The sequence below is a fragment of the Bradyrhizobium sp. genome (assembly GCF_035652035.1).
Lineage (GTDB): Bacteria > Pseudomonadota > Alphaproteobacteria > Rhizobiales > Xanthobacteraceae > Bradyrhizobium.
The window spans coordinates 57351-113701 of sequence record NZ_DASREO010000008.1 but is presented as its reverse complement, the minus strand read 5'-3'; the positions used below and the strand labels follow the sequence as shown (position 1 = coordinate 113701).

52 protein-coding genes and 3 tRNA genes (1 of these 55 only partly in view) are annotated in these 56351 nt (G+C 61.5%); 26 read left to right on the top strand and 29 right to left on the bottom strand.

The features are described from left to right. A protein-coding gene (locus VFB05_RS03150; protein WP_325008678.1) for a hypothetical protein crosses the window boundary here: on the bottom strand, positions 1 to 155 show its 5' portion. Its footprint begins 145 nt before the window's first position; the window shows 155 of its 300 coding nt (coding positions 1-155); it begins with the start codon at positions 153 to 155; the stop codon falls past the left edge of the window. A gap of 283 nt (positions 156 to 438) precedes the next feature. Between VFB05_RS03150 and VFB05_RS03145 the strand changes: the two genes are divergently transcribed. After that, positions 439 to 512: transfer RNA gene (locus VFB05_RS03145), tRNA-Cys, on the top strand. Between the two features lie 60 nt (positions 513 to 572). On the opposite strand, the gene galE is transcribed toward VFB05_RS03145, so the two are convergent. Continuing rightward, positions 573 to 1583, bottom strand: coding sequence for a UDP-glucose 4-epimerase GalE (gene galE / locus VFB05_RS03140; protein WP_325008676.1), 1011 nt, complete (start codon positions 1581 to 1583; stop codon positions 573 to 575). A 142-nt stretch (positions 1584 to 1725) separates the two neighbouring features. Then, on the bottom strand, positions 1726 to 2457 hold the full coding sequence (locus tag VFB05_RS03135) for a tRNA-uridine aminocarboxypropyltransferase (protein ID WP_325008674.1): 732 nt from the start codon (positions 2455 to 2457) through the stop codon (positions 1726 to 1728). Between the two features lie 132 nt (positions 2458 to 2589). On the opposite strand from VFB05_RS03135, the gene VFB05_RS03130 reads away from it, so the two are divergent. From VFB05_RS03130 to VFB05_RS03115, 4 genes are all read left to right on the top strand, one after another. Then, the gene (locus VFB05_RS03130) at positions 2590 to 3900 is read left to right on the top strand and encodes an NAD(P)/FAD-dependent oxidoreductase (protein ID WP_325008672.1); all 1311 of its coding nucleotides are present in this window, start codon (positions 2590 to 2592) and stop codon (positions 3898 to 3900) included. A 3-nt stretch (positions 3901 to 3903) separates the two neighbouring features. Continuing rightward, positions 3904 to 4761 carry a DUF1365 domain-containing protein gene (locus tag VFB05_RS03125; protein ID WP_325008670.1) on the top strand — a complete coding sequence of 286 codons (858 nt, stop codon included), beginning with the start codon at positions 3904 to 3906 and terminating at the stop codon, positions 4759 to 4761. An 18-nt stretch (positions 4762 to 4779) separates the two neighbouring features. Further along, a complete protein-coding gene (locus tag VFB05_RS03120) occupies positions 4780 to 6009 on the top strand; it encodes a cyclopropane-fatty-acyl-phospholipid synthase family protein (protein WP_325008667.1) in 1230 nt (409 codons plus the stop codon). A gap of 99 nt (positions 6010 to 6108) precedes the next feature. Then, entirely contained in the window at positions 6109 to 7149 is a 1041-nt protein-coding gene (locus VFB05_RS03115; protein WP_325008665.1) for a cysteine synthase A, read from the top strand. Between the two features lie 38 nt (positions 7150 to 7187). On the opposite strand, the gene VFB05_RS03110 is transcribed toward VFB05_RS03115, so the two are convergent. From VFB05_RS03110 to VFB05_RS03090, 5 genes are read right to left on the bottom strand one after another with little or no spacing between them, the layout of a single operon-like run. Then, positions 7188 to 7757 (bottom strand): NMCC_0638 family (lipo)protein, encoded by a 570-nt coding sequence (locus VFB05_RS03110; protein WP_325008663.1) that lies wholly within the window; start codon positions 7755 to 7757, stop codon positions 7188 to 7190. A gap of 23 nt (positions 7758 to 7780) precedes the next feature. After that, the gene (locus VFB05_RS03105; RefSeq protein WP_325008661.1) at positions 7781 to 8521 is read right to left on the bottom strand and encodes an amino acid ABC transporter ATP-binding protein; all 741 of its coding nucleotides are present in this window, start codon (positions 8519 to 8521) and stop codon (positions 7781 to 7783) included. 12 nt (positions 8522 to 8533) lie between these two features. After that, complete coding sequence (locus tag VFB05_RS03100) at positions 8534 to 10057, bottom strand: amino acid ABC transporter permease (RefSeq protein WP_325008659.1); 1524 nt, start codon at positions 10055 to 10057, stop codon at positions 8534 to 8536. After that, positions 10054 to 11259: an amino acid ABC transporter permease gene (locus VFB05_RS03095; protein WP_325008657.1), complete on the bottom strand. Its 1206-nt coding sequence runs from the start codon at positions 11257 to 11259 to the stop codon at positions 10054 to 10056. Before VFB05_RS03095 ends, VFB05_RS03100 begins: the two co-directional genes overlap by 4 nt. Positions 11260 to 11280: 21 nt before the next feature. Beyond that, positions 11281 to 12297: an amino acid ABC transporter substrate-binding protein gene (locus VFB05_RS03090; protein ID WP_325008655.1), complete on the bottom strand. Its 1017-nt coding sequence runs from the start codon at positions 12295 to 12297 to the stop codon at positions 11281 to 11283. Positions 12298 to 12624: 327 nt separating this feature from the next. Here VFB05_RS03090 and metC point away from each other — a divergent pair, with 327 nt between their 5' ends. Beyond that, on the top strand, positions 12625 to 13815 hold the full coding sequence (gene metC / locus VFB05_RS03085) for a cystathionine beta-lyase (RefSeq protein ID WP_325008652.1): 1191 nt from the start codon (positions 12625 to 12627) through the stop codon (positions 13813 to 13815). Here metC and VFB05_RS03080 read toward each other — a convergent pair. The 6 genes from VFB05_RS03080 to VFB05_RS03055 form a co-directional block, all read right to left on the bottom strand. Next, on the bottom strand, positions 13812 to 14150 hold the full coding sequence (locus VFB05_RS03080; protein WP_325008650.1) for a lipid-A-disaccharide synthase N-terminal domain-containing protein: 339 nt from the start codon (positions 14148 to 14150) through the stop codon (positions 13812 to 13814). The genes metC and VFB05_RS03080 overlap by 4 nt on opposite strands. After that, positions 14144 to 14893 (bottom strand): glycosyltransferase family 2 protein, encoded by a 750-nt coding sequence (locus VFB05_RS03075; RefSeq protein WP_325008648.1) that lies wholly within the window; start codon positions 14891 to 14893, stop codon positions 14144 to 14146. Before VFB05_RS03075 ends, VFB05_RS03080 begins: the two co-directional genes overlap by 7 nt. Before the next feature lie 45 nt (positions 14894 to 14938). Next, positions 14939 to 15775 (bottom strand): phosphatase PAP2 family protein, encoded by an 837-nt coding sequence (locus VFB05_RS03070; protein WP_325008646.1) that lies wholly within the window; start codon positions 15773 to 15775, stop codon positions 14939 to 14941. A 1-nt stretch (position 15776) separates the two neighbouring features. Further along, positions 15777 to 17519: a glycosyltransferase family 39 protein gene (locus VFB05_RS03065; RefSeq protein WP_325008644.1), complete on the bottom strand. Its 1743-nt coding sequence runs from the start codon at positions 17517 to 17519 to the stop codon at positions 15777 to 15779. A gap of 51 nt (positions 17520 to 17570) precedes the next feature. Further along, entirely contained in the window at positions 17571 to 19619 is a 2049-nt protein-coding gene (pbpC, locus tag VFB05_RS03060) for a penicillin-binding protein 1C (protein WP_325008642.1), read from the bottom strand. 62 nt (positions 19620 to 19681) lie between these two features. After that, the gene (locus tag VFB05_RS03055; protein WP_325008640.1) at positions 19682 to 24898 is read right to left on the bottom strand and encodes an alpha-2-macroglobulin; all 5217 of its coding nucleotides are present in this window, start codon (positions 24896 to 24898) and stop codon (positions 19682 to 19684) included. Between the two features lie 282 nt (positions 24899 to 25180). On the opposite strand from VFB05_RS03055, the gene VFB05_RS03050 reads away from it, so the two are divergent. Next, positions 25181 to 25257: transfer RNA gene (locus VFB05_RS03050), tRNA-Arg, on the top strand. A gap of 18 nt (positions 25258 to 25275) precedes the next feature. Here the strand turns inward: VFB05_RS03050 and VFB05_RS03045 are convergent. Next, positions 25276 to 25542: a DUF1496 domain-containing protein gene (locus VFB05_RS03045; RefSeq protein ID WP_325008637.1), complete on the bottom strand. Its 267-nt coding sequence runs from the start codon at positions 25540 to 25542 to the stop codon at positions 25276 to 25278. 236 nt (positions 25543 to 25778) lie between these two features. Between VFB05_RS03045 and VFB05_RS03040 the strand changes: the two genes are divergently transcribed. Beyond that, positions 25779 to 25940 carry a hypothetical protein gene (locus VFB05_RS03040; RefSeq protein WP_325008635.1) on the top strand — a complete coding sequence of 54 codons (162 nt, stop codon included), beginning with the start codon at positions 25779 to 25781 and terminating at the stop codon, positions 25938 to 25940. A gap of 27 nt (positions 25941 to 25967) precedes the next feature. Here VFB05_RS03040 and VFB05_RS03035 read toward each other — a convergent pair whose 3' ends face one another. Then, a complete protein-coding gene (locus tag VFB05_RS03035; protein WP_325008633.1) occupies positions 25968 to 26207 on the bottom strand; it encodes a hypothetical protein in 240 nt (79 codons plus the stop codon). Between the two features lie 125 nt (positions 26208 to 26332). Then, positions 26333 to 26560 carry a pentapeptide MXKDX repeat protein gene (locus VFB05_RS03030; protein WP_325008631.1) on the bottom strand — a complete coding sequence of 76 codons (228 nt, stop codon included), beginning with the start codon at positions 26558 to 26560 and terminating at the stop codon, positions 26333 to 26335. 351 nt (positions 26561 to 26911) lie between these two features. On the opposite strand from VFB05_RS03030, the gene dctP reads away from it, so the two are divergent. Genes dctP through VFB05_RS03015 form a run of 3 tightly spaced genes read left to right on the top strand, consistent with a single transcriptional unit; the run spans position 26912 to position 29840 of the window. Further along, on the top strand, positions 26912 to 27934 hold the full coding sequence (gene dctP / locus VFB05_RS03025; protein ID WP_325008629.1) for a TRAP transporter substrate-binding protein DctP: 1023 nt from the start codon (positions 26912 to 26914) through the stop codon (positions 27932 to 27934). Beyond that, complete coding sequence (locus VFB05_RS03020) at positions 27931 to 28485, top strand: TRAP transporter small permease (protein WP_325008627.1); 555 nt, start codon at positions 27931 to 27933, stop codon at positions 28483 to 28485. Before dctP ends, VFB05_RS03020 begins: the two co-directional genes overlap by 4 nt. Then, positions 28482 to 29840: a TRAP transporter large permease gene (locus VFB05_RS03015; RefSeq protein WP_325008625.1), complete on the top strand. Its 1359-nt coding sequence runs from the start codon at positions 28482 to 28484 to the stop codon at positions 29838 to 29840. Before VFB05_RS03020 ends, VFB05_RS03015 begins: the two co-directional genes overlap by 4 nt. Before the next feature lies 1 nt (position 29841). On the opposite strand, the gene VFB05_RS03010 is transcribed toward VFB05_RS03015, so the two are convergent. The 4 genes from VFB05_RS03010 to VFB05_RS02995 form a co-directional block, all read right to left on the bottom strand. Beyond that, on the bottom strand, positions 29842 to 30750 hold the full coding sequence (locus tag VFB05_RS03010) for a hydroxymethylglutaryl-CoA lyase (protein ID WP_325008623.1): 909 nt from the start codon (positions 30748 to 30750) through the stop codon (positions 29842 to 29844). A gap of 12 nt (positions 30751 to 30762) precedes the next feature. Continuing rightward, entirely contained in the window at positions 30763 to 32760 is a 1998-nt protein-coding gene (locus VFB05_RS03005; protein ID WP_325008621.1) for an acetyl-CoA carboxylase biotin carboxylase subunit, read from the bottom strand. 2 nt (positions 32761 to 32762) lie between these two features. After that, on the bottom strand, positions 32763 to 34367 hold the full coding sequence (locus tag VFB05_RS03000; protein WP_325008619.1) for a carboxyl transferase domain-containing protein: 1605 nt from the start codon (positions 34365 to 34367) through the stop codon (positions 32763 to 32765). Positions 34368 to 34591: 224 nt separating this feature from the next. Then, positions 34592 to 34897 carry an ETC complex I subunit gene (locus tag VFB05_RS02995; RefSeq protein ID WP_325008617.1) on the bottom strand — a complete coding sequence of 102 codons (306 nt, stop codon included), beginning with the start codon at positions 34895 to 34897 and terminating at the stop codon, positions 34592 to 34594. Between the two features lie 223 nt (positions 34898 to 35120). Here VFB05_RS02995 and VFB05_RS02990 point away from each other — a divergent pair, with 223 nt between their 5' ends. Beyond that, the gene (locus VFB05_RS02990; RefSeq protein ID WP_325008615.1) at positions 35121 to 36269 is read left to right on the top strand and encodes an OpgC domain-containing protein; all 1149 of its coding nucleotides are present in this window, start codon (positions 35121 to 35123) and stop codon (positions 36267 to 36269) included. 17 nt (positions 36270 to 36286) lie between these two features. Here VFB05_RS02990 and VFB05_RS02985 read toward each other — a convergent pair whose 3' ends face one another. Further along, a complete protein-coding gene (locus tag VFB05_RS02985; RefSeq protein WP_325008612.1) occupies positions 36287 to 37135 on the bottom strand; it encodes a VOC family protein in 849 nt (282 codons plus the stop codon). Positions 37136 to 37515: 380 nt separating this feature from the next. Here VFB05_RS02985 and VFB05_RS02980 point away from each other — a divergent pair, with 380 nt between their 5' ends. The 11 genes from VFB05_RS02980 (at position 37516) to VFB05_RS02930 (ending at position 49818) form a co-directional block, all read left to right on the top strand. Beyond that, complete coding sequence (locus VFB05_RS02980; protein WP_325008610.1) at positions 37516 to 37914, top strand: hypothetical protein; 399 nt, start codon at positions 37516 to 37518, stop codon at positions 37912 to 37914. 250 nt (positions 37915 to 38164) lie between these two features. Further along, positions 38165 to 40447, top strand: a complete 2283-nt coding sequence (locus VFB05_RS02975) for a TOMM precursor leader peptide-binding protein (RefSeq protein WP_325008608.1) — start codon at positions 38165 to 38167, stop codon at positions 40445 to 40447. A gap of 15 nt (positions 40448 to 40462) precedes the next feature. Continuing rightward, entirely contained in the window at positions 40463 to 41926 is a 1464-nt protein-coding gene (locus VFB05_RS02970) for a SagB family peptide dehydrogenase (protein WP_325008605.1), read from the top strand. 66 nt (positions 41927 to 41992) lie between these two features. Continuing rightward, on the top strand, positions 41993 to 43027 hold the full coding sequence (locus VFB05_RS02965) for an ABC transporter substrate-binding protein (RefSeq protein WP_325008603.1): 1035 nt from the start codon (positions 41993 to 41995) through the stop codon (positions 43025 to 43027). Continuing rightward, the gene (locus VFB05_RS02960) at positions 43027 to 43830 is read left to right on the top strand and encodes an ABC transporter ATP-binding protein (protein WP_325008601.1); all 804 of its coding nucleotides are present in this window, start codon (positions 43027 to 43029) and stop codon (positions 43828 to 43830) included. Before VFB05_RS02965 ends, VFB05_RS02960 begins: the two co-directional genes overlap by 1 nt. A gap of 1 nt (position 43831) precedes the next feature. Beyond that, a complete protein-coding gene (locus VFB05_RS02955) occupies positions 43832 to 44581 on the top strand; it encodes an ABC transporter permease (protein WP_325008599.1) in 750 nt (249 codons plus the stop codon). Continuing rightward, positions 44581 to 45327, top strand: a complete 747-nt coding sequence (locus VFB05_RS02950; RefSeq protein ID WP_325008597.1) for an ABC transporter permease — start codon at positions 44581 to 44583, stop codon at positions 45325 to 45327. Before VFB05_RS02955 ends, VFB05_RS02950 begins: the two co-directional genes overlap by 1 nt. A 78-nt stretch (positions 45328 to 45405) precedes the next feature. Next, positions 45406 to 46743, top strand: a complete 1338-nt coding sequence (locus tag VFB05_RS02945) for an MFS transporter (protein WP_325008595.1) — start codon at positions 45406 to 45408, stop codon at positions 46741 to 46743. Positions 46744 to 46812: 69 nt separating this feature from the next. After that, a complete protein-coding gene (gene garD / locus VFB05_RS02940) occupies positions 46813 to 48354 on the top strand; it encodes a galactarate dehydratase (RefSeq protein WP_325008593.1) in 1542 nt (513 codons plus the stop codon). Positions 48355 to 49035: 681 nt separating this feature from the next. Then, positions 49036 to 49227 carry a hypothetical protein gene (locus VFB05_RS02935; protein ID WP_325008591.1) on the top strand — a complete coding sequence of 64 codons (192 nt, stop codon included), beginning with the start codon at positions 49036 to 49038 and terminating at the stop codon, positions 49225 to 49227. A gap of 258 nt (positions 49228 to 49485) precedes the next feature. Then, on the top strand, positions 49486 to 49818 hold the full coding sequence (locus VFB05_RS02930) for a hypothetical protein (protein ID WP_325008589.1): 333 nt from the start codon (positions 49486 to 49488) through the stop codon (positions 49816 to 49818). A gap of 100 nt (positions 49819 to 49918) precedes the next feature. Here the strand turns inward: VFB05_RS02930 and VFB05_RS02925 are convergent. The 4 genes from VFB05_RS02925 to VFB05_RS02910 form a co-directional block, all read right to left on the bottom strand. Further along, positions 49919 to 49995 (bottom strand) — tRNA-Pro (locus tag VFB05_RS02925). Between the two features lie 152 nt (positions 49996 to 50147). Further along, the gene (locus VFB05_RS02920; protein WP_325008698.1) at positions 50148 to 50558 is read right to left on the bottom strand and encodes a DUF192 domain-containing protein; all 411 of its coding nucleotides are present in this window, start codon (positions 50556 to 50558) and stop codon (positions 50148 to 50150) included. 283 nt (positions 50559 to 50841) lie between these two features. Further along, entirely contained in the window at positions 50842 to 51507 is a 666-nt protein-coding gene (locus VFB05_RS02915; protein WP_325008587.1) for a cold-shock protein, read from the bottom strand. Positions 51508 to 51697: 190 nt separating this feature from the next. After that, the gene (locus tag VFB05_RS02910; RefSeq protein WP_325008584.1) at positions 51698 to 52459 is read right to left on the bottom strand and encodes an SIR2 family NAD-dependent protein deacylase; all 762 of its coding nucleotides are present in this window, start codon (positions 52457 to 52459) and stop codon (positions 51698 to 51700) included. A gap of 220 nt (positions 52460 to 52679) precedes the next feature. Here VFB05_RS02910 and VFB05_RS02905 point away from each other — a divergent pair, with 220 nt between their 5' ends. Further along, positions 52680 to 52865, top strand: coding sequence for a hypothetical protein (locus VFB05_RS02905; RefSeq protein WP_414643137.1), 186 nt, complete (start codon positions 52680 to 52682; stop codon positions 52863 to 52865). Between the two features lie 82 nt (positions 52866 to 52947). Here the strand turns inward: VFB05_RS02905 and VFB05_RS02900 are convergent, their stop codons facing one another. Together VFB05_RS02900 and VFB05_RS02895 are read right to left on the bottom strand one after the other, a co-directional pair. Beyond that, positions 52948 to 53247, bottom strand: a complete 300-nt coding sequence (locus tag VFB05_RS02900; RefSeq protein ID WP_325008580.1) for a hypothetical protein — start codon at positions 53245 to 53247, stop codon at positions 52948 to 52950. A 146-nt stretch (positions 53248 to 53393) separates the two neighbouring features. After that, the gene (locus VFB05_RS02895) at positions 53394 to 53972 is read right to left on the bottom strand and encodes a BA14K family protein (RefSeq protein ID WP_325008578.1); all 579 of its coding nucleotides are present in this window, start codon (positions 53970 to 53972) and stop codon (positions 53394 to 53396) included. 546 nt (positions 53973 to 54518) lie between these two features. Here VFB05_RS02895 and VFB05_RS02890 point away from each other — a divergent pair. Together VFB05_RS02890 and VFB05_RS02885 are read left to right on the top strand one after the other, a co-directional pair. Beyond that, positions 54519 to 54968 (top strand): VOC family protein, encoded by a 450-nt coding sequence (locus tag VFB05_RS02890; RefSeq protein ID WP_325008576.1) that lies wholly within the window; start codon positions 54519 to 54521, stop codon positions 54966 to 54968. A 337-nt stretch (positions 54969 to 55305) separates the two neighbouring features. After that, entirely contained in the window at positions 55306 to 55953 is a 648-nt protein-coding gene (locus VFB05_RS02885; RefSeq protein WP_325008574.1) for a glutathione S-transferase, read from the top strand. Positions 55954 to 55974: 21 nt separating this feature from the next. On the opposite strand, the gene VFB05_RS02880 is transcribed toward VFB05_RS02885, so the two are convergent. Next, positions 55975 to 56229, bottom strand: a complete 255-nt coding sequence (locus VFB05_RS02880) for a PilZ domain-containing protein (RefSeq protein WP_325008572.1) — start codon at positions 56227 to 56229, stop codon at positions 55975 to 55977. Positions 56230 to 56351 lie beyond the last annotated feature (122 nt).

Sequence of the window (56351 nt, the reverse complement as noted above, 5' to 3'; positions counted from 1 at the left end):
CCCGGCGCTGAAACTCGTTCGCCGGACGCGCCGCCCGTAACGGGAATGCCAAGACTGAAGGAAGGATGCGAGCTCATGCCGCCGCCGCGCGCAAAGGCCGCGCTTGCCGTCAAGCCGATGCAAATGGCAATGCAAAATATAGAGAGGCTCTTCATGGTGACACTCTCCCGAAAGGGACACCATGATAACGCGAGCACGTGAGGGCGTATTCGAGCTTAACAGAATTTTAGATTGCCGATCCGGACTGCCGCGACGCGAGCAGCCGTGATGTTAAGCAAGCCAGCCGCGATTAACCGCCTCGGTCTCGCTTCGATGTGTCAAATTGACCTGAGCTGCGCCAACACCGGGGCGTGATCCGGAGTTCCGGAAATCAGCCAGATTCCATTTCAGGAAGGTTGCCTATCCCATTGGTCGTCTATATTAATCCCCGCCCGGTGGGGCCACGTGGCGGAGTGGTTACGCAGCGGTCTGCAAAACCGTTTACTCCGGTTCAATTCCGGACGTGGCCTCCATCAAATCAATCACTTAGCTATGACTTCGACTGCCGCCGCTGAAGTTTTCGCCGCTGGCAGCTACCCGTCATAGCCGTTCGGATTCTGGCTTTGCCAGCGCCAATGATCCCGGCACATCGTGTCGAGGTCTCGGGTCGCTCGCCATCCACCCAGATATTTCGCGGCGCGATCAGTTGCCGCATAACAAGAGGCGATATCGCCGGATCGGCGCGGGCGGATGTCGTAGGGAATCGGTTTCCCGCTCGCCTGTTCGAAAGCCCTCACGACCTCGAGCACGCTGTTGCCCCTGCCCGTTCCCAGGTTGACGGTGAAGCAGCCGGGATTGTCGAGTGACCTCAGCGCTGCCACGTGCCCCTGGGCGAGGTCGACGACGTGGATGTAATCGCGCACGCCGGTGCCATCAGGCGTATCGTAATCATTGCCCCAAACATTCAGACGATCGCGCCGTCCGACCGCAACCTGCGCTACGAACGGCAGCAGATTGTTCGGCACACCCTTCGGGTCCTCGCCGATCAGGCCACTTTCATGCGCGCCGATCGGGTTGAAGTAGCGAAGGATGCCGATGCTCCAGCTGGCATCGCTGGCAAACTGGTCGCGCAGCATGTCTTCCACGACAAGCTTGGTGCGGCCATAGGGATTGACGGGATTGAGCGGGTGATCCTCGGTATACGGCAGAAATTTCGGGTCGCCATAAACGGTGGCGGACGAGGAAAAGATGATGCGCTTGACGCCGCACGCCTGCATCGCCTGCAAGAGGCGCTGACTGCCGATGACGTTGTTGTCGTAGTAGTCGAGCGGCGATTTGACGGAGTCGAGCACGGCTTTGAGGCCGGCAAAATGGACGACGGCCGTGCAGCCGAAATCCTTCAAGGCCTTTTCGATCGCGGCCTGGTCACGGATATCGCCTTCGACGACGGTCAGCCGTCTGTTGGTGATCCGATGAACGCGCTCCAGCGACGTACGGCTGCTGTTGGCGAAATTGTCGAGAACGACGACCTCGTGGCCGGCGTTAAGCAGCTCAAGACAGGCGTGAGAGCCGATATATCCGGCGCCGCCGGTCACCAAAATCATGGTCTCTCCTGATGCCTGACTAGCGGTCGGGTGCGCGTTAGAATCGGATCGCTAATCTATCTGAACACATGCCCGAAGGGCGATTCTCGCTCTGAACCTCATAATGCGCCCTTAAGGCCCGGGTTGCCGGCCGCCACACACGCTAACGCCGCCGGCGGCGGAAATCCCGCTTGGGCCGTTTTGGCGCGAGCGCGGGCTGCTCTTCCTGGACCTCCCGATACCTTTTCAACATTCGCGCGAAGCTCGCGTTCAAGGCATCCGCAATGTCGGGACGCTTCTCGAGAGTGGAAAGGACCAGCGCCGCCGCCTCGATCGTGGAGAGTCCATCGCGACGCGGCTCGCGGCGAAGGTTGCCGTAACGCGAGGGATGCGATGGCCCCAGGATCAGGCGTTGGCATTTCAACATCCATGGATTGCGCCACCACAACGCCTTGGCCTGGCTCCAGGTGCCGTCCAGCAGCACCACCCCTTCTATTCCTCGCAAAATGCCGCGCTGATTGTCCTCGATCTCGCCTTTGCGATTGATCGCGACGACCTCTTCCGTCGTGCCGAGATCGGCCGCTTTCGCGGACCCCAAATAGAGCACCGCCCAGCGTGAGGGATCAGCGACCGGCCTCCCCAGCGCCTTGGACAGGCTCGGCCAGGACAGCCCGATCTTGAGAGCCGCGCCTTCGAAATGCATTGCCGTCAGACGGGCCGTGCCGAGCGCCCTGTCCTGCTCCTGCGGATGCTGCAAAATCAGGAGCCCGATGCGGCTATCGATCGGCTTGACGTCGGCGCAGACGCAGAGGGGCATTGGCTTGCGGCAATGCGGGCAGTCGGACGTTGCTAGAGCCGGGACGGCGCTTTCTTCGGTCTCTGGGGGGCTGGACATGCGCCTGCTATACGCCGCACCCCGGCCTGCTTCAACGACCGGTGGATGGATCAGGGCATCCCGCCCACCCCCAGCGAAACTTCCATCCGAAGGCCCCGTATCTCGACTGGTGTCAGCGGGGCGAGGACTGGAATGCGCATTGCGGTAATTGGGACGGGAATTGCCGGCAATGCCGCTGCATGGATCTTGTCGAAACGCTATCCGGTAACGGTCTACGAGCGGGAAGATCGCCCCGGCGGCCACAGTCATACCGTGACTATCAACTATGACGGCACGCCGATCGCGGTCGATATCGGCTTCACCGTCTACAACGAACTCAACTACCCCGATCTGACCGCCATGTTCGATCGCCTCGGCGTTACGACCCGCGAAAGCTGCATGAGCTTTGCCGTGACCGCCGATGGCGGGCGCTTCGAATGGAAGGGCGGCGGCGACAACTGGCGACAACTGACGGCAGGCCTGTTTGCCCAACCGCGAAACCTGTTTTCGCCGAGCTATCTCTGGATGCTGCGCGACATCCTCACCTTCAATCGGGAGAGCGTGCAGGATTACGCTGCAGGCGAGCTCACGGGAATGAGCCTCGGCGAATACTTCCGCCGGAAAAACTTCTCGCCGCGCTTGCTGTCGGATTATCTCGCCCCGATGGGCGCGGCGATCTGGTCGACGCCGGCGCGGGACATGTTGGATTTTCCGGCCGAGAATTTTGTCGCGTTTTTCTCCAACCACTGCCTGCTCCAATATGAGCGGCCGGTCTGGCGCACTGTCAGTGGCGGGAGCCGGAATTATGTTGAGAGGCTGACGGCGGCGTTTGCCGATTGCATTCGTCTCGGCTGCGCGGTCACAATTGAGCGAAAAGCGCGTGGCGTTGTGGTCAACGACAGCCATGGCGGCAGCGAGACCTACGACCACGTCGTGATTGCAGCGCACAGCGATCAGGCACTGAGGATGCTCACCGACGCCGATGATTGTGAGCGCGCTGTTTTGGGCGCCATCGGCTATTCGCCCAACACGATTTACCTGCACCGCGACACCAGACTGATGCCCAAACGGCGTGGCGTATGGGCGTCCTGGAATTTCCTGCGCTGGGCGCGCCAGGGAACGGCTCTCAACGATGTTGCCGTCACTTACTGGATGAACGAGCTTCAGGGGATCGACAAGGCCAAGCCGCTATTCGTCAGCCTCAATCCGCCATTCGCGCCGGACCCCAAACTTACTTTCGGCCAATATATCTGCGAACATCCGCAGTATGATGCGGCAGCCTTTGCCGCTCAACGACAGCTGACGGATATTCAGGGAAAGCGGCACACCTGGTTTTGCGGGGCCTGGACTGGATACGGTTTCCACGAGGACGGGATACGGTCGGGCCTTGCCGTTGCGGAGGCCCTGGGCGCCACGGCGCCGTGGCGCGAAACACCTGCCGAGATGGCGGAAGCCGCGGAGTAAGCCATGCGACAACCCAGTCTCAGGACAGCCGAGATCGAGGACGATGCGGCCGCGCTTTACGTCGGTCAGGTCATGCATGCCCGCCTCAAGCCGATTGGACACCGCTTCAGTTATCGGGTCATGAGCCTCTTGATAGATCTCGATCGCCTCGATGTGGCTGACCGGCAAACACCCTTGTTCGGTGTTAACAGGCGGGCACTTTACAGCTTCCACGAAGCTGATCACGGTTCGCGCGATGGCTCATCCTTGCGTGATTACGCGCAGCGCTGCGCCGCCGAACGCGGTATCGATCTGACGGGTGGACGGGTGTTGCTCATGTGCTACCCGCGCCTGCTCGGCTACGTCTTCAATCCGCTATCGGTTTATTTCTGCTATCAGCCGAGCAGAAAACTCGCGCTCGTCATCTATGAAGTCCGCAACACATTCGGCGACATCCACGCCTATGTAATTCCGGTGAAAGGCAGCGACGTCAGCCCGGCCGGCATTCGGCAGGAGCAGGACAAGCGGTTTTACGTCTCACCGTTCGTCGCGATGGAGATGCGCTACCACTTCAGGCTCATTGAGCCGGGACGGCACGTCAAACTGCGGATTCTCGAAACTGACAGCGAGGGGCCGTTGCTCTCCGCATCCTTCCATGGTCTTCGGCGCGCCCTTTCCACCAAGGAATTGCTGCGCTCGTTCTTTTCGTTACCCGCCGTTACGTTGAAAGTCACAGCCGCCATTCACTGGGAGGCCCTGCGACTGTGGTTGAAGGGCATGCGGCTCGTGCCGCGCGGCCATGACCCGGTCGATGGAAGCTTGGCGAGCGAGGCGGACGGTGATTATACTTCCACCGTGATGTCTGCCCACGGCAGAAGGTGAAGCCTAGGTCGGTCGACCATGTCCGAGGTGATACCAGTCACGTCCGAAACGTTGGATCGCTTGCCAGCGGACCTGCCCCGCATGGCCCGGTTAGCGCTCGGCTATGGCGCCAGACTGCGCTACGGCTCGCTCGAAGTGACCTTGCCGGATGGCCGCACCGTCAGGCTCGGCGATAACGGACCCGGGCCGGCGGCCGCCATGAAGGTTCACAATTACGGTTTTGCGTCGCGGCTCATTCGCAGCGGCGACATCGGCATTGCCGAAGCCTATCTACGCCGCGAGTGGGACACGCCCGATCTCACCCAGTTTCTCTATCTCTTCTGCGTCAACCAGGACTGGATGCGGTCCATGCTGATCGGCAAGCCGATGGTGCGGGCGTTCCAGATCGTCCGACACTGGTTCAACCGCAACACTCGAGGCCAGGCACGGCGCAACATCTACCGGCACTACGATATCGGAAACGCCTTTTATTCGTCGTGGCTCGACCCGAGCATGACCTATTCTTCAGCGCTGTTTGAAGAACACACCGACGACCTGACCGCAGCCCAGAACAACAAGTATCGGCGGCTCGCCGAAGCGATCGACCTCAGACCGGGTCAAAAACTGCTCGAGATCGGCTGCGGCTGGGGTGGGTTCGCCGAGTACGCAGCGAAAACCGTGGGCGCGAAGGTCGTGGGCCTCACCATCAGCAAGGAGCAGCGCGATTTCGCGCAAGCCCGTATCCAGGCCGCCGGACTTAGCGATCGCGTCGAGATCCGCTTGCAGGATTACCGCGACGAGCGCGACCATTATGACCGCATTGCATCGATCGAGATGATCGAAGCGGTGGGCGAGGAATTCTGGCCGCGCTATTTTTCGCAATTGCGTGATCGCCTGCTGCCCGGCGGTCTTGCCGGTATTCAGGCGATCACCATCCAGGACAATCTTTTCCAGACCTATCGCCGCGAAGTCGATTTCATTCAGCGCTATGTCTTTCCCGGCGGCATGCTGCCATCGCCGCAAATCCTCAAGTCGCTCGGCGAACGCTTCGGCGTTCCCGTCATTCGCGAACGCATTTTCGGGCAAGATTATGCCAAGACGCTCGCGACCTGGCGCAATAACTTCCACAAGGCATGGCCGAGCCTCATTCCGCTCGGCTTCGATGAACGGTTCCGCAGGCTGTGGGAATACTATCTCGCGTACTGCGAAGCCGGATTCTTGTCCGGAAATATCGACGTACGCCAGGTCGTCTTTGCCAAGACCGGTTAGGCCGCAACGCACAAATCCCTGGCAAAGCTGCTTCCACTTTGATCGCTCGCGCTCTACTGTCCGCCTTCCCTGGGGCGACTTTGAGCATATCTAGAGCGCATGAAAATCAACAACGACGTCATCGAGGCGATCGGCAATACCCCGCTGATCAAGCTGAAACGGGCTTCCGAGCTCACCGGTTGCACCATTCTCGGCAAGGCCGAGTTCATGAATCCCGGCCAGTCCGTGAAAGACCGCGCCGGAAAGTGGATGATCCTCGAGGCCGAGAAGCGCGGCGAACTCAAGCCCGGCGGCCTCGTGGTCGAAGCAACCGCTGGCAACACCGGCATTGGCCTTGCCGTGGTCGCGAGCGCGCGCGGCTACCGGACGCTGATCGTGATTCCGGAAACGCAGAGCCAGGAAAAAAAAGACATGCTGCGGCTCTGCGGCGCTGAACTCGTCGAGGTGCCGGCGCTGCCTTTTGCCAACCCCAACAACTACCAGCACATCGGACGACGGTTGGCCGATCAATTGCGCGCGCATGAGCCGAACGGGGTTTTGTTCGCAGATCAGTGGAACAATCTCGATAACGCCAGGGCACACTATGAATCGACGGGGCCGGAGATTTGGGAACAGACGGGCGGCAAGGTCGACGGCTTCGTCTCTGCGGTCGGCACCGGCGGTACGCTGGCCGGTACGACCCGCTACCTGAAAGAAAAGAACAAGGGAATCGTCACGGCCTGCGCCGATCCGCATGGCTTTGCGATGTACAACTGGTTCAAGCACGGCGAAGCCAAATCCACCCCCGGAGACTCCATCACGGAAGGCATCGGGATCGGCCGCGTCACGCCGGTCATCGAGACGGCGAAAGTCGACACGGCCTTCCTGGTCTCGGACGAGGATGCCGTCAACATCATCTACGAATTGCTCGAGCACGAAGGCCTCTGCCTTGGCGGCTCGACCGGCATCAACGTCGCCGGCGCCATCCAGCTCGCGAAACAGCTCGGACCCGGCAAGACGATCGTGACAATGCTTTGCGATTCCGGAACCCGCTATCAGTCAAAACTGTTCAATCCGGACTTCATGCGCTCGAAAAACCTGCCGGTACCGGCATGGCTGGAAAGGCGCAGCAAGATCGACATTCCATTTGCGAAGACGTGACTGCGCTCTGCGAACGTCTGCTGCAGCGGCCGCAGCGATTATTGAACCCTGATTTGGCGCACCAGCCGCACGGCGAATCGATCGGTTGCGTTGGTCACAAACAGCATCAGCGACTCGGCTGGCTTGCCGCGGCCACGATCGATGATCCACTGATGGACTTCTGTGGGAAAACCGCCCAGCTTCATGTTTTGCGCTGGTAGCGCCTTTAGGCTCGCTCCCGACTGCGTTGTGATCCACGTGTCGAGTAACAGGGAAAATGGGGCCAAAACATCAGGTGTCGTGGTGTCGGTTTTGCGTATCGCGCAGGCGTGAAAGGGCGGCATCTCTATCGTCAGCAAGTATCGACCCCGCGCCGTTTCCTGAATCCAGCCCTGCCCTGGATCAGCGCCGAGCAGTTGGTGAATCATAGTATCCGACATGACTGTGAGCCGCTTGTCGGCCGCGAATTGTTGAACGGCGCTGTCGTCCGGGAATTTTTGCAGGCATACCGCGGCGAACATCTCGATCAGTTCCGCTCCCGCCCCTTCCGCGGCTTGAATAGGCGCGGCATTGAGCGCAACGACAGCGGCGAGCGCAACGCCCCAGACGCGGGTAATGTACCGGCCCATGCGCGGCCTTCCCTTTGAAAGACTCACCGCAGGATCTGGCTGAGGAAGAGCTTGGTCCGCGCATGCTGCGGGTTGGCGAAAAAGTTTGCCGGCGTGTTGGTCTCGATGATCTGGCCGGCATCCATGAACACGATTCGGTTCGCGACTTCGCGCGCGAATCCCATTTCATGGGTCACCACGAGCATGGTCATGCCCTCTTTGGCGAGGTCGACCATGGTGTCGAGCACTTCCTTCACCATTTCCGGGTCGAGCGCCGAGGTCGGCTCATCGAACAGCATGACCTTGGGATTCATCGTCAGCGCACGCGCAATCGCCACCCGCTGCTGCTGGCCGCCGGACAGCTGGGCCGGATATTTGCTGGCCTGATGCGGGATCTTCACCCGCTCGAGATATTTCATTGCCGCCGCCTCGGCATCCTTTTTCGGCATGTGGCGAACCCAGATCGGTGCGAGCGTGCAGTTCTCGAGCACCGTGAGATGCGGAAACAGATTGAAGCTCTGAAACACCATGCCCACTTCGCGCCGGACTTCGTCGACGCGCCGCAATTGCGGACCGAGTTCGATGCCGTCGACGACGATCCGCCCCTCCTGAAATTCCTCGAGCGCATTGATGCAGCGGATGAAGGTCGACTTTCCCGAGCCGGAAGGACCGCAGATCACGATGCGCTCGCCTCGCGCCACATCAGTGTCGATGTCGCGCAACACATGGAAGTCACCATACCATTTGTTGAGCTTTGCAATGCCGACGATCGGATCTGTGGTCATGACATTTCTCGGTTACTTACGATGAGCATTCAGTCTGTTCTCGACGAACAGTGAATAGCGGGACATTCCAAAGCAGAAAGTGAAGTAGATCATTCCGGCAAAAGCAAATCCGGTGAACAGGGTCGAGGGCGTGGCCCAGACGGGGTCGGCGAATGAGGCGTGCACCTGGCCCAGCAAATCGAACAGTGCCACGATCGATACCAGCGAGGTATCCTTGAACAGGCCGATGAAGCTGTTGACGATCCCCGGAATGACATGGCGCAGCGCCTGCGGCATCACGATCAGCGCAGTGGTCTTCCACCACGAGAGGCCAACGGCCTTGGCCGCCTCCACCTGGCCGCGCGGGATCGCCTGCAATCCGCCGCGGATCACTTCAGCCATGTAGGCGCCGGAAAACAGCGCGATACCGATCAGCGCGCGAACCAGGCCGTCGATCTTGAAATTGCCCGGCATGAACAGCGGCAACATATAGGTTGCAAAGAACAGCACGGTAATCAGCGGAACGCCGCGCCAGATTTCGATAAACCCGATCGAAAAGAAACGGATGAGCGGGATCGTCGAGCGTCGGCCCAGCGCCAGCGCGATTCCGATCGGCATGCAGGTGACGATGCCGGTGACTGAGACCACCAGCGTGACCAGGAAGCCGCCCCAGAGGCCGCTATCGACGAGAGGCAGCCCGCCGCGGTCGAGGCCCATCAGCGCGATCACGAGACCGGCGCCGATAAATGTCGCGATACAGCCGAGCAAAATCCGCCATCCCCTGAGAAAGCCACCGCTCAGCAGGAACAGGATCAGCGAGACGACAACCGCAGTCACGGCGAAATCGACCCAGACTGCGCGGGACGAACTCTGGATTTGGCCGTTCAGCCAAACCAGCGGCCAGATCAGTCCCGAAACCGCCGCCCCGATCCAAACGATCAGCTTGCCCAGCAATTGCAGCAGCAGCCCGATGACGGCGATCGCCTCGCCGGCGCGCGCGAGCTTGCTGCCGAGATCACTGACGCCGTCGGCAAACCACGACAGAAGTCCGGTGACCCAGCTGACGCCAAATCCCTTCACACCGCCGCCGCGCAACAAGAAAAAGGCGACGACCGGGAACGCAAGGAAAAACAGGCTGGCATTGAGTCCCTTGGCTGGCAGCCTCGGGATCAGCAGCGGCAGCAGCAGAACCGCAGCTAGAAAGAAAGTCAGATTGACCCGCCAGCGCTCCTGCTCGGGATAGAAGCCATAGATGAACTGACTGAACTTCGCCTCGACGAATGGCCAGCAAGCCCCCACGGGATGCCCGACCTTGTCGGCAAGGCAGGCGGTACGGTCTTTCCCGCTCCAGACCGCATCCACCAGCAGAAACTGGATCGTCGGAATGACCGTTACCCAGAGCAGGAGAATGCAAACGACGGTGAGCAGAATATTGGTCGGCGAATTGAACAGGCGCGCGCGTAAGAAGCCGACCAGACCGGTCACCTTGACCGGTGCGGTCCGCTCCGGAATGAGCTCCTGCCGAACGAATGAGGATGATGCGGCCAGATCGCTCATGCGCCCATGCTCCGGCCGATCCGCCAATTGTAGAAACTCATGATGACGCTCGTGACCAGCGAGATCAGGAGATAGACGCCCATCGTGATGCCGATGATTTCGATCGCCTGCCCGGTCTGGTTCAGCGATGTGCCTGCAAATACGGAAACCAGGTCGGGATATCCGATCGCCACCGCAAGCGACGAGTTCTTGGTCAGGTTGAGATACTGGTTGGTCAGTGGCGGCAGGATCACGCGCAGCGCCTGCGGCACCACGATCAGCCGCAACGTCGCGCCCCGCGACAGCCCGAGGGAGGAGCCGGCTTCCATCTGCCCTTTATGAACCGCCAGGATTCCGCCGCGAACGACCTCGGCGATGAACGCGCCCGTATAGGTCGACAGCGCCAGCGTTAAAGCGACGAATTCCGGGATAATCCGCGAACCACCGGCAAAGTTGAATCCCCTGAGCACCGGTATTTCAAAGCTGACGGGCGCACCGAATACCAGTGCGGCGAGCAGCGGCAATCCGATCAACATCGCAACGATGTACGGCCAGATCGTTATCATCTGGCCGGCTCGAAACAACAGGCGGCGCGCATAGAATCGCAACGACAGCGAAGCCGCAATCGCGACGAGAAGCGCGACCACGACGGCGTCCAATCCGCTTTGTGCGATCGGTGTCGGAACGACAAGCCCGCGATTGGAAAGGAAGATGACGCCGAACAGCGAAATGCTTTGCCTGGGCGGCGGGAGCGCGCTGAGCACCGCGAGGTACCAGAACAGGATCTGAAACAGGAGCGGGATGTTACGGAGAAGCTCGACATAACCGCCGGAAACGCGCGACAGCAGCCAGTTCGGCGACAGGCGTCCGAGCCCAACCAGAAATCCGATCAATGTCGCGAAGAAGATGCCGATAACCGATACGAGCAGCGTGTTGAGCAGGCCGACGACGAAGACCCGCGCATAGGTATCCGACTGGTTATATGGAATAAGGCTCTGATTGACGTCAAAGCCCGCATTGTTGTTCAGAAATCCGAAGCCGGCGGCAATCCGCTGCGTCTCCAGATTGCTACGGACGTTATCGACGACGGCGTATGCGATCCAGGCGAGTGCGGCCACAAACAGGACCTGAAGGACAAAGCCCTTCCAGCCCGCACCGCCACCGAGGACCTGCCGCAATTTCGCGGCAAGCTGCCGCGGCGGAGGTCGTGGCCCGATACTCATCGTTTCAGCTGCTTCGTACGATCAACGAATCGGCGGCGCGTACTGAATTCCGCCCTTGTTCCAGAGCGCGTTGAGGCCGCGGGCGATCTTCAGAGGCGAACCGGCGCCGACATTGCGATCGAAGGACTCGCCGTAGTTGCCGACGGCCTTGATGATCCGGATCACCCAATCCTTGGTCAGGCCGAGCTGTTCGCCGAAATTGCCATCGGTCCCGAGCACCCGTTTCAATTCCGGCTTCTCTGATTTCGCCATCTCGTCGACATTCCGTTGGGTCACGCCAAGCTCTTCGGCGTCGACCATGGCAAACAACACCCATTTGACGAGATCGAACCACTGATCGTCGCCATGACGGACCATCGGGCCGAGCGGTTCTTTCGAGATGATTTCCGGAAGGACGATGTGATCGTCGGGACTGGCCATCTTGAGACGATAGGAATAAAGCCCCGACGCATCGGTGGTGAAGGCATCGCAGCGTCCGGACTCGTAGGCCTTGACGGTTTCGTCCGCGCCGGCAAAGGCCACCACCTCATATTTCATGTTGTTGCTTTTGAAGAAGTCGGCGAGATTCTGCTCGGTGGTGGTGCCGGTCTGCACGCAGACTGACGCGCTGTTCAGCTCGAGCGCTGAATTGACCTTGAGCGACTTTTTCACCATGAAGCCTTGCCCGTCGTAATAGGTCACGCCGGTGAAATTCGCGCCAAGGGTGGTATCGCGCGAGAGCGTCCAGGTCGTGTTGCGCGACAGCAGATCGATTTCGCCGGATTGCAATGCGGTGAAGCGATCCTTCGCCGACAGCGCCACGAATTTGACCTTGGTCGGATCGTTGAAGATGGCGGCGGCGACCGCGCGACAGACGTCTACATCTATTCCGGTCCAGTTGCCCTTGTCGTCGGGCGCCGAAAAGCCGGGCAAGCCCTGGCTGACGCCGCAGGCCAGCATGCCGCGCTCCTTGACCGTCTTGAGCGTCTGGGCAGTCGCGGATTGCATTGAAAAGCTGGTGGCAAGGGCAAGGGCGAAGACGAGAGAGACGCGTTTCATGGCGAGGCCTTTCGAAGGTCTTCCGGGAACGATGGCATATCGAAGCAACGCAAAAGACGGGCCAGCCGATCATCCGCCGTCGCAAAGGCCGATCCCGGCAGCAGGTTTGCCGCCCAATTCCGGTCCAGATGCGAAGCGTCGGTCGCGGCAGGCCCCTCAACACTGCGGCGATTTGCAGGTCACATCACAGAACGACTGGCGGGCCGGGTCAAGGGGTTGACGCCGGTCTTCCCTGCCCTGCTATTAACCAATGAGCCGTCTTCCGCCGTTTCGCAAACTCTTCATATTGCCTGCGGCCGGATGACCACAAAGGAGAGAGCAACGACCATGAGCTCCGGTGACGATGACAGGACCATTCTACTGAAGGCCGAAACCGCGCTGGTGACCGCCGGACGCGACACCAAGGCGCAGAAGGGCTTCGTCAATCCGCCGGTCGTCCACGGCTCCACCGTGCTCTACCCGACGGCGGACGACCTGCACGCCCATCGCGGCGAGTTCCAGTACGGCCGCCACGGCACGCCTACGACGAAAGCGCTACAGCAAACGCTGATGGCACTTGAAGGACCGCAATGCGCGGGCGTCGGCATCGCGCCGTCGGGCCTTGCGGCGATCACCACCACCCTGCTCGCGGTACTGAAGGCCGGCGACCATCTTCTGGTCTGTGACAACGTTTATCGGCCCTCGCGCAATTTCTGCAACGGCATGCTGGCGCGCTATGGCGTCGAGACCACCTATTTCGATCCGTTGATCGGCTCTGGGATAGCCAGCCTGTTCAAGCCGAACACCAGGGCCGTGCTGATCGAGGCGCCCGGTTCCCAGTCCTTCGAAATGCCCGACCTTCCCGCGATTGCCTCCGCGGCCCGCGCGCATGGGGCGATCGTGATCGACGACAATACCTGGGCAACGCCGCTGTTTCACCGCTCGCTGGAGCAAGGCGTCGACATCAGCGTTCAGGCCGCCACCAAATACATCGGTGGGCATTCCGACATCATGTTCGGCACGATTTCGGCCAATGCAAAAACATGGCCGGCGATCCAGGAATCCATCCGCCTGCTCGGCGTTTGCGCCGGCCCCGATGACGTTTTCCTCGCGATCCGGGGCTTGCGGACGCTGGCGGTGCGGCTCGCGCAGCACCATCGCTCGGGACTGGAGATGGCGGGGTGGCTAGCCAAGCGGCCCGAGGTCTTGCGCGTCCTGCATCCCGCGCTTGAGAGCGATCCGGGTCACGCCATCTGGAAACGGGATTTTACTGGCGCATCAGGCCTGTTCGGCGTGGTTCTTAAACCAGTGCCGCAGACTTCGGTCGACGCCATGCTCAATTCCCTGAAGCTGTTCGGCATGGGCTATTCGTGGGGCGGCTTCGAAAGCCTGATCATTCCTTTCGACTGCACGAACTATCGCACGGCAACCAAATGGGCGCCCGGTGGCCCGACGCTGCGGCTGCATATCGGCCTGGAAAATGTCGAGGACCTGAAGGCGGATCTTATCCGCGGATTTGAGGTCCTGAACGCTACCTAATGATCCAGCGTCTCCGACCCCTTCGCGTGGTTCTTGAAGATCAGCATCACGTTGCGGATATAAATGATGTTTGAAGCCAATTGGCCGATGATGATGACTGGCTCGCGCTTGACGAGGCCATAGATCAGCGTCAGGAAGCCGCCGCCGATCGAGAAGAACCAGAACGCCAGCGGCACCACGCTTTTCCCCGCCCGTTCGCTCGCGATCCACTGCACCAGGAAGCGCGCGGCAAAGGCAAGTTGCGCAATCAGGCCGAAGGCGAGCCAGAAGTCGAATTTCGCGACAAAGATGTCGTAGATGTAGTCGCCGAGGGCCTGACCGTACTGGATCAGCATGATGTCACCTCGGTTACATCAGGCGTCGGCTTCTTGCGGCGGATCAGCCACCACACGCCCCCGAGATCCATGATTCCGATCCAAAGCCGGTCGAAAAAACCGTAGTTCGAAACGCCGGCGTGGCGCGGCCGGTCGATCACATCGACATAGACGATCTCATATCCCTCGCGCCGCACCAGCGCCGGCAGAAAACGATGCAGGCCGTCGAAATAAGGTAGCGCCAGGAATACCTCGCGCCGGAATGCTTTCAGGCCGCATCCGGTGTCGCGCGTGCCATCATGAAGGATGGCGCTGCGGATACCGTTGGCGATGCGCGATTGAAGCTTCTTGAAGCCCGTATCCTTGCGTCCCACCCGTTGGCCAGCGGCGAGGCCGGTGAGTTCGCCACCCAGCTCGATGGCTGAAATCAACTTGGGCAGGAAGGCCGGATTATTCTGGCCATCGCCATCCAGCGTCGCGACGATCGCGCCGCGCGCGGCGCGAACACCGCTGCGCACCGCCGCGGATTGGCCCGTGGAAACGGCGTGGCGCAACTGACGCAGATTGTTGCGTTCCCCCATGATGGCCTTCAGCCGCTCCGCGGTTGCGTCCGTCGAGCCGTCATTGACGTAGATGATTTCGTAATTCCAGCGGCCATCGAGGGCGGCGGCGATCTCCGTGATCAGCGGTACGATATTGTCGGCCTCGTTGCGCACGGGCACAACGATGGAGACGGCAACTGTTGCTGTGTCAGAGGAAGGCAATTCGCACCCGTTGGCATAGGCCGGCGGCCCGCCGGTCGCTCGCTTCTATGGGCCGGATGGGCCGGCGGCAACCCCTTTCAGGGGGTCTTCCGCGGCCGGCAAAATCCTGCCCGCCTCGCCGATCGTAAATCCGAGCGCGCGGACGGCGAACCAATAGCGCACGAACATCGCGCCTATGATTCCGATTGTCGCGCCAGCCACAACGTCACTCGGGTGATGCGCCAGCAGCACAAGCCGCGTGAACGCAATGACGAGCGCATACGCGATCATCAAGCCACGCAATCGTGGCCAGATCGCTGCGATCGCGAATGCCAGCGCAAAGGCCGTAATGGCATGCGCCGACGGAAAGCTCGCATGCGCCCCTTCTGTTCCCCCAAACGGCGTGAAGTTGAAAGCATTGGCCTGCCCTCCCACAAATGGACGGCCGCGACCGGCGATCCATTTCACAAGCTCGCCGAAGGCAAGTGGCACTGCGATGGCGAGCCAAATGAATTGCAGGCGCAAACCGGTGGCGAGTAACCGGCGTCGCGAGGACCCGTGCAGCGCAGGCGCCATGAGCGTCACAACGAGCAGCAGGATGGCTGCAAGCGAGAGAACAATCGTGTCTTTGCCAAAATCGGTCAAAACCTCAAATGGCCAGAGGCTTGGCGTCTTGCGCGGCGGCATCAGCGCGATTTCGCGCGCATCGACCCAGATCATCAGCACGACGATCAGTATTCCCGCGGAAACGGCCGTGACCAGACAATGACGCGCCAGCCGCCGCGCGGCCTCGGTGCGATCGGTTTGCGAAGGCGAACGTGCCAATTGCGTCGCCCAGGTCGAAACGACCAAGGCAAGGCGCGTCAGATAACCGGATTGGTCGGCGCCCGACGGGATCGACATCTTACTCGGTGCCTTCCGAGCGGAAGATCGCGATCGAAATCGCCCGCCCCTGCGAGATGTTGTAGCCCTCGATGCGGGTGGCAACATCGTAACGCAGGCCAATCGCCTCGGCGCGCTGGGCGAAGCTGCGCTCTGCCTTCTGCTCGATCAAGGCAAACCGGCAGCTGCCCTGCGCGAGGAAATCGGCCGCTCCTGATCCGTCGGTCAGCAGCGTCGACGTCCCGGTCATGAAGACAAGGCTCGGCTCATGAAAGCCGGCAGCTGCCGCCTTCGGCCCGACGCAGACGACATTGCGAAGAGCGCGTGCGACCTCGGCACTGGGGAACAGTGGCGTCAACGCCGGCACCACGACGCCGTAGACGGCAAAGGCGAGGAACAGCGCCGCAACCACGGCGTTCAGCAACGAGCGTTCGGCGCGGTTGTCGTCGTAGAGCCACCAAGCAAACAAGCCGAAGATCAAGGCCACTGCCATGAAGGGCCACGCCAGAAACACGGGCTGGCGCATCACGGTGACCGCACCGACAACTGCGGCGAGCGATGCGAGCGCCGGAATGACAAACCACCACGCTGCCCCGCTGGTCAGCCATGAACGCGACAATACGCGCCTTTCGAGCGCACCAACGGTGAGGATCGCGATCGCCGGATAAAGCGGCAAGACATAGTGCGGCAGTTTGGTCAGCACCACCTCGAACACGATCCAGGATGGGATCAGCCAGGCGAGAAGAAATTGAGCGCCCGGCTCGCGCCTCGCTCGCCAGACGGCAGGAGCGGCCATCGCCGCAAGCGGCGCGCCCGGCCAGAAGGTCAGCCAGAACAGCAGCAGATAGAGACCGGGCGGCATACCGTGCGATTCCTGCGCGGCGAGTTTGCTCAGCATGTCGCCGCCGATTGAATCGGCGAAGAATGCATCGCCCGCTCGCCAGAAGATCGCGACAAACCAGGGCAACACGAGAATAAGCAGCCAGATCAGCCCCCAGACTGGCCGAAGCCGCGAGAGCCATGCCGCCGAGCGATCGAGAAAAGCGAGCGTCAGGATCGTCAGACCGACGAACATCAGGATCAGCGGTCCCTTGATGAGGATGCCGCCGGCAAGCGCTGTCCAGAAAATCACCGGCCACGACCACGGCGGATGAGGATCATCGTCGCCGCGCTGCCACGACATGTAGGCGCGCGCCAACGCACCCATCGCCGCCACGACCGTCAACAACAGCATCGCGTCCGTCTTGGCGAGCCGCGCTTCGACATTGAGCAGCACTGAACTTGCGATAATGAGCGCCGCCAGGATGGCGCCGCGCCGGGTGACAAAGGCCAGCGCCGCCCAATAGGTCAGGAGCACGGCGCCGAGCGCGCCGATCAGTGACGGCACGCGATAAACCCAGATGCGGACCTGGGCGCGCGGCAGGCCCAACGCGGAAGCCGTTTCGACCGCTGCGGCCTGCATCCAGTAGATCCCGACCGGCTTCTTGTAGCGCACGTCATCCTGAAAGCGGATGTCGACGAAATCGCCGCTCTCGACCATTTGCTTGGTGGCCTGCGCAAAGCGCGCTTCGTCGCGGTCGATCGGAGGAATGCTGAAGAAGCCGGGCAGGAATAACAAGAATCCGCACAGCACCAGAAATGCCACTGATCGGACGTGGCTCGCGGCTGCGAAATCCAGGAGATCGACTAATCGGCTGCCGCGATCAGCCTTCTTTTGAGGCTCGCGCGGCTGTCCAAAACGGGGGCGGGCATAGGTCTCACTCATCGGTTCCGCATACGCTGAAAACGACGTCGCGACAACCGCTTAGCTGACTATCTACTGAATTCTGATGACAACTGTGTCCGCCGCACCCTTGGCGTCGATGACGGTCAATCTCGCGAAGCCCGGACCGGGTGAATCGACCAGCCGTTGACGGCGGTTGTCGAGTTCCCCAACCGAAACCCCGTTCACCAACATGGTGATCGGAAGCACGCCACCCGCCACTTTTACCGGCATGGCCGCCGACATCCCATCCCCACCAGAGGCGTCGATCCGGGAACCATCGATCGGGAACTGAATGTGCGGCGCGCGCTCGCCGTCAGTTCGCACCAATTCACCGAGCGGCCGATAGCGCCGCAACGGCAGCGGCAATTTGGCGTTGCTGGCGATTAGCGTGCCCCTCGGCGGCTTTGGCAGAGTTGACGGCAATTTGCCGGTGCGGGCAAAGGCGTCGAACAGGATCGGCGCCGCAGCCGTGCGGCCGGCGATCCCGGGAACCGGCGCGCCATCGGGGCGGCCGACCCAGACGCCGATGGTCATTCGGCCGTCGAAGCCGATCGACCAGGCGTCGCGATAGCCGTAGCTCGTGCCGGTCTTGAAGGCGATCCGGTTGTGAACGCCATTTTCCGGCGGCGGTGTTCCCAAGAGCACATTGCCGACCTGCCATGCCGCGACCTGGTCCAGCAATCGCTCCGGTTCCCGCTCTTCGCCGCGCCGGCTTTCGATTTCGCGCAACGGCCTGACATTACCGAGCCGCGCCAGTCCGGAATACAGCTGCACGAGATCCTGCAAGGTGATGCCGACGCCGCCAAGGCCCATCGCCAGCCCCGGCGTCTCGTCTTTCGGCAGCACCAAATCAGCCCCCGCCTGCTTGAGCCGCGAGGAGAGCCGGCTGGCGCCGACCCGATCCAGCAAGGCAACGGCGGGCACGTTCAGCGACATTTGCAGCGCCTTGCGCACCGGAACCGTGCCCTGAAACGTCATGTCGAAATTTTCCGGCGCATAGGAGCCGAAACGGATGGGACGGTCATCGATCAGACTTTCCGGATGAACGAAGCCATCCTCAAACGCCATGCCATAGATGAACGGCTTCAGCGTCGATCCGGGCGAACGCACCGCACGGGTCATGTCGACCTGACCGGCGCGGCGGTCGTCGAAATAGTCTGGCGAGCCGACGCGGGCGAGCACCTCACCACTCGCATTGTCGACCGCGAGGATGGCGACCGAGATATTCGGACCCAGCGCAATCGCGCGGTCATGCGCCAGCGTTTCCAACGACTGTTGCAAGGGTGCATCGAGCGTCAGGGCGACAACGGGTTTGTTCTTCACCGAAGACATCGCTGCATCGGACGAATGCGGCGCCAGGATCGGCATCGGCTTGCGCAGCTTCGGGACGGATACGGCCTTTGCGGCCGCCGCATCGGCATCTGAGACCACGCCGTCCTCGACCATCCGGTCGAGGACGCGGTCGCGGGCGGCCCGCGCCGCATTCGGATAACGGTCGAGCCTGCGATTTTCCGGCGATTGCGGCAGCGCCACCAGGAGCGCTGCTTCCGAAAGTGTCAGCCGCTTCGGCTCCTTGCCGAAATAGGCGATCGAGGCGGCGCGAATGCCTTCGAGGTTGCCGCCATACGGCGCCAGCGTCAGATAAAGATCAAGGATCTGATCCTTGGTCATGTCGTGTTCGATTTCGATCGCGCGCACCATCTGTCGGAGCTTGGCGTGGATCGAGCGCTGCCGCCGCGGCTCCATCAATCGGGCGAGCTGCATGGTGATGGTGGAACCGCCGGATACGATGTGACCGCGGGTGGCCAGTTGAACCGCCGCACGCCCCAGCGCCAACGGATCGACGCCGGCGTGCGAACGAAACCGATGGTCTTCATAGGCGAAGAGCAGCTTGAGATAGGTCGGATCGACCTCGGTTGCGGCATGGACCGGTAGCCGCCAGCGGCCGTCCGCCATCGCATAAGCGCGCAGCAATTTGCCGTGACGATCGACAATCGTGGTCGAGACTTCGCGCGCCTCACCAATAGGAAGCGGTCCGAGCGAGGCCACCCAACCGGCGAACGTCGCCGCGATGGCGAGGCCGATTGCCGTCAGCGTCATCCATCGCGCTCGCCTCGTTCGGCGAACTGGCTCGACCACCACGCTTGCCTCGACCTCCGCGCTCATTTGGCCGAACGCACCTCGATCGAGCCCGTTCCTGTACGGCCATAGCGCGAGGGATTGTACATGTCCTCGACATAAGCCTGCGGCAGCACATATTTGCCCGGCGAAACTGCCCGCACCACATAAGCGACCGTGAAGATCGACTTGTCGTTGGCGGCGCGATCAATCGCCGCCGTGAACCGATCGTCGCGGAACTCGGTGTTTTGAGGCTCCTCGCCGTCTTCGATCCACGACAGCGTGCCCGTATCACCGGACGAGACGAGATGCGGATTGTCGATCTCAAAACCAGCCGGTAGATAATCCGCCACCATGATGTGGCCGAACTCCGGTTTTGCCTCAGTGATCTTGAGCACGACTGCAAAGCGGTCGTTCTGCTTGACCTTCGCGACGTCGGCCGGCTTGCCGTCGAGCGTGAAATAATTGCGCTCGATCTTGAAGCCATTCGATGCTGCGGGCTCAGGCGTCATCGGCGAACCGCCAACCGAGACCACTGTCTGGATCGGCGCATCGCCGGTGTTGGTGATCTTGACCGGTTTGCCTGACATCTCCGCCGCCTTGTAGCTGCGATAGAGCGCGGTCTTGATTGGGTTCCCATCGACATCGAGCGCCATGGTCTCGTTGGCCAGCGCGCGCGACGCCAGCACCAGCCAGGCATTTTCCTGGGTCGAGGTGTAAGACGAAAGCCCGCGCGCCGCTTCAACGCGCGACACCGCCTGCATCAGGGTTGCCTTGGGAGCATTGCCCTCGCCGGCCAGTGACACCAGCGCCGCCGCGTCACGCAAGGCGCTGCCGTAGTCGACTCGGCCAAATTCCAGCACCGGCTTTGGTGCAAGGCTGTCGGCGGCGGCCGCGTAGACCCGCTCCGCGCGCGCTTTGTCGCCGACAAGTGCGAGCGCTGCGGCCAGTTGTGCTTTTGCAATCGGGGTCGCCAGATTGTTGAGCTTGGTATCGGCGAGATAACGCAAGTCGCCGATCGGCGCGGTGCCGTTGCGGGCGAGCACATAGAGGCCGTAGGAGAGGTTTTTTCCGCCATCCTTTTCCGGCTCCTCGGCGTTGACGACCGAGTTGCGGATGCGGTCGAGCGCGCTGCGGAACAGCACGTCCGGTACGGTAAATCCCTTTTCGCGCGCCCGCGTCAGGAAGTCGGTCACGTAAGCATCGAGCCAGGGATCGTCACCGCCGGCCGACCACAGGCCGAACGAGCCGTTCGAACCCTGCCGCGCCAGCAGCCGATCGATGGCATCGCGGATGCGCTGGTCGATCGCGGTATCCATCGCCAGATGCGCGCCAGCCGCGAGATCGTTGACGTAAAGCAACGGCATCGCGCGGCTCGTGATCTGTTCCGAACAGCCGTAGGGATAGCGGTCGAGCGCTTTCAGAATGGTCGCCGCATCAAGTGCGCTGGAAAGGCTCGCGGAAACCGAGACGGTGCCGGTGCCGACGACTAGATCGGAGAACATGTCGGAGGTCAGCGTCAGGCTCTCGCCTTTCGCCAACGTTCGCACCGAACGCCGCGTCAGCACTTGTGTCGCCGGCTTCACGTCCAGCGCGTAGTGCCGCGCAAGCGTCAGCCCGTTTGGTCCCTTGATATCGACGTCGAGCGTGGCCGTGCCGGCGCCAGCCGCATCGAGCGCCAGCGACATCGAGGTCCGCTGCTTGGCGGCCAATTTCGCAGATGTCACCGGATTGCCGCTGACCTTCACCGGCCCGGAGGTCTTGACGCTGACGGCGTAGTCGCCAGGCGCGCCTTCGACATTGTCGAGATCGTAACTCATCATGCCGTGATCGCCGTTGAGCAGGAAACGCGGCAGCGTCGCGGTCAGCACCACGGGATCGCGCACGGTAACATCGACCGTGGCGCGGCCAAGCTTGGTCGCGGTCCATGCCACCGCCATGACGCGCGCGGTGCCGGCAAATTCGGGAATGTCGAAACTGATCTCGGCAGTGCCGTCGGCAGCGACGGTTACGATCCCGGAATAGAGCGCCAGCGGCTTTTGGCTGGGCGGGCTGCCCTGCAATTCGGCGCCTGCGCTGTCACCGCCGGTCTTCAGCTGACCGCGGGTGCCCTGCATGCCGTCGATCAACTGGCCATAGAGGTCGCGGATTTCCGCGGTCAGGCGGCGCTGACCGAGATAGTAGTCGTCAGGAGCCGGTGGCTTGTAGTTGGTAAGGTTGAGGATGCCGACATCGACCGCGGCCACGACCACCTCGGCGTCCTCGCCGGGATTGAGACCGGTTAATTTCACCGGCAACTTCATCGTGGTGTTCGGACGCACCAGCGCGGGCGGCGTCAGGTTGACCTGAAGGGTCCGCGCCTTCTTGTCGATGCCGAACCATTTCAGACCGATCGCACGGCCGGGCATGCGCTGGGCGGCCGCATCGAGCGGACGGCGCAAGGTCGCAACCACATAGGCGCCGCTACCCCAGTCCTTGCCGACCGGAATTTTGACCTGCGCGGTGCCTTCCTTGACGTCTGTGGTCTGCGTCATCAGCAGGCGATCGCCGAGAACGTTGACCGTGAGCTTGCCGGCCGAACGCGCATTGACCGAGACAACCATGGTGTCGCCGGACTGATATTCCGGCTTGTCGATCGAGGTTTCCAGTAGATCCGGCGTATCGGCGCCGCCCTCGGAGTACCAGCCGACGTCGAATTGCACAGAGGTCAACGGACCATCGGCATCGGCCGATTTGACGTCGAGGCGATAGCGTCCCGGCTGGGGTGCGAGCGTGATGCGCGCGGGCTCATTGGCCGCGACCGTGAGATCGCCATCGGCGACGCGCTTGGTCGATTTGACCGGCTCAAATTCCCAGGACGAATTCTGACGGTACCACTGATAGCGGGACTCGAGCTTCAACAACTCGTAGCGCAGGCCGTCGCGCGCCAGCGACTTGCCATCGGGAGAGACGAACACCACGTCGAATGCGGCCTTGTCGCCTTCGGCGACGTTCTTGTCACCGAACAACGGCTTCACGCCGATCATCGCCGACGTCGGCGCGACCGGCAGCACGATCTTGCGTTCCACCGCGCGGCCGCCTGCTTCCGCCATACGAACGAAGATCTGCGCTTCCTGCGGACGGGTCGAGGTTGGCGGCTTTGCGAGGCTCACCGGGAAGGTGGCCACGCCATTGGCGTCAGTCTCGGGAAGGCTTTCGATCGGCGTGCGCTCATTGCTGGCGTTTTCCTCATCGGCCACGCCGAACTGATAGCCGGGAAAACCCGGCCTCTCGTCAGCGGTCGCCACCAGCATGTCGCCTTCGAGCTGAAGCCCGGAAGCTGGTGCGCCATAGAGGAAATGGCCATCCACTTTAAGTTCTACGGGAGCATCGACCTTGATCTGCTTGTCCTTGCTGGTGACTGCGAAATCGATGCGCTCGGGGATGTAGTCCTCGACCATGAAGGTCGTCTCGCCCACCGAATTGCCCTTGGGATCAGTGAAGGCGCGCACCCGCCAGGTGCCAGCCGGGACGGCCGAGTTGAGCGCGACTGCAAGCGTCCTTCCGCCAGCGCCTTGATCTTGCAGCACTGTGCGGCGGAATTCGACGCCATCCGGGCGCTCGATCACCAGCGTCAGCGGTCCGCCGGAAATGGCATTGCCCAGACCGTCGCGCAAAAGGGCGGTGAGATAGACGGTTTCGTTGGAACGGTAGACGCCACGTTCGGCATAAACGAAGGCATCCGCGCCGGCAGGCACCGCCCTGCCCGCAACGCCGCGATCCGACAAATCGAACGCGCTCGATTTCAGGCTGAGAAAGGCATAGTCGGCCTTGTCGGTTGAGACGGTGAGCATCGCCGGCGAAAGCCCGCCCTCGCCACGCGCAAGGCCCGCCTCGAACACCGCATGACCACTGTCGTCGGTCTTGCGGGTCGCGAGAATTTCGTTGTTGCGCGCCACCAGGCGAACCTCGGCCTTGGCGATGGCTTCGGTCGAGGCCAGTGAATTCACGAAGACATGGATGCCATCATTGCCGGAGAACGCCGCGAGGCCCAGGTCGGAGACGATGAACCATTGCGTAGCCGACTCGCCGCCCTCGTCATCGCCGGCGTCGCTGCCCGGCCCCTTGGCGGCCGCGGTCATCACATAGACGCCAGGCTGCATAGTGCCGAGGGCTTCATCGACCGGAAAAGCCGTCGTGACGTCCTGGTTCAGCGTCATCGCGGTTGCGAGCTGCCCGGTCCAGACCTTGACGCCGCGCTCATCGCCAAGGGTCGAAAGTTCGTAGCGGCTCAATGCGCGCTGAAAGTTACCGTCGATGACGGCGTTGATCAGGTTGCGGTCGCCAATTCGGAACACGTTGATCGACACCGACGGCGTATTGACGCTCACCACGGGAATGCCGCGCTGGCCGGTGCGCGGGAGCACGTAGGCGCGCCCGGTAAAGCGGACGAACGGCTTGCGGTCGCGGACATAGACGTTGAACTCCGCCGACTTCGGCAGGCCTTCTTTGACGGTCGACGGCAAACCGGCGCGCAGGTTGATGTTATGGCGCTCGCCATGCTTCAGCCCGTCGACGCAAAGCTGCTTGCCTTCGGACGTAAGGGCCGGCTTGTCGTTGCCGGCAAGCGCCACAAACGGCGTGAAGTCGGTGCGCTTGGCGAGTTCCTCGGAGAACTGGAAACAGGCCCGTGGCGAAACTGAATCGGAGTCGATCGTGTAATCGAGCAGCCGGAAGCCATGCTCATCGCGCATTTTTTCGTATTGGACGCGCACATCGGCGACCTCGCGCAGGTCGAGCGAAAGCCTTAGGGCATCGAGCGACGGCCGCCACAGCTTTCGGTCGGACAAGGCCCGGCCGAGCACAGCCAAAGCGTCAGCCTCGTCGCCCGCATTGGCGGCGCGCTGATAGGCGATGTAGGCCGCAGTCGAAGCGCGTTCGAGCAGGAACGTCTGCTCGCTTCCGTTGGCCGGCTTGATCTGGAAAATGGTCCGGGCGAGTTTTAGCCAGTTGCCGCTGTCGTCAGGCGCTGTGGCGGCGATCTGCCCGAGAATCTGCAAGCCCGTCCGCATGTCGTTCCGGCGGAAGGCTGTGTCCGCATCGGCTTTCAGCGCGGCGCCGGACTTGTTGACGGCGCCCGCCTCCGTCTTGATCTGGGCCTCGAGCTTGATTGCGGAATCGGCGAGGTCGTCGCGCTTGAAGGGCTTGTCGGCGGCTTGCGCCGAAATCAGGCCAAACGCCAGCGTGGCGCCAATCAATGCCGCCCGAACCAAACCGATCATGATGGAGCTCCAAGGTAGCGGCCAAAGGGCCGCCGATGACGAAGAAGTGCGCTAAAAGGTGACGGACTCGTGGCAGGGATACGAAGCTGCGAAAAAGTCATATCCGACATTTGTCGAAAGCCTTGGAAACCTTAAAGCCGCGCGGCCGTCGGGCGCGCGAGCCGAGGCAGGGCCGGCCGTCGGCCTGCCCAGGGTTTTGTCGCCGGCGCACTGAAATTGGTTCGGAAGTCCTTCGGTGGAATGCGAAATTTTTACATTCGGTGCTATAAGCCGCCCCCAAGCGATCCCGTAGCTCAACTGGATAGAGTAGCGGATTTCTACTCCGCGGGTTGCAGGTTCGAATCCTGCCGGGATCGCCAGCAAAAAGCGCTCAAGCTTCAGTTATCGCGCCGCCGATCCGGCGAGACGCTGACTGTCACGGAGTTCGGCGTCTGATAAGCCCTTTCGCAGGAATTGGGCTGCGTCTGCGGCAGTTCCAGTTTGGTCCAGCTGCCGCTGCTCGTGCACGTCTGGGTCGCGATCGGCGAAATACAGAGGGTGGCGCCTTCGGAATACTGCCGGTCGGCATAAATACATAAGGCCTGCGCCGAACTGACAACTCCTGTGCTCATTGCCAATGCAAGGCCGACAACAACGTGCTTCATGACGCCCCCGTCAAACCGCCCCCAAGTCGTCATACAGGCTTTAAACGACGGCCAAGCGACACGCTGGAAGTCCGCGGGGTTGCAGGTTCGAATCCTGCTGGGACCGCCACGATTCCGTTGCCTCGCCGGCAGCGGAAACTGGCCCGGAAATCGCCGTTTAGGCGCCACGAACTTGCCCCGCGAGTCAGTGACGCCGTCAAACGCTGCCCTGGGGAGGATCACAGCGTGAGCGTTCCATGTACAAAGCGTCGAAACGTTACCTGGCGGCGAGTGTCAGTGCGTTGACCCTTGCGATTCTGATGATGTTGATCGCGATCACTGCCTGGACTATCGCGCCCGAGGTTGTGGCGGATACGTCCGGGGTGCAGTTGGAGTTGAAGAAGTCGCTGCCGCCATGAGGCGCGTTGAGCCGCCGGGTCTGCGGGTCAGGGCTTTTGGCGCTGAGGCCGCCTCGGACGGGGCCGCGCCACATTGACCGGCTCTGCCATGCCCGGCTCGGCTTGCAAGCCCGGCTGCTGTTGGGGCGACGTTTTGCGCAGTAGCGATTCCCTGAACATCAGGTCGCGCTGCATGGCATCCTGCGCCGATGCGGTGGAGGTGAAAGCCATGTTGAGAAACATGGGCATCGCGGCAAAGCGAAGGGCCAAGCGCATATCGACGGTCATCGCGTTGTCATCCCCCGGGATCGGGCCTGACGGAAGAGGTCTCGGTCGATAGAACAGGCTCCGCGGGGCCGACAGACCCGCCACTGCGGGCGAGCCTGCCAGCAACGCGCGGTGGCGACGGATGCTTACTTGTTGTCCTTTTTCATCATGCCGTCGTCCTTCTTCATGGAATCCTTGGACATCGTGTCTTTCTTCATGCCGTCGTCCTTCTTCATGGAGTCCTTCGACATGGTGTCCTTCTTCATGCCGTCGTCCTTCTTCATGTCGTCCATGGCGAAGGCGGGGGCCAGCGCCAGGCTGAGCGAGAGCGCGGCAGCCGAGATTCCGAGCGCGATACGGGTGCTGATGGTCATCGATAGATTCCTCTCAGAAAGGTTTTGAAAACCGGTGATGACGGCATGGGCCGCCATCCTATCGACGATCCCCGGGCAGCTTTCGTTACCGCGGCATTGAAAAAAGTTTTGCCCTGTGACAAGGCAAGCGGCGGTTGGGGCTAATGGTTAAACCCTAAATTTTGAAATAACCGCCAGTCCTCAGCAATTTTGCCACAGTTTGCGGCGCACCAATATGCGCGATTGTCCGTCTCAGACTTTTCGACAACAGCCACCGAGATTATGGGCGGGTATAAGCCACCGTCCGTCCTACGCTCCATCCGGAATATCCAGCGCGGAAAACGCCGAGCCTTTGCCCCAGGGAGGGTTAACATGTACACGCGTCGCCACATCCTTGCATCCACACTTGCCGCGCCTGCCATCCTGCGCTTCGGGATCGGCACGGCCCATGCCGCCACCACACTGAAGATCTCGCATCAATTCCCGGGCGGGACGATCGACAAGGGCGATTTCCGCGACCGGCTGTGCCGCACCTTTGCGGCGGAGCTTGCCAAACGCACCGGCGGTGAGATCACGGCCGACGTCTATCCGAACTCGTCGCTGGTCAAGACCAATGCGCAATTCTCGGCGATGCGAAAAGGTGCGCTCGACATCAGCCTCTACCCCCTGCCCTATGCCGGCGGCGAATTGCCGGAGACCAACATCGCGCTGATGCCCGGCCTCGTCTCGACCTACGACCAGGGCATGAACTGGAAGAAGAACGCGGTCGGCAAGACGCTGACCGATTTCCTCGCCGACAAGGGCATCATCATCCTGAGCTGGGTCTGGCAGGCCGGCGGCGTCGCCAGCCGCTCGCGCCCGCTGGTGCTGCCGGAAGACGCCAAGGGCCTGAAGGTCCGCGGCGGTTCGCGCGAAATGGACATGGTGCTTCAGACCGCGGGCGCTGCCGTGCTGTCGGTGCCGTCCAACGACCTCTACGCCGCCATGCAGACCGGCGCCTGCGATGCCGGCATCACCTCCTCCACCAGCCTGATCTCGTTCCGGCTCGAAGAGGTCTCCAAAGCCCTCACTTCAGGCGCCAAGGCGTCCTATTGGTTCATGCTCGAACCGCTTCTGATGTCGAAGTCGATTTTCGACGGCTTGCCGAAAAATCATCAGGACACGATCCTGAAGCTCGGCACGGAGCTGGAATCCTTCGGCCGCAAGGGAGCGCAGGAAGACGATTCGGAAGTCGCCAAGGTCTACGCCAAGGCCGGCGCCAAGGTCAGCGAACTCGACTCGACGATCGTCAACAAGTGGCGCGATATCGCGCGCGATACGGCGTGGAAGGATTACGGCGCCAAGACTGCGACGTCCGCCCAGCTCTTGAAACTCGCATCTGACGTTACGGCATGATGCACGGTCCGCTTCCGGATCGAGAAAATCCGACGATCGCCGCGACCGCCCCCTGGCCGGTCGCGGCGATCGACTATCTTCTGACCTGGTGCAACCGGGTCATCGTCGTTCTCGCTTCGATCGCCATGATCTCGGCATGCCTCGTTCTCAGCTACAGCGTGCTCACCCGGGAACTGTTTCAGATGCCGAATTATTGGCAGGATGAAGCGGCGGTGTTCCTCTTGGTCGGCACCGCCTTCATGACGTCGGCCTGGGTCCAGCAGCAGCGCGGCCATATCGGCATCGAGGCCTTTGTCAGCCTTTTGTCGCCGCTCGCCAATCGTGTCCGGCTGTGGCTGGTTGATGTTGCGAGCTTTGCGTTCTGCACCTTCTTCGCCTGGAAATCATGGACGCTGACTTATGAGGCTTGGGACGACGGCCAGGTCTCGAACTCGATGTGGTCGCCGCCGCTCGATATTCCCTATGGCCTGATGGCACTCGGCATGACGCTGTTGTGTGTCCAAATTCTGCTGCAGATCATCGCGCCGATTGCCGGAGCAACGCGGCGATGACCGTTTTCGGAATTGGGATCTCCTACGGGCTCGCGACCCTGTTTGCGATGTTCTCTGGCATGCCGATCGCCTTTGCGCTTGGCGCCGTTGCCGTCGTGTTCATGGGCATCTACATGCCGGCGGCTTCGCTCGATACGGTGACGCAGAACGTTTACGAGGAAATGGCCTCGATCACGCTGCTGTCGATCCCGCTCTTCATTCTGAAGGGTGCGGCGATCGGCAAGTCCCGCGCGGGCCAGGACCTTTATTCCGCGATCCACGCGTGGCTGCACCGCGTGCCCGGCGGCCTGGGCGTGGCGAACGTGTTCGCCTGCGCTCTGTTCGCAGCAATGGCTGGATCCTCGCCGGCCACTTGTTCGGCGATCGGCTCGGCCGGCATTCCCGAGATGCGCAAGCGTGGCTATTCCGGCGGCTTTGCGGCCGGAATCATTGCCGCCGGCGGCACGCTCGGCATTCTGCTGCCGCCCTCGATCACCATGATCCTGTTTGCCGTGTCGGCGGAAAAGTCGCTCGGCCGCCTGTTTCTGGCCGGCATCGGTCCGGCGCTTTTGCTGGTCTCGCTGTTCGGCGGCTATGCGGTAATCCGCTTTCGCAAGGAGTATGCGGCGGCGAGCCTTGCTTATGAAAAGACCGGCAAGGAATCGGCGATCCTGGTCCATGACAAGTTCACGATGGCGGAGCGCTTCGGCGCGTTGCCGCGGGTTCTGCCGTTCGTGTTGCTGCTGACCGGTGTGATGATTGCGCTCTACGGCGGCTACGCCACGCCGTCGGAGACGGCCGGCCTTGGCGGCCTCCTCGCTTTGGTCCTGATCGCGATGATTTACAGCGTATGGCGCCCGAAGGACCTCGCGCCGATCCTCACCTCGACGATCCGCGAATCCACTATGCTGATGCTGATCATCGGCATGTCACTGCTTTATTCCTACGTGATGAGCTATCTGCACATCTCGCAGTCGGCCGCCGAATCCGTCGTCGCCATGCATCTGCCGCGCTGGGAATTGCTGGCCGCGGTCCTGGTCCTGGTCGTGGTCCTCGGTTTCTTCCTGCCGCCGGTTTCGATCATCCTCATGACCGCGCCGATCATCCTGCCGCCGTTGCGGGCGGCCGGCTTTGACATCATCTGGTTCGGCGTCGTGATGACCATCGTGATGGAGATGGGGCTGATTCACCCGCCGGTCGGTCTGAATATTTTCGTGATCCGCAATGTCGCACCTGACATTCCCCTGCGCGACGTGATCTTCGGCACGCTACCGTTCGTGCTGCTGATGATGCTGGCCGTGCTGATCCTGTGCTTCGTGCCGGAAATCTCGACCTGGCTGCCGAACCTCGTGATGGGACCGGACGGGAGCCGATAGGCTAGCGGTTTGCGCGCTGCTTCGCATTGAGCGCGGCCGCGACGCGGCTGACCGGCGGCCGGCCAATCAATTTGCTGATTTCGTTGGTCGCCCTTAAAAGCTTCGTCATATCGACGCCGGTGGCGACGCCCATGCCATCCAGCATGTAGACGACGTCTTCGGTGGCGACATTGCCGGTTGCGCCCGGCGCGTAGGGACATCCGCCGAGGCCGCCGGCCGCAGAATCGATCACGCGGCAGCCCTCTTCCATTCCGGCATAGAGATTGGAAAGTGCCTGACCGTAAGTGTCATGGAAATGCATTGAGAGATTCGCCATCGGCACATGACCCGTCACAGCGCGCAGTAACTCTCGCGCCTTCGTCGGTGTGCCCACCCCGATTGTGTCGCCGAGAGAGACTTCGTAGCAACCGAGATCCCAGAGAACCCTGGCAACGTCGACGACCGCCTTCGGCTTGACCTCGCCGTCATAGGGACAGCCGAGCACGCAGGAGACATAGCCGCGCACCTTGAGGCCATCGGCGCGGGCCCGCGCGATCACCGGCTTGAAGCGCTCGATCGATTCGGCGACCGAGCAATTGATGTTGGCGCGTGAAAAACCTTCCGACGCCGAGCCGAACACCGCAATGACCTTGGCGCCAGCAGCGCGCGCGGCCTCATAGCCTTTCTCGTTCGGCACCAGCACATGAAATTCACCGCCAGCGTGACGGCTCACGCGCCTCAGCACCTCGTCGGAGCCAACCATCTGCGGGATGGCCTTCGGTGAGACGAACGCCCCGACCTCGACCGTATGGAGACCTGCGGCGAGCAAGGCCTCGATAAAGGCAACGCGCGCGTCCACGGTGACCTGTGCCTTCTCATTCTGGAGGCCGTCGCGCGGGCCGACTTCGACGATGCGCACCTGATCACTCATGGTCATTCGCTCTTACGCCGGTTCGATCTCGGCCAGTTCGACGCCTTCGCCGACGATATCGCCGACCTTGCATTTGATGACCTTCAGGACGCCAGCGAACGGCGCCCGCAACGTCTGTTCCATCTTCATGACTTCAAGGGTCAGGATCGGCGCACCCTTTTCAAGCTTCGCGCCGACGTCCGCCAGCAGCGCCACGACCGTCCCCGGGAGCGGCGCCACGATCCGGTCCTCGCCGACCTGCTCCTCGGTGTCGCCGCCGAACGGATCGATCCAATGCAGATCGAAACGGCCATTGCGGGTCCGCACATATAACTCGTGGCCTTCGAGCATCGCCATCACCTGGGATTTGGTCCCGTCCAGCGTGAGATCAATCCCCCCCGAGAGACCCGGCGCGACGGCAAAGCCGATTTCGTGCTTCCCGATCACGAGCGTCGAGGATCTCTTGCCATAATGCAGGGCCACCTTCTGCTCGCCGTCAGCGTAGCGGAACGCAAAGACCCGCTGACGGCGCCCGACCGGCATCCAGCCCGCCGTGCCCCAAGGTGATTTCGCGACGTCCATGGCCGCTTTGGCCTCCTCCTGGAGGATCGCGGCTACGGCAGCCGCGAATTCGAGGTCTGCAGGCTGCTTCGGGCTGGCAGTGAGATGCTTCAGCTCGCGCTCGATAAAGCCGGTATCGATGACGTTCGCGCGCACCGCGGGATGACTGACCAGCGCGGCCAGAAACGGAATATTGGTGACCACGCCGCGCACATCCGATTGTTCCAGCGCGCTGCCGAGCCGGTCGATCGCGGCATCGCGCGTCGGCGCGAAGGCGATCACCTTGGCGAGCATCGCGTCGTAATGGGGCGAGACCGTATCGCCCGCACGATACCCTGCATCGATACGCAAACCACCTCGCTGCTCAGGCATGTTCCAGCTTCGGATCGTGCCGACTGACGGCATGAAATTCTTGTCCGGGTTTTCCGCGTAGACCCGCGCCTCGATCGCATGACCGCGAAGCGTGATCTGATCCTGCGTCACCGGCAGTTTTTCGCCGGCGGCTACGCGCAACTGCCACTCGACGAGATCGATGCCCGTGATCAACTCGGTGACGGGATGTTCGACCTGCAAGCGTGTGTTCATCTCGATGAAGAACACGTCCTTGCCGTTGGAGACGAACTCGATCGTGCCAGCGCCGACATAGTCGACGGCGGCAGCCGCCTTGCGGGCCGCCGCACAGACGGCATCGCGCTGCGCGGCATTCAGCGTCGGCGACGGCGCCTCCTCGATCACCTTCTGATGGCGTCGTTGCAGCGTGCATTCGCGCTCGAACAGCGACAGCAGATTGCCGTGGCTGTCGCCGATCACCTGCACCTCGATGTGCCGTGGGTTTTCGACCAGCTTTTCGATCAGCATCCGGTCGTCGCCGAATGCTGCCTTGGCCTCGCGCTTGGCACTCTCGATCGAAGCCGCAAGCTCCTTCGCTGTGCGCACGATGCGCATGCCGCGGCCGCCGCCACCAGCGGATGCCTTGACCAGAACCGGGAAGCCGATCCTTGCCGCCGCCTGGGCAAGCGTGGCTTCGTCCTGCGCCGCGCCGTGATAGCCGGGCACCAGCGGCACGCCCGCCTGCTCCATCAGCTCTTTAGAGCCCGATTTCGAGCCCATCGCCCTCATCATCGCTCCCGTCGGACCGACAAAGACAATGCCGGCTTTCGCGCAAGCGTCCGCGAACTCAGCGTTCTCCGACAGGAAGCCGTAACCGGGATGGATGGCTTCAGCACCGCTCTGGCCCGCTGCCTCGATCACCCGCCCGATGCTGAGATAGCTTTCGCGGGCGCGCGACGGGCCGAGCAGAACCGCTTCATCGGCCATCGCCACGTGCAGTGCGTTGCGATCGGCTTCCGAATAGACGGCAACGGTCCGCAGACCCATGGTCCTGGCGGTGCGGATGACGCGCACGGCAATCTCGCCGCGATTGGCGACCAGGAGGGTGCGAAAACGCCGGTAGAGCTTTAACCGGTCCATCGTCACATCCTGAACAGGCCGAACTTCGTCGGCTCGATCGGCGCATTGGTTGCAGCCGAAAGACCAAGGCCGAGCACTAGTCGCGTATCGGCGGGATCGATCACGCCGTCGTCCCAGAGGCGCGCAGTCGCGTAATAGGGACTGCCCTGCTTTTCGTACTGTGCGCGAATCGGCGCCTGAAACTTCTCTTCTTCCTCGGCCGACCAGCTTTCGCCCTTGGCCTCGATATTGTCGCGCCGAACCTGGCTCAAAACCATCGCAGCCTGCTCGCCGCCCATCACGGAGATGCGCGCATTCGGCCACATCCAAAGGAAACGCGGGCTATAGGCGCGGCCGCACATGCCGTAATTGCCGGCGCCGTAGGAGCCGCCGATCACGACGGTGAATTTCGGCACATTGGCGGTCGCAACCGCCGTCACGAGCTTCGCACCGTCACGCGCAATGCCGCCGGCTTCATATTTCTTGCCCACCATGAAGCCGGTGATGTTTTGCAGGAACACCAACGGAATTTGCCGCTGGCAGCACAGCTCGATGAAATGCGCGCCCTTCAGCGAACTCTCGCTGAACAGGATGCCGTTGTTGGCGATGATGCCGACCGGATAGCCCCAGATATGGGCAAAGCCGCAGACCAATGTCTGGCCATAGAGCTTCTTGAATTCGTCGAACTCAGAGCCGTCAACCAGCCGCGCGATGATATCGCGCACGTCGAACGGCTTGCGGCCATCGGCGGAAACGACGCCGTAGATTTCCTCGGCCGGAAACAGCGGCTCGCGCACCTCGCGCATGTTCAACTGAGCTCGGGCCGGTTGCTTCAGCGTTGCGACGATCCGCCGTGCGATTCCGATCGCATGGGAATCGTTTTGTGCGTAGTGATCGGTCACGCCCGACTGCCGCGAATGAACGTCGGCGCCACCCAATTCCTCCGCCGTGACCACCTCGCCGGTCGCGGCTTTCACCAGCGGCGGGCCGCCGAGAAAAATCGTGCCCTGATTGCGCACGATAATGCTCTCGTCCGACATCGCCGGAACGTAAGCGCCGCCGGCCGTGCACGAGCCCATCACGATCGCGATCTGGGGAATGCCAGCTGCGGACATCTGCGCCTGATTGTAGAAGATGCGGCCGAAATGCCGCTCATCGGGGAAGATCTCGTCCTGCTGCGGCAGGAAGGCGCCGCCGGAATCGACCATGTAGACGCAAGGCAGATTATTCTGCCGCGCGACGTCCTGCGCCCGCAGATGCTTTTTCACGGTCATCGGATAATAGGTGCCGCCCTTGATGGTGGCATCGTTGGCGACGACCACGCATTCGCGCCCCGATATTCGCCCCACGCCGGTGACGATGCTCGCCGAATGCACATCGCCGCCGTAGAGATCGTTGGCTGCCAGCGGTGAGAGTTCGAGGAAGGCGGTGCCGGGATCGAGCAGGAGATCGACACGCTCGCGCGCCAGCATCTTGCCACGCGACGTGTGGCGCTTGCGCGAAGCCTCGCCGCCACCACCGGCCACGGAATCGAGCTTTTGGCGAAGCTCAGCGACCAGCGACTTCATCACGTCGGCATTGCGGGCAAATTCGGATGAGGCTGGATTGATACTGGAATGGAGCGGCATGGCTTCCGGCAATTTGAGGTGCGCCGCGATTTGCGCAAAGTTCAGCGTGCCATCGCGCTGGCGACTTGCGCAACCAGCAAAACGGCCTATCAAGGGGATAGGCCAGAAAATTTTGCTAGATCAGGCTCTTAAGGGCCTATTTTGATGTGCTTTTGGCGCCCGCAGCCGCATGCCTTTCTCGGGCCTCGCGTCCCCTCGAATTCGATCTTTCGCTCGTCCGCGCCTCAGTGCGTCCAAGGCTCGCCACGACGGAATGCAAAATTGTCGGCGTAGGCGATCTGCCGGAGCGCCGAATCCTTCGGCTCAAACACTTGGTAGGGAATGCCCTCGCGCTCGCAATAGGCGACGGCCTCTTCCTTGGTCTCGAAGCGAAGGGTGACCTGCTGCTTCATGTCGCCCGAACTGGTCCAGCCCATCAACGGCTCGACGAAACGCGGCTGTTCCGGTTCATAGTCGAGCTGCCAGTCCTTGGTCTTGGCCTTGCCGGATTGCATCGCATTTTTGGCAGGCTTGAAAATTCGGGCGGTCATGGACGGTCAACCCTCATGAGGAATCGGCGGAGCGAATTCGGAACGGTCGGGACTTGTGAAAATCTATCCCCGGCCGAAATCCCTGATTCTCCAGCCTGTGATGAAACATCTGGCAAAATGGTATATTCATTATGTCGTCCGGTGACAATCTTGGCCGGACCTACGGCCGATGCCCCGCCCACCGCCTGTCCCAAGAGACGCTTTCACATCGAAAACGGCACCTATGAAAATTAACGCCACTTTGCCGGAAAAAGGACGCGACCTCCGGCTCGATCTGTTTCGCGGCATCGCCAACTGGGCGATTTTTCTCGACCACATTCCGGACAATGTCGTGAACTGGATCACGACCAGGAACTGGGGCTTCAGCGACGCGGCCGACCTGTTCGTGTTCATTTCGGGCTACACGGCCTCATTCGTCTACGCGCGGATGATGATCGAGCGCGGCTTCATTGTCGGCGCCACGCGCCTGACCAAACGGGTCTGGCAGCTCTACGTCGCCCACATCATTCTGTTCGTCATCTACATCGCCTCGATAAGCTATCTGGCGCTGCGGTTCGGCGACTCCGAGATCATCAACGAATTTAACGTCTCAGGCCTCGTCGATCAGGCCACCGAGACGCTGCGCCAGGGTTTGCTGCTCAAGTTCAAGCCGGTCAACCTGGACGTCTTGCCGCTCTACATCGTGCTGATGGGTTTCTTTCCGCCGATCCTCTGGATCATGCTGCGCCAACCCGACCTCACGATGATCGCCTCGATCGTGCTGTGGCTGCTTGCCCGGCATTTCGGCTGGAATTTTCGGTCCTATCCCGCCGGCACCTGGTATTTCAATCCGTATTGCTGGCAGGTCCTGTTCGTTTTCGGATCGTGGTGCGCGCTGGGCGGCGCGAGGAAGAACCGCCGAGTGATCGATTCTCCGATCACGCTCTACTTCTGCATCGCCTATCTTCTGTTTGCGCTGGTCATGACCATGGCGGGCCGCTTTGCGGATTTCGGCGCGTTGTTCCCTGACTGGCTGTATTCGAGCTTCAACCCGAACGACAAGACCAATCTCGCGCCCTATCGTTTCCTGCATTTCGTCGTGATCGTCATCCTCGTCATCCGCTTCCTGCCGAAAGACTGGAAGGGGCTGGAGTGGAAGATATTCGATCCGGTGATCGTCTGCGGTCAGCAGTCGCTTGCCGTGTTCTGCGTCGGCGTCTTCCTGTCCTTTGTCGGACATTTCGAATTGATGATGAGTTCGGGCTCGTTCTTCGCGCAGCTTTTCGTCAGCATCACCGGCATCGCGATCATGACCGTCGTCGCCTACTACATCTCATGGTCGAAGCGACAGGATAAGCCGGTCAAGGTGCCGCCCGCGCCGAAGCCCGCGTAAGCGCGAAACTCGAGCGCTTACTTCTTCTTCGGCGCGACCAATTGGCCGCGCGAAGAAAAGCCTTGCCATTCCGTGGTCCAGCCGATCTGTGGCTCTTGGCTTCGCAAGCCCTGAAGGGCAAAGGGTGCGCCTTGCGGATCGCTGCAATAGGCGATCCTCATCCCGCTGGGCATCTCCGAGTCGTTGTACCCAGCCCGGCCGCCTGCGGCAATCACCCGCTCAACTGCGGCATCGATGTCCTCGACATTGATATAAAACAGCCAGAACGGAGTTGGGTCGGTGCTTTTAAGTGCGCTGGCGACGACTTGCCCGCCGGCCGAAAAAGTCAGATAGGCGTCAGCGAAACGGTCCTCGGTGTCGTTTTGCTGCCAGGCGAAGAGCTCGCGGTAGAACCTGCTTTGCTTCTGCAGATCGGTTGCGAAAAGTTCATGCCAGCCGAAACGGCCGGGCTTTCCCGAATCCGTCGGTTGCTGCACTGCGACCTGCGGCTGACTGATCACGGCAAACAACGCGGAATGTGAGTCGGTCACAACCGAAATCCGGCCGATATTGGCATCGGTCGGCGGCACGTAGATCATACCGCCCAGGCGCTTGATGTGGTCGGCCGCAGCGTGCGTGTCGGACACGCCGACATATCCCATCCACCTTGGCTGCGCGCCCGTTTTCAGGGCCTCTGGCGGCAACTCCAGCAGACCCGCGGTGGCGCTATCATCGGCTTTGAACAGTGTGTACGGCACCCGCGTGGTCGACGAGGGCAGCGCGCTCCAGCCGACCACATCGCGATAGAATTTCGTAGCCGCAGCCATATCGGTGGTGAGCAGCTCGTACCAGCAAAAGTAGCTGGGATCATTTGCCAAGTCCGACATCTCCGTTCGCGGCTGCAAAAAGCTTGGTAGCGTGGTCCAGCCGTACTGGTTGAACCTGTGCACTGCAAGGCACGACTTAACCTTGCGTTGAGCCATCGGCTGAGACGGCGACTATTCGCCTGACGGTTCGGAACTGAGTACCTTTCCGACCGTTGCTTCGCCGATACTCAACGTTCAGGTGGTGGCACCACTGTCCAACGCCGGGAATGATGAATAGAGCATGAATGGATAGTGCCGAAGACATCATTCATGAATGTGAAATTTGGACTGTCCGGCAGGCTTTCGGGCTTTCGTGAAGCCCCGTAATCTTGCGGGGGTGCAGCCCTTGCAGTAGAGTTATCCTACTCGAACCGCTTGCGAGAAAATGGAGGATTCCAATAATGGCACGACAGTCTTCGAAGAAGCGTGTAAAGGCCGCGCTGCCCGCTCTGGGCGCAGCCGGCTTGACGTTCTCGATGGTGGGCGGTGCGTCAGCGGCAACTGTGCCGGCCAATGACGTAGCGCAGTCGACGAACTATTCCCCCAATCAGCAGATTACACTCGGCGAGGAAGAAATCGCCGACGTCAGCCTCGCGACCTTCTACGTGTTCGACAAGGAAAGCACGGCGGACGCGAAGGAAGGCAACATCCAGCTCGCCCGCGGTTGCGGGTGCCGCGGTTGCGGCGGCTGCCGTGGTTGCCGCGGATGCGGTTGTCGCGGATGCCGCGGGTGCGGCGGATGCGGTGGCTGCGGCGTCGGCTGGTGTCTCTCTTGGGGCGGTTGCCGGCCGTGGTGCTAATCGGGGTCATCTGCCTCGCGTGATCGACGCGAACAATCATGGCCGGGCTCGACACCGTCGACCCGGCCTATCCATGTGTGCTTCCCGCATCTCCCATGGTCTCCCTGTTCGCCGACACCACGATCCCGCTGAATTGTCCTATCGCCAAAGAACATCCGCTCGCCGATTGGATTAGGGTCATTTCCTGATCCAAGAGACATTCCTGCATTTGCAGACCCGGCGTCGCAGGCCAAGTCCCGTGTGTTGACCCATGAAAGCCAAACGCAAGACCGCTCCCTCGAAGCCCAAGCGCAAGGCCGCATCATCGCGCCGCGCGAAGGACATCGCACAGTTCGCCCCGAATTTCACTGTCTATACGCTTCCGCCGGATCAGGTCTGCCTGTATTCCGAAGATCGCAAATTCTTCCTGCATGGTGAGCTGTACTGCGCGCTGGCCACCGCAATCGGCAAAGGCGGGAAAAGCCTGCAGCAGCTTGTCGTCGAGCTCGGGAAGCGTTTTCCGCCCGAGAAAGTCGAGGAAGCGCTTAAGCGCCTGATCGAACGCCAATACATCGTCGAGGCGTCTGCCACATCAAACACAGTCCAGGCCGGCTATTGGGCAAGCCTTGGATTGCCGCCCGGCATGGCCGAGCAGAACCTCGCCGGCTGCCGCGTGCGGGTCGAGGCGATCGATGTTCAAGGCGCAAAAGAGTTCACGAAAGCGCTGAGCGACCTCGGCGTTCGTATCGTCTCGCGTAACGCCGATTTGACCGTGACACTCGTCAATGATTACCTCGAGCAGCAGCTTGCCGAACTGAACAAGAAGCGTTTGTCCGACGGCACGGCCTGGCTTCTGGTCCAACCATCCGGCGCCTTTCCGCTTGTCGGGCCCGTGCTCGATCCGGGCAAAGGTCCTTGCTGGACGTGCTTGTTCGATCGCATGATCCGAAACCGCGAGGTGAAGGGATTCCTGGATCGCAACGGCACGCAACCGGTCTCGGTGTCGCCTTTGGCCCGCAATCCGCTCGGTCAACATGCCGTTCAATTCGCAGCCCTTGAAGTCGCCAAGGCCATTGCCAGCGGCTTTCGTACCGAGCTGAACAATCACATCATCAGCCAGGATTTGCTCGGTTCGACGACCGTCAAGCATTATGTGGCGCATCGTCCGCAATGCCCGTCCTGCGGCAGCAAGAAACTGCGCGATCCGCGCCGCGCACCGGCGCCGATCGAGCTTGGGCCCGGCCTCAAGCTGACGATGACGAGCGGCGGATTCCGCTCGGTGTCGCCACGTACCACGGTGGCGCGTTTCCGCAAGCATGTCAGCCCGCTCACGGGCGTCGTCAAGAAACTGGAGCGGATCGAGGCCGACCTGCCGCTGAATACGAACTATTTCGCGGACCACAACTTTTCCGGACCTGCGACGAATGTCGACGCGCTGCGCGAAGGACTCACGGGCGGCAGTTTCGGCAAGGGCTCGACCGCCGAACAGGCCGAAGCCAGCGCCTTGATGGAAGCGATCGAGCGCTATTCCGGTATTTTCCAGGCCGACGAAATCCGCACCAGCAAGCGCTTCATCGACTTTGACCCCGGCGAAGCGCTCAATCCCGAAGACGTGCTGCTCTTCAGCGATGCGCAATATGCCTCGCCCGACGCCGAGCCGGGCGATTCCCACCCCGTGCCCGACCGCTTCGACCCTTCCGCAGAAATGGAGTGGACGCCGGTCTGGTCGTTGCGCGACCAGCGCTTCAAGTATCTGCCGACCAGCCTGATGTTCTTCTTCTACGGTGGCGGCCCGGGTTTCTATGCCGCCGATTCCAACGGCTGCGCGGCCGGCAACACGGTGCAGGAAGCCATCGTTCAGGGCTTCCTCGAGCTCGTCGAGCGCGATGCCTACGCGATCTGGTGGTACAACCGGCTCCAGCGTGAAGAGCTCGACCTCAATCAGTTCGACGATTCCTATGTTCAGGATTTGCGGCGCCAGCTTGCCGATCAGGGCCGGAAGCTGTGGGTGCTCGATATCACCAGCGACCTCGGCATTCCCACCTATGTCGCGCTGTTGCACTGGATGCAGAACGGGCACGAAAATATCGAATTCGGCTCCGGCGCTCATTTCGACAGCCGCATCGCCTTGTTGCGCACGCTGACCGAACTCAACCAGTTTATGTCGATCGGCTTGATGAACGGCGGGTCGGGCGAAAAGCCGAGTCTCGACAACGTCACGCCATTGCAATTGAGCAACTACCCGTTCCTGCTTCCAAATGGCCGGCCCGCAGCACCGATCGTCACCGGCTCGAAATTCGGCCCCCTCGACAATACCCGAAAGCAGGTCGATGCCTGCGTCGAGGTCGCGCGACAGGCTGGCCTCGATTTTCTTGTTCTCGATCAGACACGGCCTGACGTCGAGACATCGGTCGTTCGCGTGATCGTGCCGGGCTTGCGCCACTTCTATCGCCGCTTCGGGCCGGGCCGCCTCTACGATATCCCGGTCAAGCTCGGTCTGCGCGAGACGCCGATGGCGGAGAACGAGCTGACGCCCTTCCTGCCTCACACCTAGAGGGAGCAAATCGGCTTGGCCGCGCCCCAAAAAACGAGCACGCGCAAGACGGCAACGCCGGTTCTTGCTGCGCGCTTGAATGCCCAGGTCACGCTTGAGGCACAGGCCGACGGATCCCTCCTCGCCCGCATCGGCGAATATGCGCAAGGCCTCGGAAATTTCTCGCTTGCGGTCCAGAAGCGCCTCGGCGAATTTCGCAGCGGATTGCCGCTGGCCCCGACCGGCCGCAGCAGCCCGGCCGACAAGGAGATCGATCTCCTGGCCAGGCGATTGGCGCGGAGCGGCCTTCTGGAATATCGCCTCGGACCCGCGCGCGGCGGAAGCGACCACATCGTGATCGAGCCGCAGGTTGCGGATTACTGGCCGCAAATCTCGAAGATCGGCGATACGGATACGCTCGCGTTGTCGCGGTTTGCCTACATACGGCGGCGTGGCAAGGAAATGGTACTGGAATCGCCGCGCGCGGGCGCGCTGTTCAGGATCGACGATCCGAAGATGATTTCCGCCCTCGCCGCTCTCTCGCAACCGCAGAAGATCAACCGATACCGCAAGGAGCGCGGCTTTCCCGGATTGGAGTTTCTAGGTCTGCTGCTGGATTGCCAGATCCTGTTCAAGCTCAAGGCTACGGACGCTGACGGTCTGCGTCCATCGGAGGGCGATCCCAACCTTGTGCTGTGGGACTTCCACGACCTTCTGTTTCATACCCGCAGCACAGATGGACGACAGGCCAATCCAATCGGCGGGATTTACTCCTACTCCAGTCTCATGGCGCCGCCGCCGGCCGTGCGGCCGCCATGGCCGGGACGGTCCATCGATCTGAAAGGCGCGGCAACACCTGCCGTTGCGCCTTCACCGTTCGCATCCCTCCTCGATGCGCGGCATTCGGTGCGTGACTTCGACGACGAGCATCCCATCACGCTGGGCGAGCTTGCGGCGCTTCTGCAAACCGCCGCCCGCGTGCGCGCGCAATGGACGGCTCCTGCCGAGATGGACGAGGAAGGTCCTGAGGTGTCCTATGCCTCCCGTCCCTACCCGTCAGGAGGTGCGGCCTATGAGCTCGAGCTCTATCTTGCGGTCAACAAATGCGATGGGCTGGCGCGTGGATTTTACCACTATGATGCCGAAAGGCATGCACTGACATCAATCGAAGTCCGCACCCATGAGCTCGACGCGCAGCTCACGGATGCTGAATTGGCCATTGGTTCATCGGGCCTTCCGCAAATCCTGGTCGTCATTGCGGCACGCTTCGGCCGGGTCTCCTGGAAATACAGCTCTGTCGCCTATTCCCTGATCCTCAAGGACGTCGGCGTGCTGACGCAAACGCTTTACCTGTCGGCGACCGATATGGGGCTTGGCGGCTGCGCCATCGGCACCAACAATATCGATCGCTTCGCCCACATGACTGGCCTCGATTTCTCCGTTGAGGGTTCGGTCGGTCAATTTGCCCTCGGCCGTCCCGGCAGCGCCGAGTTCGGCTAATCCGAAAATCGAAGGCCTTCGTTCGCCGACACCTCTTGCAGTTCCGGCCGCGCTGACGAAAATACCATGCAAGGGCCACCCGAGATGGCCGGCAGGGAGAAGCGCACGATGATGGGGATGCGACGGCGCCTGATATGCTGCGCGGCTTTGGCCGCTTTCATTTTTATCGCCCCGGCGCGGGCCGAGCAGATCGTGGTGAGCAATTACGGAATTGCCGCCAACGGCATGCCCTACGCGGTCGCGATGGAAAAGGGCTTCTTCAAGCAGGAAGGAGCCGACGTCACCGGCATTCTCTCCTCCAATGGCGGCGGCACGACGATCCGCAACCTGCTCGGCGGCAATCTCGATTACGGCGAGGTCGATCTGGCCGGCACCGTAGCCGCAATCGAGCAAGGCAATGATCTCCACATCATCAGCGACAACGTGCTGACCGTCGGCGAATTCGTCTGGGCGGTGAAACCGGATTCGCCGATCAAAAGCCTCGCCGATTTCAAGGGACACAAGATCGGTTACACCAATCCGCGCTCAACCAGCCAGGCGCTCAACGTGCTGCTGGTTCAGACCATCGGCCTCACTCAGGCCGACGTCAGTCCGACCAAGGTCGGCGGCTTCGGCGAACAGGTGGTGGCGCTGGATATCGGTGCCATCGATGTCGCGACGCTCGCCGATCCCGTCTGGTCGAAGAACAGCGCCAAGCTGCGCACCGTCGTCCGTGCCAACGACGTGCTCCCTCCGCTCTGCAACGTCATCGGCGTCGCCACCGGGAAGGCGATCGCTGAGCATGGCGACTTCCTGCGGGCCGTGCTGCGGGCCCGCCGCAAGGCGGTCGAGTTCATGTACGCCCATCCCGACGAAGCCGGCGATATCGTCGCAAAGATTTACGATCTCGACCCCACCATTGCCCGTCAGGCCGTGCATAACCTTACTACAATGGCGTCTGGCGCAACGCGCCCCTATTGGGGAACGGGCCGCTTCGACATCAAGGGGATGGATGGCATGATCGCGGCGCAACGCAGTGTCGGGGCTTATTCGGGCACGCCGAACTGGGACAAGATGATCGATCGCAGCTTTCTCGCTGACGATTTGAAGAAAGACTATTAGTGGAAGCCCCGCCTGCGACCCACGTCGCGCTCAACGGCGTCACCAAGGTCTTTGAATCCAAGCTCGGTCGAATAGAGGCCCTGGGCCCGATCGACCTCGAACTTCGTCAGGGTGAGTTCTTTGCGGTGGTCGGCCCGTCCGGTTGCGGGAAGTCGACCTTGCTCGACATCATCGCCGGCCTCGCCACGCCCTCTTCAGGCGCCGCGACGTTCGAAGGCAAGCCGATCCAAGACAAAGTGCCTGATGGCGTCGGCGTGGTGTTTCAGGAGAATGCCTGTTTTCCCTGGCTCAATGTTGCCGACAACATCACATTCGGCTTGCGCCGGCAGCCGGTCGATGCAACCGAGATCGAGCGGCGGCTGCAATATGCCCTGCAACTGATGGGACTAAAGGATTTCGCACGCGCCTTTCCCGCGCAACTTTCCGGCGGTATGCGCCAGCGCGTCTGCATCGCACGGACGCTCGTGATGCAACCCCGCCTGATCTTGCTCGACGAACCCTTCGGCGCACTCGACCAGCAGACCCGGCTTCTGATGGGCGATGAACTATTGCGCATCTGGAGGGCGACCGGCGCAACGGTTTTGCTGATCACTCATGCACTCGATGAAGCGGCAATGCTCGCAGATCGCGTCGCCGTGATGTCGGCCCGGCCCGGACGGATCATGGAAGTCATCGAAACCGCCTGGCCGCGGGAGCGCGACAGCGAGATCGTTTCGGTACCGGAATTTGGCGCAATCACCGCTCGTTTGTGGACGCTGTTGCGGGCGCAATCGATGCATGCGCTGAAGCCGGCGTCATCCTGACATGCGCATCTTCTTCTACAGGGGGCTTGCGGTTCTGCTTCCCTTGGTGGCGCTGGAGGCTCTTTGCCGCGAACGCATCATCCCGCCGCTGACCCTGCCGGCACCGAGCGTGATTGCTATCGGCCTTTGGGGAATATTGGCGCACGGCACATTTACCGCCGCGATCCTCAAGACATTATCCAATGTTGCCTTGGCCATTGTGCTGGCGGTTGCCGTTGGAACAGCGGCCGGGGCCGCCTTGCACCGCGCCCGCGCGCTGCGGGCACTTCTGGAGCCGTTGTTCTCGACCTATTACGCGATCCCGATCTATGCCTTCTATCCGCTGTTCATCGTCGTGTTCGGCCTCGGCGACGCGCCGCAGGTGACGATCGGCTTCATGCTTGCGGTGGTGTCGATGATCGTGAGCGCACTGGCCGGGCTCGACAGCGTCCCAGCCGTGCTCGCCAAGACCGCCCGCGTGCTTCAGCTGGGGCCGGTCGAGAGCGTTCGCAGCGTCACGCTGCCCTATGCGGCGCCCTATCTGTTCACGGGCGTGAAGCTTGCAGTCGCTTATGCCTTCATCGGCGTCATCGGCGCCGAGTTCATCATGTCCAATACCGGCCTTGGCTATGAGATCCGCTTTGCCTACGACAATCTCGACAACAACGTCATGTACCCGCTGATCCTGCTGATCCTCCTGATCGCAGTCGCCGTCAACTTCAGCCTCGACCACTGGGAACGCAGCTTGCGCGCACGCCGGGAGCGCGGCTGATGCGTCGACTGGTCGAGAATTATCCGTCGTTGTTTCTTGTTGTGACCCTGCTGATCGCCTGGCAGATCACGTTCTGGCTGGTCGGCCGCAATGCTTTGCTGCCGCCGGGCGAAACCATTCTCTATCTCGGGAAATTGCTGCAAACCGAGCGCTTCTGGGGCCATATCGCCGAGACCGGCATGGCCTTTGTCATCGCGCTCATGATCGCCATTGTCGCTGGGCTCGCAATCGGGTTGATGCTGGGCATCAGCCGGACGGCCGCGGAAGTATTCGAGCCATTTCTGCTTGCCGGCAACTCCATTCCGAAGATCGCGCTCTATCCGATCGTATTGTTGATCTTCGGCATCGGCATGCCCGCCAAGATCGCCTTCGGCGCCATTCACGGCGTCGTGCCTGTGGCGATCTTCACCCTCACGGCCTGCGGCAGCGTGCCGCCGATCCTGATCCGAACGGCGGCCGCGATGCGGCTGACGCGGTGGGACATGATCCGCTCGGTGCTGCTCCCGGCTGTGCTGCCCGATATCTTCTCCGGAATCCGCCTCGGATTTTCGTTGACCCTGATCGGCACCATTCTCGGCGAAATGTTTGGTTCGCAGCGCGGCCTCGGCTATCTCCTGATGACCGCGATCGGCTTGCAGAACATTCAAGTGATCATGGCCGTCACGCTGCTTCTGGTGATCGTCGCCGCAAGCGTGAATGGCTTGCTGCTCCGTCAAGATCGCCGCTTGCGGAACCCCGGCAGTTAGGCTTATCGAAGTGGGCGTTGGTGTGATCCGCGAGAGTTCTGCGATCTCGAAAGAAAAGACGTCCGGGGGGATTCAAGTATGAGTACGGTGACAGCGGCCGTTGCCGTGAGAAGGTCTCGCGTCAGGCTCTTGATCGTGGCGATGCTCTTCCTCGTCACCACCGTAAACTATGCCGACCGCGCGACACTTTCGATCGCCGGCACCGCACTCGCCAAGGAACTGAACCTCGATCCCATAGCCATGGGTTACATTTTTTCGGCGTTCGGCTGGTCCTACGTGGCCGCTCAGGTGCCAGGTGGCTGGCTGCTCGACCGTTTCGGATCGAAGTGGGTCTACGCGTTTGGCATTCTGATCTGGTCTCTCTTCACCGTGATGCAGGGCTTCGTCGGTTTCCTTTCTGGCGGGGCGGCGGTCGTCGTGTTGTTTCTGCTGCGTCTCCTGGTCGGGTTCGCCGAAGCGCCGTCCTTTCCGGCGAATGCGCGCATCGTCGCCGCCTGGTTTCCCGGCAACGAGCGCGGCACCGCGTCTGCCTTCTTCAATTCCGGGCAATATTTTGCAACCGTGATCTTCGCGCCCTTGATGGGTTGGATCGCGCACGATTTCGGCTGGCGCAACGTCTTTTACGTCATGGGCTCGCTCGGCATTCTGGTCGGCCTGATCTGGATCAGGACGATCTATGGGCCGAAAGATCATCCCGGCATCAACGAGGCCGAGTTCGACTACATCAAAGATGGCGGCGCGCTGGTCGAGCTCGATGCACCGAAGGATGAACGCGAGACGAACAACGGACCGAAATGGAATTATATCGGCCAGCTCCTGTCGAACCGCATGATGCTCGGCGTCTATCTCGGCCAGTTCTGCATCAACACGCTGACCTACTTTTTCCTGACCTGGTTTCCGGTCTATCTCGTCAAGGAGCGCGGCCTGTCGATCTTGCAAGCCGGCTTCGTCGCGACCCTGCCGGCACTCTGCGGCTTTATCGGCGGCGTGTTGGGCGGCGTCATCTCCGACGCTATTTTGCGCAAGACGGGCTCGCTGACGCTCGCGCGCAAGACCCCGATCGTCGGCGGCATGCTGCTGTCGATGTCGATCATCGCCTGCAACTATGTCGACGGCCAGGCGCTCGTCATCGGCTTCATGGCGCTCGCCTTCTTCGGCAAGGGCATCGGCGCGCTCGGTTGGGCGGTCGTATCGGATACCTCGCCAAGGGAAGCCGGTGGCCTGTCGGGCGGCTTGTTCAACACATGCGGTAACCTGTCCAGCATTACGACGCCCATCATCATCGGCTATATCCTGGCCGCGACCGGCTCGTTCGCGGGCGCACTGGTTTTTGTCGGCGCCAACGCGCTCGTTGCTGCGTTTGCATACCTCGTCATCGTCGGCAAGATCGAGCGCGTGAAGCTGCGAACGGCCTAGAAACGGGATCAATCGGCGGCTACAACCGCCTTTTACTTCAAGAGATCGCCCCCGGCAGGAGTTTTGACGATGGGCAAAAGAGAACTCGTCACCGAACAGCCCCGCTACATCAAGCTCAACGAACGCGACAATGTCGCGATCGTGGTCAACGATTTTGGCCTCCCGGCAGGCTCTCGCTTCCCTTGCGGCCTCGAGCTCCGTGCTTTCGTGCCGCAGGGACACAAGACGGCGCTGGTCGATATTGCCGAGGGCGCGCCAATTCTGCGCTATGGCGAGGTCATCGGCTATGCCGCCTCTCCTATTCTCGCCGGCGAGTGGGTCGATGAAGCGCGCATCCGGATGCCCGACGCGCCGGCGCTGGATCAACTTGAGATCTCGACCGCCGTGCCAGCACCGCTACCGCCGCTTGAAGGCTATACGTTCGAGGGTTATCGCAACTCGGACGGCTCGGTCGGCACCAAGAACATTCTGGGCATCTCGACATCGGTCCAGTGCGTCAAGGGCACGCTGGAATATGCGATCAAGCGCATCCGCGCCGAGCTTCTGCCGAAATATCCCAACGTCGACGACGTCATTCCGGTAACTCACGCCTACGGCTGCGGCGTCGCAATCGCGGCGCCCGATGCCGTGGTGCCGATCCGCACCCTGCAAAACATCGCGCTGAACCCGAACTTCGGCGGCGAAGTCATGGTCGTCGGCCTCGGTTGCGAAAAGTTGTCGCCAGAGCGGCTGGTCCCGGAAGGGCTCGGCGATGCCATCGTGCGCATGCAGGATGAAGCGTTTGATGGCTTCGGCGCCATCATCGAACGCATCATGACGATGGCCGACGCACGATTGGCGGTGCTCGACCAGCGCCGCCGCGAAACCTGTCCCGCCTCCGATCTCGTCATCGGCCTCCAGTGCGGCGGCAGCGACGCCTTTTCCGGCGTCACCGCAAATCCGGCCGTCGGCTTCGCCGCCGATCTGCTGGTACGCGCCGGCGCAACCGTGATGTTCTCGGAGGTCACGGAGGTGCGCGATGCGATCCAACTGCTGACGCGGCGCGCAGTCAACGAAGACGTCGGCCGTGCGCTGATCCGCGAGATGGCCTGGTATGACAACTACCTGGCGCGTGGCGGCGCTGACCGCAGCGCCAATACGACGCCCGGCAACAAGAAAGGCGGCCTTGCCAACATCGTCGAGAAATCACTGGGCTCGATCGTCAAGTCTGGATCAGGCCCGATCGCGGGCGTGCTCGCGCCCGGCGAGAAAGCGCAGCAAAAGGGCATGTTGTTTGCGGCAACGCCGGCGTCCGACTTCATCTGCGGTACGCTTCAGCTCGCCTCTGGCATGACGCTACAAGTGTTCACGACCGGCCGCGGCACGCCCTACGGGCTTGCGGCGGCGCCGGTCATCAAGGTCGCAACCCGCAGCGAACTGGCGCGGCGCTGGAAAGACCTGATCGACTTCGACGCCGGCCGCATCGCGACCGGCGAGATGACGATTGAGGAGACCGGCTGGGAATTGTTCCGCCTGATTCTGGACGTCGCCAGCGGGCGCAAAAAAGTCTGGTCCGATCACTGGGGCATCCACAACGATCTGACGTTGTTCAATCCGGCGCCGGTAACCTGACACGCGGACGCCGTGTTCGCGGCGGTCAGAAAAAACCCGGGCTCAGATCGAGGCCGTAGGTCGCATACATCGTCCAAACGAACAGACATGCGCCGCAAAAGAGTGCGGCCCCATCTTCAATAGATCGGTCTCGGCTTCGGTTCTTGTTACGCGATAGCGGGAAATGGCTTGGACGAGTGCAGTCATTGGCGACCTCCAGAATTCTTGCCTCGGCTGAGACAGCTCGCACTATCGCACTGCATCGTTTCGAGGGATTTTCTTTAGCTTCGCGAAATCGTTTCAGGACTGTTTCACCGGATGTCGGGCGGAACTATCGACGGGGCGGCGATGAGGAATCTGCACCAGACTCTCGCCGGGAACCATCGAGACCCCTGTTGCGGCAGTTTCAGACCAATCTATATTTGACGGTCATGGCGAGAGTCTTTGGATTTCTAGTCGTTGCGGGTGCCGCGGCAGCCGCGCTTGCAAAACTGACGCACAGTGAGCTTGGCTTGTCTCCAACGCTCATTCGTGACGCGGCGCTGCTGTGCTCCGGCATGCTTTGCATAGGGCTGTACTCCAGCCGGTTTGGCGGTCGGAAATAGTGCCAGCGGCCCGGTGCTTGGCCCACACGCTAGTGCCCCGGGCTGACGTGACGGAGCGCTAATGTCGAGAAAGCGAAAAATCACAGCGTCAGCTGCCATGGTGCTGGGCCTGTCGCTGGCCGGCGCCCATGCCCAGCTGGACCAGCCACCCCCGCGAGAAACGCCTGCGTTGACGGCCGATGAAGTTTCGAAGTTGAAGAAAGATTTGACCATCACGCGAGACCGCCAGAACTCTCAGGTCAAAGCCAAGGAAGCGACACCGGCGCCGAAAAAATCGAAGAAGCCGTAGGAAGCAACGAGCGTGGTGCGGATCCCAACCGAGCAGCGGCTTTTCGCGTGCGGGGATCTCGGAAAAATTCGGACCCGAGATCAAATCCGGGCGACGCAAGGAACATAAAGACAAGCATGCCTGCGCGCGCAGAACGTGGCCAACATCTGTAGGGCCTTGGTCTCAGAAACCTCAGGGGTGCCGCGATCCCGCCCAAGGACTGCCGAAATCAGCGCCGACGTTCAAAAACGGGCTTAAGGGATAACAGGAGCGCTGCCAATGAAAGCGTTCGCGGGGTTGGCCGTCACGGCCGGACTAATTGTTGCGATCCCCGTCGCAAATGCCCAGACATCGGCGCGCCACGATGCTGGAAAGTCGCGCCACCACGCGCCGTCTCACGCCTACAGGCCCTATTTCGTAACCTCGATAGAGTCCGCGCTGCGGCACCTGTTGCAGGCGCAGGCCTCGATGCCGCGCGTCGGCAAGGCAAAAACGGCTGACGCGGCGAGCGGTCCGCCGGACGAGAGCGCCGACACCCTTGGCAAAGCAAACCCGCCAATGCCGCAGATCCTTCCGACCCAGGATATGCCAGCCGTGCAGGGGCTAGAGTAGCTGAGCAACAGTCGAGAGAGGCGGCGTAGGGTTCGGTTCCGCGGTTCAGTCGGGCAAGCCGAACAGGCGCCGATCATGAAAAGCGCGTCCGCTTCCATTTTGGTCGGGGCAGCTGGATTCGAACCAACGACCTGCAGTACCCAAAACTGCCGCGCTACCAGGCTGCGCTATACCCCGATCTTTGGAAGACCACGTCGATACACGCTTAAGCCGGCGCCAGCAAGGCGTGACGCACCACCAACCGCCTTAAAAAGACAGTCAGGACAACGGTATAACGTCTTGACGATGCGGTGGAATGAGCCCGCTCGCCGCTCGGTCCGCTGCCGGTCCTATTTGGTGTTGAACAAGGGATGGGCGACGCGATCGCCGGGCTGGATCCCGTACTTCTGCGCGGTGCCGGCAATCACCTCCAGCACGCCTTTCGCGAGCCCCCTCGACGGGATGATCTTGGTCGACAACGGTTCAGTGTCTTCCGCAATACGAAGAATTCTCCCGTCAGAGCGAATGAAAATCATGTCGAGCGAGATGTAGGTGTTCTTCATCCACATCGACACTTCCTGCTCCGGGCTAAAGTCAAACAGCATGCCTTTACCCTCGGGAAGTTCCTTGCGGTACATCAATCCGGTCGTCTTCTCCTCCTCCGTCGTCGCCATCTCGACCGAAAAGACGTGAACGCCGGTCTTGGTGACGATCTCGAGCGGCTGGATCGACGCGGCGCGCGCATCAGAGCCCGTGAGCATCGAGAGCGCGCAGGCCAGTGCAAAGAACAGAGGAACTCGCAGACTCGGGAACCGCCAGACGGCCACCTGACCAGACTTCATCGACAACATCAGCCTCACCACGCTCGCTCTGGACCGCCCGTTGCACATTCCGGCACGAGCTTACCCGCCCGCAACGCCGCGCTTGTAGCATCCGGGCCGTCCGTTGCGGCAGTCACTTTTGCGATTTTTGGGGACCAAAAATGCCTTTCCGGCGCATCAGCGCCGGAAAATGCCGCAACGAAAAGGGAAATAAGGCAGGCTTCTAGTGCGACGAGAGGCCCGGCGAACCGGTCTCGGGCTGGATCTCGGCGGCCATCATGCCCTTCGAGCCGGGCCCGAAGCGAACCAGCACATATTGTCCAGGGCGCAGTTCCGTCATGCCATAGCGGCGGAGCGTTTCCATGTGGACAAAGATGTCGGGGGTGCCCTCCCCGCATGTCAGGAAGCCGAAGCCGCGAAGCCGATTGAACCACTTCACCTGCGCGCGCTCCAACCCACTGGTCGGCGTGACGCTGACATGCGTTCGCGGCGGCAGCATCTGGGCGGGATGGATCGCGGTCGATTCATCCATCGAGACGATGCGGAACGCCTGGTAGCCTTTTGCGCGCTGCACGCATTCGCACACAACGCGCGCGCCTTCATAGGCGGTCTGGTAGCCGTCGCGGCGGAGAACCGTCACGTGCAACAGCACATCCGGCCAGCCATTGTCAGGTACGATGAACCCGTAGCCCTTTGAGGCATCGAACCATTTGATGACGCCGCTGATTTCGACGAGGTTGGCTGCGGCATCGCCGAGCCCCTGCATCGCATCGAGCGCCGGATCGCGCGGCCCCGCAGCGGAAAATCCAGAACCGAGCCTTCCCGGTCCAACCGCCCCGCCGGGCGATTGACCTCCGAGCTTCTTGGACTCAAATCCGTCCGACCCCATGACCCCCGGACCCCACACCCCAACATACCGCCAGCGAACGCGGCGGTGACCGTCTGCGTCTATTGATTCTTAAGAAGACGCCCGCGAATCTCTCGAATCAAAGATAACACTCTCGAATGCGACGCATAGCCAAAAAACGATTCTTTCGGAACCTATGAACAGGCTTGCGCGTCGGCGAATCAATTAGGCATCAGTTCCCTACAAACGACCCGAGCGTGTCGCCGATATCATGGCGGATCACGAGATCGGCCATTTCGTCCTGCTCGGTCGGCTCATTGTTGATAATCACGAGCCGCGCACCTGCATTCTTCGCCATCAAGGGAAAACCTGCGGCCGGCCAAACGACTAGCGACGATCCGATGGCGAGAAACAGGCTGCATTGCTGCGCGAGCTCTGTCGCCCGGCGCATGGCATCTTCCGGCATGGCCTGGCCAAACGAAATCGTCGCCGTCTTGACCGGCTCATCGCAGGTAGCGCAGTCCGGAGCCTGACCCGATGCTTCAAAACGCTGCTTCACCCAACCAAGGTCGTATGTCAGACCGCACCCGATGCAACGTGCGTAAGTGGTGTTGCCATGCAGCTCTATGACGTGATCGTCGGCGAAACCTGACGCTTGATGTAAGTTATCAATATTCTGGGTGATGATCGCGGGGACCTTGCCGGCGCGATAGAGCGTGGCAAGCGCCCGATGGCCACGGCCTGGCGCAGCCGCGCTGAACGTCGCCTCCATGGCGAAGCGCCGCCGCCAGGACTCGTCCCGCGCCTCCCGGCTCGCCACGAATTCGTCGAAGGGGATCGGGCGGTTGCGCGTCCACAATCCGCCCGGCGAGCGAAAATCCGGAATGCCGCATTCGGTCGAGATACCGGCGCCTGTAAAGGGAACGATAATGTCGGCCTCGGCGATCATTTCGCCAAGCTGCTCCACGCCACTTCTGATGTCCGTCGCGATCACTGCCGATCACCCAAGGTTACTCGTGTCAGATACAGTACGGCAGCCCTGATGGCCATGAACTAATTCATACCGCTTTTGCCGACAGTGCACTTCGCCGTGAATGCTGTTGCCCTCTTATCCACAATCACAATGTCGCGGCAGCTTTATCGAAATCGCGCCTCAATTGCGGACGCCAATGGTCGCGGGACGCGAATCAAGCAGAATCAATTCAAGGATGGGCATGGACGAACGGTATGATCGCCTCGCACGCGAGCGCGAAGAAATTGCAGCGCGCGTGGCAAGCTTCAAAGCGACGCAGGAAAAATTCAAACGCGAACGTGAAGAGTACTTCACGACCACGCTGGAAAACGCCCGCCTCGGTGACGGCTCGCGCCGCGCCCTTGAGCGCACCCCCTCATGGCCCTAGCGCGTCCGAGATTGCGCGCAGCGATCAGAAAAGCCCGGAGATTGCTCCGGGCTTTTCCTTAGGTCAGATCAATCGCGCTGAGCTACCAATAGGGGCGATAATAGCGGTGCCGCCAGTACGGTCCGCCATAAGGTCCGCCGTAATACGCGTAGCCCGGGCCATAATAGGCTGGCCCATAGTACGGACCATATCCGTAGCCATAGCCAGGACCGTAATAGCCGTAGGCGCCGAGCGCGCCAGCGGTGATTGCCCCGGCGGCGAGGCCGAAGGCCAGTCCGGGTCCAATTCCGTGTCCAAACCCACGCGCCTCGGCCGGCGCTGTCATGACGGTGGTTGCGCCAACCGCTGCAACCGTCGCCAATACTGCCAGTGTCTTCTTCATGCGCGTTCCTCCTTTGCACACCCGAATGCCAACGCGACCCGAACGCGATGGTTGCGGCGGGAACTCAAGATGAAATTTAGGTTAGGCGGGAACGAAAAGGAGCGGCCCGGCCGGACCGCTCCTTCGCTTCAATTCAATGTACGCGCTTATGGACAGGGGTGCCTTAAACCATCAAAGCCGAGATAGGTGCCGCTCGCCGGGTCGTACGAACGATAGCGCTGCGCACAATACGACGCATCGGGAACACCTACCGGCGCCGGCTCGACAATGGGACCCGGCTGCTCGAACGCGACGACAGGCCCGGTATCATAGGCGTAGCTGTCGCCATAATAGCCGGGGCCGTAAGCGTATTCGTCGCCGTAATAGTCGGGACCATAGCCATAACCGTAGTCACCCGCCGCGATCGTGGCGCCCGTGGCTACCGCACCAGCGGCGAACGCAGCGCCGCGGCCGAAGCCGCGATCGCGTCCACCGCGGAATTCGCCGCGTTGCGCAACTTGCGGAGCGCCTCGCGCGACTTGCGCGCTCCCGCGAGCGCCGACATGGGGTTGCGCACCGAAGTTGGACTGCACACGAGGACCGCCGCCCATCGGGGCGCGGCTCATGGCTCCAGCGGCGGCATGAGCGCCAGCCCGACCACCGTGCGCTTCCTGCGCGAACGCCGGAGTTGCGATCGCGATTGAAAGCGAGAGAGCCGTTGCTCCCAAAATACCAAATCTCGTCATATCTGTTTCTCCAGACTGTGAGTCAGACAAACATCGCCGCGACGCGATCGTTCCGATGCATCGCAAAATAGCGAGATCAGCGGATCCCACGGCTTCCTTGAAATCAAGAATTGAACGCTGCGCTGGTTCCGAGTTGGCAGCTTCCTGCTGCAGCGAAGGCCGGGAACAACGACGGCTCACTCCGGCAGAACGCGGAACAAGCGATATCGCGTCATCATGTGAAGGAAATTGAAGAGGGACTTGTTGTTCGGCATTTTTTTGAAGCGCGTCACGTAATCGCCGTGCGGCTTTCTCAGCCCGCGGCGTCCGTAAAGACCTTGCCTTGCTTGAAGTCGCTCACGATCTCGCCAACGGTGCTGCCGACAATGATCGCGGTTGGGATCGGCCAAACGAGATCCCGTGAACGCGACCAGCACGGACGGGCCTTTCGTGCCACCCAAAAGTCACGCAAAGGGCTGCACCCGCCTGGCGTTTGCTGCTATCTAATGCCCCATCGATGCCGAACCCGGCCAACATTCCCACAACGCTCCCAGGGAGATAACAAACATGCGATACCTTCATACCATGCTGCGCGTCCGCAATCTCGACACCGCACTCAAGTTCTATCGCGACGCGCTGGGATTAAAGGAAGTCCGCCGCGTCGATAACGAGAAGGCCAAATTCACTTTGGTGTTTTTGTGCGCGCCCGAGGATGAAGGCATTCTGGCCTCCTCGAAAGGACGCGGCGCGCCGCTGGTTGAACTCACCTACAACTGGGACGAGGAGAAATACGGCGAGGATCGTTACTTCGGTCACCTCGCCTATGAGGTCGACGATATCTATGCGACCTGCGATCGCCTGATGAAGCTTGGCATCACCATCAACCGACCGCCGCGTGACGGCCAGATGGCCTTTGTGCGCTCGCCGGATCTTCACTCGATCGAGCTTTTGCAAAAGGGCGACGCGAGGGCTCCGGCCGAACCGTGGTCGTCGATGCCTAATACCGGACATTGGTAAGGCAAGGCTCGAACTTGCTGCCATCACCGCCGGAACTTCACTCGTCAGCGCGCGTTGGCCGCGCATGGGGAGTTGAGGAGGTTACGATGGCGCGAGGACTCTTGCTCTGGCTTTTGGGTGTGCCTATTCCGGTGATTATTCTTCTGTGGTTGTTCTTCGGCCACTGACAGAACTCACGGACTTCGACAGAAAATCAGGCTCCGCTGGCCGCGGGGCCTGATTTTTTGCTTTTCGTATGGCGGCCATGCTGTCGGCGATTGCAGGAATTATTGAAAATTTTCCGCTGCTCGAGAATTTGCGCTATCACCCGCCGATAACAAGCGGGAGCAAAAAACTCGTGTCGAGCAACAACCAGGGCCAGATCACCATTTGGGGCCGCGCCAACTCCGTCAATGTTCAAAAGGTGCTTTGGTGCCTGCACGAACTCGATCTCGCCTTTGAGCGCATCGATGCCGGCATGGCTTTCGGCAAGAATCGCGAGCCGGACTATCTGGCGATGAACCCCAATGGGCGGGTGCCGACGCTGGTCGATGGCGATTACGTGCTGTGGGAATCCAATTCCATCATGCGCTACTTCGTCCTCGCCTATCGGCCGCAGTCCCCGATATATCCGCAGGATCCAAAACTGCGCGCCAGCGCCGACCGCTGGCTCGACTGGACTCTCTCGACGCTGCAACCGGTCGATCGTCCGGTGTTCTGGGCGCTGGTGCGAACGCCAGTCGAACAGCGCGACATGGTTGCGATCCAGAAGGATGCCGACGCCGAAGCGGCGCAGTGGCGTGTCGTCGACGCTTATCTTGCGACGCGCCGGTTCATCACCGGCGACGGATTCACCCTCGCTGACATCGCGCTCGGCGCCTATGCGCGGCGCTGGCTCGGCGTTGAGGGAATTGCCAAACCGACCTTTCCGCATCTCGAACGATGGTTCGCGGAGATTTCCACCCGGCCGGGTTTTGTGCGGTATATCGCGCCGCCGATGTCGTGAAGCGGCGACGATGAGCGCGAGCTATCTGACGAACTTGACACCGAACGAGTGGCCGCGCCGCCAGACCACATTACACTGGCGGCCGGTCTTGGCATCGCGCGAAAAGGCCAGCCGCACGCGGCCTGACAGCACGCTTGAATCCGACACCGTGATCTTCGCGCCGGTGGACGACATGTCATGCACAAAGCACGGGCGCGCCGCAAAGCCGCCCTCGAGCGTCACCCACGCCGGTTGCTGCACCGATCGGCGGACGTCACGTTTCTTGGCTGCGGGCACTATCTGTCGTTCCGATCTGCAATGATCTTTCAAGCCTTCCTATCGGAGGGGACTTTAAAAACTGTTGCAACATTCGAAGAGGCGCCTGCCTCGGCAGCAGAGGCGTATGCAATAAGAAGGCA

Bases quoted from the DNA above. Each gene is read 5' to 3' on its own strand.
- galE (WP_325008676.1), bottom strand. From the start codon at position 1,583: ATGATTTTGGTGACCGGCGGCGCCGGATATATCGGCTCTCACGCCTGT.
- VFB05_RS03135 (WP_325008674.1), bottom strand. From the start codon at position 2,457: ATGTCCAGCCCCCCAGAGACCGAAGAAAGCGCCGTCCCGGCTCTAGCA.
- VFB05_RS03130 (WP_325008672.1), top strand. From the start codon at position 2,590: ATGCGCATTGCGGTAATTGGGACGGGAATTGCCGGCAATGCCGCTGCA.
- VFB05_RS03125 (WP_325008670.1), top strand. From the start codon at position 3,904: ATGCGACAACCCAGTCTCAGGACAGCCGAGATCGAGGACGATGCGGCC.
- VFB05_RS03120 (WP_325008667.1), top strand. From the start codon at position 4,780: ATGTCCGAGGTGATACCAGTCACGTCCGAAACGTTGGATCGCTTGCCA.
- VFB05_RS03115 (WP_325008665.1), top strand. From the start codon at position 6,109: ATGAAAATCAACAACGACGTCATCGAGGCGATCGGCAATACCCCGCTG.
- VFB05_RS03110 (WP_325008663.1), bottom strand. From the start codon at position 7,757: ATGGGCCGGTACATTACCCGCGTCTGGGGCGTTGCGCTCGCCGCTGTC.
- VFB05_RS03105 (WP_325008661.1), bottom strand. From the start codon at position 8,521: ATGACCACAGATCCGATCGTCGGCATTGCAAAGCTCAACAAATGGTAT.
- VFB05_RS03100 (WP_325008659.1), bottom strand. From the start codon at position 10,057: ATGAGCGATCTGGCCGCATCATCCTCATTCGTTCGGCAGGAGCTCATT.
- VFB05_RS03095 (WP_325008657.1), bottom strand. From the start codon at position 11,259: ATGAGTATCGGGCCACGACCTCCGCCGCGGCAGCTTGCCGCGAAATTG.
- VFB05_RS03090 (WP_325008655.1), bottom strand. From the start codon at position 12,297: ATGAAACGCGTCTCTCTCGTCTTCGCCCTTGCCCTTGCCACCAGCTTT.
- metC (WP_325008652.1), top strand. From the start codon at position 12,625: ATGAGCTCCGGTGACGATGACAGGACCATTCTACTGAAGGCCGAAACC.
- VFB05_RS03080 (WP_325008650.1), bottom strand. From the start codon at position 14,150: ATGCTGATCCAGTACGGTCAGGCCCTCGGCGACTACATCTACGACATC.
- VFB05_RS03070 (WP_325008646.1), bottom strand. From the start codon at position 15,775: ATGTCGATCCCGTCGGGCGCCGACCAATCCGGTTATCTGACGCGCCTT.
- VFB05_RS03065 (WP_325008644.1), bottom strand. From the start codon at position 17,519: ATGAGTGAGACCTATGCCCGCCCCCGTTTTGGACAGCCGCGCGAGCCT.
- pbpC (WP_325008642.1), bottom strand. From the start codon at position 19,619: ATGACGCTGACGGCAATCGGCCTCGCCATCGCGGCGACGTTCGCCGGT.
- VFB05_RS03055 (WP_325008640.1), bottom strand. From the start codon at position 24,898: ATGATCGGTTTGGTTCGGGCGGCATTGATTGGCGCCACGCTGGCGTTT.
- VFB05_RS03045 (WP_325008637.1), bottom strand. From the start codon at position 25,542: ATGAAGCACGTTGTTGTCGGCCTTGCATTGGCAATGAGCACAGGAGTT.
- VFB05_RS03040 (WP_325008635.1), top strand. From the start codon at position 25,779: ATGTACAAAGCGTCGAAACGTTACCTGGCGGCGAGTGTCAGTGCGTTG.
- VFB05_RS03035 (WP_325008633.1), bottom strand. From the start codon at position 26,207: ATGACCGTCGATATGCGCTTGGCCCTTCGCTTTGCCGCGATGCCCATG.
- VFB05_RS03030 (WP_325008631.1), bottom strand. From the start codon at position 26,560: ATGACCATCAGCACCCGTATCGCGCTCGGAATCTCGGCTGCCGCGCTC.
- dctP (WP_325008629.1), top strand. From the start codon at position 26,912: ATGTACACGCGTCGCCACATCCTTGCATCCACACTTGCCGCGCCTGCC.
- VFB05_RS03020 (WP_325008627.1), top strand. From the start codon at position 27,931: ATGATGCACGGTCCGCTTCCGGATCGAGAAAATCCGACGATCGCCGCG.
- VFB05_RS03015 (WP_325008625.1), top strand. From the start codon at position 28,482: ATGACCGTTTTCGGAATTGGGATCTCCTACGGGCTCGCGACCCTGTTT.
- VFB05_RS03010 (WP_325008623.1), bottom strand. From the start codon at position 30,750: ATGAGTGATCAGGTGCGCATCGTCGAAGTCGGCCCGCGCGACGGCCTC.
- VFB05_RS03005 (WP_325008621.1), bottom strand. From the start codon at position 32,760: ATGGACCGGTTAAAGCTCTACCGGCGTTTTCGCACCCTCCTGGTCGCC.
- VFB05_RS03000 (WP_325008619.1), bottom strand. From the start codon at position 34,367: ATGCCGCTCCATTCCAGTATCAATCCAGCCTCATCCGAATTTGCCCGC.
- VFB05_RS02995 (WP_325008617.1), bottom strand. From the start codon at position 34,897: ATGACCGCCCGAATTTTCAAGCCTGCCAAAAATGCGATGCAATCCGGC.
- VFB05_RS02990 (WP_325008615.1), top strand. From the start codon at position 35,121: ATGAAAATTAACGCCACTTTGCCGGAAAAAGGACGCGACCTCCGGCTC.
- VFB05_RS02985 (WP_325008612.1), bottom strand. From the start codon at position 37,135: ATGTCGGACTTGGCAAATGATCCCAGCTACTTTTGCTGGTACGAGCTG.
- VFB05_RS02980 (WP_325008610.1), top strand. From the start codon at position 37,516: ATGGCACGACAGTCTTCGAAGAAGCGTGTAAAGGCCGCGCTGCCCGCT.
- VFB05_RS02975 (WP_325008608.1), top strand. From the start codon at position 38,165: ATGAAAGCCAAACGCAAGACCGCTCCCTCGAAGCCCAAGCGCAAGGCC.
- VFB05_RS02965 (WP_325008603.1), top strand. From the start codon at position 41,993: ATGCAAGGGCCACCCGAGATGGCCGGCAGGGAGAAGCGCACGATGATG.
- VFB05_RS02955 (WP_325008599.1), top strand. From the start codon at position 43,832: ATGCGCATCTTCTTCTACAGGGGGCTTGCGGTTCTGCTTCCCTTGGTG.
- VFB05_RS02950 (WP_325008597.1), top strand. From the start codon at position 44,581: ATGCGTCGACTGGTCGAGAATTATCCGTCGTTGTTTCTTGTTGTGACC.
- VFB05_RS02945 (WP_325008595.1), top strand. From the start codon at position 45,406: ATGAGTACGGTGACAGCGGCCGTTGCCGTGAGAAGGTCTCGCGTCAGG.
- garD (WP_325008593.1), top strand. From the start codon at position 46,813: ATGGGCAAAAGAGAACTCGTCACCGAACAGCCCCGCTACATCAAGCTC.
- VFB05_RS02935 (WP_325008591.1), top strand. From the start codon at position 49,036: ATGGTGCTGGGCCTGTCGCTGGCCGGCGCCCATGCCCAGCTGGACCAG.
- VFB05_RS02930 (WP_325008589.1), top strand. From the start codon at position 49,486: ATGAAAGCGTTCGCGGGGTTGGCCGTCACGGCCGGACTAATTGTTGCG.
- VFB05_RS02920 (WP_325008698.1), bottom strand. From the start codon at position 50,558: ATGCTCACGGGCTCTGATGCGCGCGCCGCGTCGATCCAGCCGCTCGAG.
- VFB05_RS02915 (WP_325008587.1), bottom strand. From the start codon at position 51,507: ATGGGGTCGGACGGATTTGAGTCCAAGAAGCTCGGAGGTCAATCGCCC.
- VFB05_RS02905 (WP_414643137.1), top strand. From the start codon at position 52,680: ATGGACGAACGGTATGATCGCCTCGCACGCGAGCGCGAAGAAATTGCA.
- VFB05_RS02900 (WP_325008580.1), bottom strand. From the start codon at position 53,247: ATGAAGAAGACACTGGCAGTATTGGCGACGGTTGCAGCGGTTGGCGCA.
- VFB05_RS02895 (WP_325008578.1), bottom strand. From the start codon at position 53,972: ATGACGAGATTTGGTATTTTGGGAGCAACGGCTCTCTCGCTTTCAATC.
- VFB05_RS02890 (WP_325008576.1), top strand. From the start codon at position 54,519: ATGCGATACCTTCATACCATGCTGCGCGTCCGCAATCTCGACACCGCA.